The organism is Curtobacterium sp. MCBA15_001, from assembly GCF_001864835.1.
In the GTDB taxonomy this organism is placed as follows: Bacteria; Actinomycetota; Actinomycetes; order Actinomycetales; family Microbacteriaceae; genus Curtobacterium.
The window spans coordinates 1-55,002 of sequence record NZ_MJGI01000027.1; the positions used below are offsets into that span (position 1 = coordinate 1).

The window sequence follows — 55,002 nt, forward strand, 5'->3', positions numbered from 1 at the left end:
GCCGCGAACGCCGCGACCCCCACGGTCCACACCGTCGCATCGTCGTCGTCGAAGATCCCGGCACCGGTCGCGTCGGTTCCCGAGGTCAAGGGCGGCAACACCTCCGTCGCACTCGACTCCGGCTTCACCGACGCGCTGAAGACCCTGGGCCTGACCCCGGGTGTGTCGGGTTCGGCGAAGCTCGACGGTGGCGCGGTGTCGTTCCCGATCACCGCCGGCTCGGTGACGTACTGGTCGCCGGACGGGTCGTACCGTCCCTACGTGCAGGGCCTGCTGAACCACAACGGTTCCGGCCTGACCCTCGCCGCGGGTGGCACCACCGTGACGCTGGAGAACTTCGTGGTGAACCCGGGCTCCTCCAAGCTCTACGGTGACGTCCTCGTCAACGGCGAAGTCGCCGCCAGCAACGCGTACCTGTTCTCCCTGCACGGTGGGACGCTCAAGCCGCTGCAGCTCGAGGGTGACAACGCGATCCTCACCGGCACCACCGTCCACGTCTCCAACGACGCCGCGACGCTGCTGAACAGCACGTTCAAGACCGACGCCGTCAAGGGTGGCCTGCTCGTCGGCACCGCCACCATCACCGCCCAGATCAAGTAACACCCCCGCACGAACCAGAACGGCCGGCCCCCACAAGGGACCGGCCGTTCTCGCGTTGCGCTGTGGATCAGGCGTTGACGCCCTCGGCCAGGACCGCGGCCGAGGGGTCGAAGTCCTCGGGGAGCGGTTCCGGCTTCGTGATGCGCGAGGTGACCTCGACGGCCTGGCCGGACTCGGCCGCGTCGCGGATGCCGAGCATGACGTCGAGCGCGTGCGAGGCGACGGCGCCGGAGGCACGCTCGGGGCGGCCCTCGGCGATCGCGCGGGCCAGCTCGACGACACCGGTGCCGCGGCCCCACGTGGAGCCCTTGTGCGCCAGGGTGGTCGGCTCGTCCTTGCCGAGCGTCCACAGGGTGCTCTCGCCGTCGAAGACGTTCGGGTCCGGCAGCACGATGGTGCCCTCGGAGCCGTTGATCTCGACGAAGCCGTTGCGGGGGAGCGCGTGCTGGAACGACAGGGTGGTCTGTGCGGACTGCCCGTCGACGAACGAGATGAGTGCAGCGTGGTGCGTGGGCACCTCGACCGCGAACTCGGTGCCGGCGCGGGGACCCGAACCGATCACGCGGGTCTCGCGCGACTTCGACGACACGGCCTGCACGCGCGAGGCCGAACCGAACGCGTGGAGCAGCGTCGTGACGTAGTACGGGCCGATGTCGAACAGCGGACCGGCGCCCTGGGCGTACAGGAACTCGGGGTCCGGGTGCCACTGGTCCGGGCCGGGCACGTGGAACATGGTCGTCGCGGTGAGCGGCGTGCCGATGTCCCCGCGGGCGATGGCGCGGATCGCGGTCTGGATCCCGGCACCGAGCACGGTGTCCGGTGCGGTCGAGTAGCGGACCCCGGCTGCCTCGGCGGCGGCGAGGAGCGCCTGGGCGTCCTCGGCGTTCGTCGCGACGGGCTTCTCGCTCCAGGTGTGCTTGCCGGCGGCGATGATCTGCTGCCCGACCTTGGCGTGCTCGGCCGGGATCGTGATGTTCACGACGATCTGGATGTCGTCGCGGGCCAGGAGCTGCTCGACCGTGCCCGAGGCCGGGACGCCGTACTTCTCCGCCTGGGACGCGGCGCGCTCGAGGATGAGGTCGGCGACCATCAGGACCTCGACGTCAGCGAACTGCGTGAGGTTGGTCAGGTACTGGTCTGAGATGTTCCCGGCACCGATGATGCCGACGCCGACGCGGCTCACGCGGCACTCCCCTCGGTGTCGTTCGCCTTGAGCCAGGTGAGGGACTCGGTGATGCCCTCGAAGACGTCGCCGGAGTACGCGTCGAACTCGACGACGCGGATGGCCTGCGGCGCCGCGGCGAGGATGCCCGCCACGTCGACGTCGCCCTGGCCGGCCGGCTTCTGGTTCTCGAACGCGCGCTGCAGTGCCTCGGGGACGATGAGGGCGCTCTCGGCGGAGGGCAGCGCGGTCAGGATGTCACCGTCGACCTTGCCGTCCTTGACGTGGATCGCGACGACGCGGTCACCCAGGGCCTTGAGCACGGCCGGGGCGTCGGCGCCACCGACGGTCGCCCAGAACGTGTCGACCTCGAGCACGGTCTCGGGCGAGATCTGCTCGACGAACAGGTCGTAGACCGTGCGGCCGTCGACCTTGTTCGTGAACTCCCACTGGTGGTTGTGGTACCCGAACTGCAGGCCGCGCGAGGCCGCCTCGGCGGTCAGGACGTTGACGCGCTCGGCGATCTTCGCGACGTCGTCGGCGGTCTGCCAGCGATCGGTCGGGATGAACGGGTCGATGACGGTGTGGATGCCGAGGCGCTGGGCGGCGTCCCAGATCGGCGCGGTGTCCTCGGCGTCGATCACGGCGACGTGGCCGGACGGGGCCTTCAGGCCAGTGGCAGCGAAGGCGCGCTCGAGGTCGGCGGCGCGCTCGACGAACGCGTACGGCTCGACGTTCTCGTAGCCGATCTCGGCGACACGGGCGATGGCCGCGTCGAGGTCTTCGGCGATCGCGTCGCGCAGTGAGTACAGCTGCACAGAGGTGGTGGGCATTGCAGAGGCTCCTTCGGTCCTGACTGGGTGTCGCGGCCCGTCGAGGAGCGATGCTCCGCGGCGAGATCGAGGACGACGCTACACGGAAAACCACCCGGTGTGCAGTTTTTGGCACGCCGAGTTCCACGACGTGTGTCGCGCTTCCCGCAATCGATGTAGGCTCTCGCTCGTAAAAACCTTGCAAGGCACGGTTTTCATCGACTCAAGGAGGCGTCATGAGCACACCCGAACCCGCGGAGACCCCGACCCTGGTGCACCCGGAGGCGGGCATCACCCAGCCGGTCAGCACGCTGAAGGTGGGTGTCGGCTACCAGGTCGCGCTGTTCCTGGGGCAGTTCGGGTTGTTCGTGGCGCTCATGGCACCGGTCTACGTCAGCATGCAGCTCAAGGCGCAGGCCCTCGTCGGGGACGATGCGGCGAACGTCATCGGCTCGGTGCTGCCGATCGGCGCCTTCGGTGCGCTCATCATGAACCCGCTCGCCGGCGCCCTGTCCGACCGCACCCGCACCCGCTGGGGCCGTCGACGCCCGTGGATGCTGACCGGCGTGGTCGTGTTCGCGATCGCCCTTGCCTGGATCGCGTACGCGCCGGACACCCTCAACCTGACGCTGGGGTGGCTGCTGGCGCAGCTCGCCGCCAACACGGTGCTGGCGACGCTGACCGCGAGCTTCGCCGACAACGTGCCCGAGTTCCAGCGCGGCAAGTCGTCGAGCATCATCGCCCTCGCGCAGAACATCGCCGTGCTCGCCGGCACCTACCTGTCCGTGTTCTTCGTCGCGAACCTGCCGGTGCTGTTCATCGCGCCCGGCATCCTGGCGATCGTCCTGGTCGTCGTCTACGCCCTCGTCGCCCGTGACGACCTGCCGACCTACACGCTCAAGAAGTTCACGTTCCTGAACCTCGTCGCCTCGTTCTGGACGAACCCGATCAAGAACCCCGACTTCGCGTTCGCGTGGTGGTCGCGCTTCCTCATCATCTTCGCGACGTTCATGTTCACGACGTACCGGCTGCTCTACATGCAGGAGCACATCGGGATCGCCGACGCGGGCGCGGCCACCGCGGCCGTCGCGTTCGGCGTGCTGCTCTACACGATCGCACTCCTGGTGAGCGCCGCCGTCTCGGGGTGGCTGTCCGACCGCCTCGGTCGCCGCAAGGTCTTCGTGGCGGGATCGACCGCGCTCTTCGCCGTGGGCCTGGTGGTGCTCGCCCACGCGGAGACGGTGAACGGGTTCTACGTCGCCGAGGTCATCATGGGCTTCGCCTACGGCATCTACTCGGCGATCGACACCGCACTCGTCGTGGACGTGCTGCCGAACGCCGACCGGCCCGGCAAGGACCTCGGCGTCATCAACATCGCGAACGCGCTGCCCCAGTCCCTGGCACCGGCCGCCGCGCTGTTCTTCCTGAAGATCGGGTCGGACGGTTCGGCCGACAACTACCAGCTGATGTGCTGGGCAGCGGGGGTCGTGGCCATCGTCGGCGCCCTGGTGGTGCTGCCGATCAAGCGGGTCCGCTGACGCTGCTGGCGCCGCTGCCGGTGCGAGCCCGGTGCTCCGGGCTCGCACCGAGCCTCCCGGACTAGCGTGGGCTGGTGCTCGACGACGTGACCCCGACCTTCGACAGCCCCGCAGGACGGATCCGCGGCACCCGCGACGGCGACGTCGTCCGCGTGCTCGGCGTGCCCTACGCCCGAGCCGAACGCTTCCGGCCACCGCAGCCGATGCCCGTCTTCGCGGACGTCTACGCCGCGACGACGCCGGCGCCCCTCGCACCCCAGACGACCTCACCCGCGATCGACCACCTGCTGCACCCGGTCGAGGCCGAGGTCGACGAGCACTGCCAGGCGCTCTCCATCACGATGCCGGCGGACTCCGACCCCGACGAGCGGTTGCCCGTCATGGTGTTCGTGCACGGCGGCTCGTACGTGATCGGCGGCGGCGACCTCGCGATGAACGACCCGTACGACCTGGTGACCGAGCAGCGGGTCGTCGTCGTGACGGTGACGTACCGCCTGGGGGTGCTCGGGTTCCTCGGTGACGGCGAGCACGTACCGGCCAACCTCGGCCTGCTCGACCTGATCGCGGCGCTGCGCTGGGTGCGCGAGAACATCGCCGCGTTCGGCGGTGACCCGGACCTGGTCACCGCGTTCGGGCAGTCGGCCGGAGCGGACGCCATCGCGCACCTCATGGTCAGCGACGGCGCCGCGGGGCTGTTCCGTCGGGCGATCATCCAGAGTGCGCCCCTCGGGCTGTCGCACCGCCGTGCGCGGATGACCCGGGCGATGCTCCGCGCGGTGGGGTCCGTCGACGCCGACACCCCGGTCGAGGACCTGCTCGAGCGACAGGCCCGCGCCGAGTCGGTGGCGGCGCCGTACGGGCTGCGCGGCGGCATGCCGTTCGGCACGCAGTACGGGCAGGCGCCCCTGCCCGCCGAGCGCGACCTGGCCGACGCCTGGCGTCGTGCCGCCCCGAACCACGACGTGCTCATCGGATCGGGCTCCGACGAGGCCGGTCTGTACGTGCCGCTGACGCCCGTGCTGGGCCGCGCCGTCCGGAACCGGGTCGCCCGTGCGCTCGTGCGGTGGTGGGTCGTCCGGCCGCTGACCGAGGTGATCTACGGTCGTGAAGCCCGAGCCTTCGCGGCTCGGCATCGTGCGGCCGGAGGGAGCGCCGTCGTGTACCGGCTGCTGCGCGGTGCCACCTCGACCCCGACCGGGGCGGTGCACATGAGCGACCTCCCGCTGCTGCTCGGCCGTCGGGACGCCTGGGCGGGCAGCCGCTTCGTGCCCGAGCGCGACTGGCCCGAGGTGGAGCGCCGCGGGCCGGGTGTCCGTGCGATCTGGGCCGAGTTCGCTCGGACCGGCCGGGTCACCGCGCCCGACGACGAGACGCTCGCGTTCGACCGCGGCTGAGCGGCGCGCCGGACCGCCACCGCGGCCGCCGTCCGGACCGCCGTCGATCCCCCGAACGGGGCGGTCGCGCCGCGGCGGTGCGCACAGGAGAATCGACGCATGTCAGCGATCGAGGTGGACCTCCGCGACCGCATCGTGTCGGCGGGGATCTTCGCCTACCGCGCCGCTGACTTCCACACGGTCGGCGCCGAGGCCGTCGCCCAGCACGCCGACGTCACCGTCGACCAGTTCCGCCGCGCCTACCCGGTGTGGGAGCTCTTCATCATCGCCGTGATCGACCGCTGGTCCTCGGCGCAACATCCCGCCCTCCAGCAGATCGCCGAGGAGGAGGGCGCCGTCGCCCACGTCCGGGCACGGCTCGAGACCGGGCTCGCCGACCCGGCGCTCGTACGGCTCCGTCTGGCGCTGCTGAGTGCCGCGTCGAACCCGGGGCACGCGGCCGCCGGGTGGTTCCGCCGCCAGTACGAGCTCACCTACGAGGACCTCACCCTCGCCCTGGTCCGCGACGTCGTCCGCGGCCGCGAGAGCCGCGGCGTCGCGCCACGGCTCGCCGCCGAGCAGCTGCTCGCGCTGTACGAGGGCCTGCAGATGCAGTCCCTGCTGCGCGACGACGCCGACGTCCTGCCCGGCTACGACCGCGCCGTCGCCCGGATGCGGGTCGGATGGGGCTCAGCGCTCACCAACGAGCGCACCGCCCTGCGCTGACGCGACGGGTCCGCCACCGCGCGACCGCGACGACGGATCCGTCACGCCAGGTCGAGCCGCATCACGAACCGGCGCGGCGTCGGGTGCGTCACCTCGCGGAAGCCCGCCGCCACGAACGCCGACACCGGGCCGACGAAGAGCTCGCCCCACACGTCCTCCTTCCCCGGCGTGAACTGCATCGGGTAGCCCTCGACCGCCCGCGCACCGTTCCGTCGGGCATGCTCGACCGCGCCGACCACCAGCGCGTGACTGAGTCCCTGGCGCCGGAACCCCTTCCGCACCACGAAGCACGCGATCGCCCAGACGCCCTCGTCCGTCCGGTCCTCGTCGCGCCCGGTCCACGGCACCCGCGTCTTCCGCAGCCGCACGAACGCCGGCCGTGGCTCGACCGCGACCCACCCGACCGGCTCGTCGTCCCGGTACGCGACGACGCCGGTGGTCGTCCGCGCACCCGGGTCGTCGCAGCCGACCTCGGCGCGGAACCGGCCGGTGCGCTCGTCGACCGGCATGTCCGTGAAGGCGCGGTCGAAGGTCTTCAGCCACTGACAGTGGCACCGGGCGGGTTCGCCCCGCTCGCCGAACACCGCGTCGAGGTCCGCCCAGGCCACCTGGTTCCCGGGACGGAAGGTGACCGGTCCCACCTCGGTCGTCACCGTCGTCGTCATGGCCGCCTCCTGGTCCCGATGGCGGTCAGGGTAGTCCGGCACACGGCCTGGAGGCCCGGCGCGGCACGCCACCGAACGCACCACGCGCGCGCTTCTGCTCAGGCCGAGAACTCGCGGACGAGGTGCGGCGGCGTGGCCGCGCGGACCTCGGCGACGAGTCGAGCGCCCCGCCACCAGTCCTCGGCCCGGACCTGGAACTGTTCGCCGGCCCCGTCGACGATGGTGATGCCGTGGTCCCCGCGCAGCCCGACCACGGCGACGTCGGACAGGTCGACCGCCCGTTCGCCACCATCGCGGATCCGGATGGTCAGCACCGGACCGCGCAGCTGTGCCCACGCGGTGGCCCAGGTCGGCACCATCGCGTCCCGGTGGGTCCTGCCGGTCGGACGGCCCAGCGGACCGGCCTCGTGCAGCGGGGTCCCGATCGCCGGCGCCCGGTACGTCAGGCCGACCCGCTCCGCGACGGCAGCGTGGTCGACGTCCAGGTCCTCGTCGATGCACACGACCAGGTCGGGCATCGCCCGGCGGAGTACTGCCCGCAGGTCGGCGACCTCCTCGTCCGTCACCTCGGGAGGGAGTGTCCCGGGGTCGCGCCGACCGCGGAGTCGCTGCAGCGCCGCGAACGACAGCTGGATGTCCGCACGGACGGTCGCGTCGAGGGTGTTGAGCACACGCGCGGCTCCGACACGGGCCAGCGTCGTGGCGGACGGACCGCGCTCCGCGATGCGCCGCAGGGCGGACACGACGAGTTCGACGCTCGCCGCGACGTCGCCTTCGGCGGGCTCGACCACGACCGCGACGACGCTGGTCTCGAGGTCGATGTCGACGGTGTGTGCGTCGACCGCGTAGCTCAGTGCCGCACCGATGCGGACGTCGTCGAAGACCTCGTGCTCGATCACGGCCTCGAGCAGCTGCGCGGTGGCCTGCGGGACCACGACGGACGCGGCCACACCACCGAGGCCACTGGTCTGCAGGAACCCGCCTCCGCTCCGACCTGTCCAGGGTGCCAACGGCCCGGCAGGGGCCCCAGCGGGCAGCGCGACCGAGAGCCGCGAGGCCGGTGCCGTCCCGCCGGTGATCGTCACGACGGCGTTCTCGGCGACGTACCACCGCCGCACCCAGTCGCGGACCTCCGTCGCGGTCAGGCTGTGCGTCGCCGCGGCTCCCGCGCCTGCACGGCCCGGACCGGTCGGCCCGAACCGGACGGTGTGGATCGACGGGACCTGCTCGTGGTACCGGAGGCGGTCCTCGGCCGCCAGGACCCTGCGCTCTCGCTCGACGTCGGCGTCCGAGGCGTCAACGAGTGCGGCGATCGACTCCGTCACGCGGACCAGCACGTCGAGCGCGTCCTGCGTCGTCGCCGAGGTGACCTCGAACGACGTTGCCCAGTCGCTGGTCACGGCGTTGTGCCACGTGACGACGGGCAGCGCACCCCGGACGGCGAGGTGCTCGACCAGGTGGCTGATCCCGGCGAGGAGCACCGGCTCGTCACACGTGCCCACCCCGATCACCAGGCGGGCGGTCGCCGGACCGGGGGCGGGTTCGTGGAGGACGGGGACGGTCGACTGCTGTTCGGGCACACCGCAGTGTCACCGACTGCGCCGGTGGGCGCAGCGTCCCAGTCCGGGGGCACCGGTGGACCGGAGGCGCTCCGGCACACGGCCTGGAGGCCCGGCGCGGCACGCCGCCGATGTCTCCCGTTGCTGGGATGGTCACCCCATGGAGTACACGGACTACGACACCCGGCTCGCCGCCTACGGCGTCGTCATCGACCAGGGTCGTGTGCTGCTCGCGATGCAGCGGTTCCCCGAGGCCGGCGTCTGGGCGCTGCCCGGCGGCGGGGTCGAGTACGACGAGAGCGTGGAGCAGGCCGTCGTCCGCGAGTTCATGGAGGAGACCGGCTACCGCGTGGCGGTCGACGGGCTGCTCGGTGTCCGACACCACCTGGTGCCCGCCGAGCGTCGCATGCACGAGAACGGCCGGCCGATGAAGGCCGTGCAGGTCGTGTTCCGGGTGTCCGTCACGGGCGGCGAACTGCGTGACGAGGCCGACGGCTCGACCGAGCGCGCGGGCTGGATCCCGGTCGCCGACCTGCCGCACCACCGGCACGGCCTGGTCGTGCCGATCGCGCTGGGATGGGCGGGCGCACTCAGCGCCTGAGGTCCGTCACCCTGTCGCCGGACGGGCTCACTCCGCGATGACGCTGAGGACGTTGCCGGACGGGTCGGTGAACCAGGCGATGAGCGGTCCGCCCTTGCGGTTCACGCCCTTGTCGTCGGTCATGCCCTCGTAGTGCAGGAACGTCACCCCGCGTGCGGTCAGCGCGTCCACGGCGACGTCGACGTCGGGCACCGGGAAGTTGAGGACCGTGAACGCGGCGGGTTCGTGCGCCGGGCCCTTCGGGTAGACCAGCACGTGGTGGCCGCCGCCGAGCTGCAGCCCGAGCATGCCGTGGTCCTCGGTCACCTCGAGCCCCAGCACGTCCGTGTAGAACGCCTTCGCCTCGGCGGTGTCGCGCACCGAGAACCCGCTGAACGCCTTCGTCGCATCGATGTCCATGCCCGACAGTGAACTCCTCTGCGAGGATGACCGTGTGCGCGCGCAGGGAACCGTCGAGCAGGCCGTCGGACAGGCGGTCGAGCTGGCGACGACGGGGGAGCGTGTGGTGCTCGGCATCGCGGGCGCGCCCGGCGCGGGCAAGTCGACGCTCGCCCGGCGCATCGTGGCCGAGGTCGACGCGCGCCTGGGCAGCGGCACGGCCGTGCAGGTGCCCATGGACGGCTTCCACCTGGCGAACAGCGCCCTCGAAGCGCTCGGCCGGCACGACCGCAAGGGCGCGGTCGACACCTTCGACGCCGACGGGTACGTGGCCCTGGTCAGGCGACTGGTGGCAGGGACCGAGCCCGTCGTCTGGGCGCCCGACTTCGACCGGCGCGTCGACGAGCCCGTCGCGGGCAGCATCGCCGTCCCGCGCGCAGCCCGGCTCGTGGTCTCCGAGGGCAACTACCTGCTGGACGAGGACGCACCCTGGTCCGCGCTGCCGGAGCTCTTCACCGAGACCTGGTTCTGCGCGGTCGACGAGGGCGTCCGCTTCGACCGCCTGGTCGGGCGCCACATGCGACACGGCCGCGACCACGCCGCGGCCCGGAGCTGGGCGGTGGAGGTCGACGGCGTGAACGCCGCACGTGTCGCGCCCACGGTGAGCCGGGCCTCCTGGACGATCACGACCTGACCACCTGCGAGAGGAACCCGACATGACCATCGCCATCACCGGTGCCACCGGCAACATCGGCGGCGCCGTCGCCCGCGCGCTCGCGGCGGACGGCGTGCCGTTCCGCATGCTCGTCCGCGACCCTGCCCGCGCGCCGGAACTGCCCGGCACCGAGGTGCGGACCGCGTCGTTCTCGGACGGCGAGGCGGCGCGGTCGGCGCTGGAGGGCGTCGACACGCTGCTCATGGTGTCCGGTGCCGAGGCGCAGGACCGGCTGCAGCAGCACCGCACCTTCGTGGCCGCGGCGGCGACCGCCGGCGTCCGGCACGTCGTCTACACCTCGTTCGCCGGGGCCGCCGCGGACGCGACCTTCACGCTCGGGCGCGACCACTGGGCGACGGAGACAGCCATCCGCGAGACGGGCATGGCCCACACCTTCCTGCGCGACTGCTTCTACCTGGACTTCGTCGAGGACCTGGTCGGTGAGGACGGGGTGATCCGCGGACCGGGCGGCGACGGGGCGATGGCGGCGGTGGCGCGGGCCGACGTGGCGCGGGTCGCGACCGAGGTCCTGCGGCACCCGACCGCGCACCTGGACCGGACGTACGACCTGACCGGACCGGTCGCGATCACCCTGGACCAGGCCGCGGCGATCGTGAGCGCCGAGCGGGGCACGACGGTGACGTACCACCGCGAGACCCTCGACGAGGCGTACGCGTCGCGCGCGCAGTGGAACCCGGAGCCGTGGCAGGCGGACGCGTGGGTGAGCACCTACACGGCGATCGCCGAGGGGGCGCTGGCGACGGTGTCCGGGGACGTCGAGCGCGTCACGGGCCGGCAGCCGATGACGCTGCAGGACGTGTTGCGCGCGGGCTGACCCCGCGCGTTCCTTCCCATGTCTGTCGCGATGGGAGGTCGAATCGCGCGTACGGGGTCGGAAGGAACGACCTCCGACGCGCGTTTCGGCCCCCTCGCGCCTGACCAGGGGGAGCGGGCTGACCGCAGCGCGTCAGGGCACCCGGCGGGCGGCGATCGTGCCGACGACGCCGAGCACCAGGACCGCCACGAGCACGACGAGCAGCGGTGCCGTCCAGTCGCCGGTCGCCCCGTGCAGGGCCCCGGCGACGATCGGACCGGCAGCCCCGATGAGGTACCCGCCGCCCTGCACGAACGCGGACATCCGGCGGGCGTCGACGTCGTTCGACACCAGCCGCACGATGATGATGAAGATCACGGTGATGCCGCCACCCTGCGCCGCGCCGCCCAGGACGGACCACAGCAGCCAGAGCTGGGGCGCGAAGAGCAGCCCGAGCGGCATCGCCAGCCAGAGCGTGCCGACCAGGGACAGGATCGCGCGGGGACGCCAGCGTGCCGCGAGCACCGGGACGCCGAGCGCGCCGACCACGGCGAGGATCTGGAACACCGACGAGCTCGCGCCCGACGACTCCTTCGAGAACCCGATCTCGTCGTGTAGCAGTGTCGGGATCCAGGCGGTCAGCGCGTAGTACGAGAACGCCTGGCCGCCGAACGCCAGCGTCAGCCCGAGCGTCACCCAGCGCGTCGGGCGCACCGCGGTGGTCGTGGTCGTGGGGACCCGGATCGCCCCGGTGCCGAGCACCTGGTCGATCGGACCGGTCTCCGGCAGCGGTTCGGCGGACCGCACGCCGACGGGCCCGAGCCATGCGGCACGAGCGCCCACGGCGAACGTCCACGCCAGTGCCGCCACGACCGCGAGCAGGCCCCACACCGCGAGCGCGGCCGGCCACCCGAACTGGGCGGCGATCGGTGCCGTGCCGAGCGAGGTCGTCATCGACCCGACGTTGAGCGCCGACGTGTAGACGCCGGTCACGATGCCGACGCGCTCGGGCGAGGTGTCCCGGCGGATGACGACGGGGATCACGACGTTGCCGATCGTGATGCCGATGCCGATCACGGCGGTGCCGATGAGCAGCGCGGCGGCACTCGGGAGCGACCGGACGACGGTGCCGACGAGCACGATCAGCAGCGACAGTGACACCGCGCGTTCGGGTGTGGCCTTGGCGATGACCCAGCTGGCCAGGGGAGTGGCGAGCGCGAAGCACAGCACCGGGATCGTCGTCAGCAGGCCGGCGACCGTGGTGGTCAGCCCGAGGTCGAGCCGGACGTCGCCGATCACCGGCGCGGGCGCGACGATCGGTCCGCGGAAGTTCAGGGCGACCAGGACGATCGCGACCGGCAGGACCCAGGCGGCGCGCCGGACGACCGAGCTCACGACGCCGACGTCGTGGTCGGCGACACCCCGGGCAGCAGGATCGGCAGCAGGTCGAGCGGGGTGGCCGCGCGGGCGATGGTGCCCTCGGCCTCGGCGGGGGAGCCGTAGCCCCACTCGGCGAACACGGTCGGCACGCCGTGCACCGCTGCGCCCTGGACGTCGTGCAGCCGGTCCCCGACGAGCACGGGACGCGACACGTCGAAGCCGCGCGCAGCGAGTCGGCGCAGCGCCTCTTCCACGACGTCGGCCTTGCTCGACCGGACCTCGTCGTCGCTCGCGCCGGTGATGATGTCGATGTCGCCGGTCAGGCCGTAGTGGTCGAGGATGTACGTCGCCGGGGTCTCGGGCTTGCTCGTCGCGGTCGAGATCGGGATGCCCGCCTGGTGCAGGGTGCGGAGCACGATGTCGATCCCCGGGAACATCGCGGAGTCGAGTGCGCCGTGCGACAGGTAGTGCTCGCGGTACACGGAGAGGGTGTGCTCGGCCATCGCCTCGTCCATGCCCATCGCGATGCGGAACGTGTCGAGGATCGGCGGGCCGACGAACGACAGCAGCGTCGCGTGGTCCGGCACGGGGACGCCGACCTGCTGGAACGTGTACGTCAGGCTGTCGAGGATGCCCGGCGCCGAGTCGCTGATGGTGCCGTCGAGGTCGAAGAGGATGGCGCTGAACGGGCTTGTCATGTCCTGTCCACCCTATCCGGGCCGTGGCGGTGACCATCCGCGCGACGTGACTGGCTACGCGGGGGCGCGCCGGGCCTCCCGGCTGGGTGCGCCGCTCAGAACAGGCGGGTGTGCCCGCCCTCGATGCCGCGCATCGCGTCGTAGTCGAGCACCAGGACGCGGATGCCGCGGTCCTCGGCCAGGGTGCGGGCCTGCGGCGCGACGGTCTGCGCGGCGAGCACGCCCTGCACCGGACGGAGCATCGGGTCGCGGTTCATCAGCTCGAGGTAGCGCGTGAGCTGCTCGACCGCGTCGATGTTGGCGTTGCGCTTCATCTCGACCGCAACGCTTGCGCCGGCGTCGTCGCGCGCCAGGATGTCGACCGGGCCGATGGCCGTCATGTACTCGCGGCGGACGAGCGTGTGCCCGTCGCCGAGCAGCTCGATCTGCTCGGAGAGCAGTTGCTGCAGGTGCGCCTCTACCCCGTCCTTGACCAGGCCCGGGTCGACGCCGAGGTCGTGGGACTCGTCGGCGATCACCTCGTACAGGCTGACGACGAGCTTGTCCTGCGTCTTCTTCTGCGTGACCGTCCAGACCTGCTGGATGCCGGCCTCGGTCTGCTCGTCGGTCGGCTCGCCGATCTCGATCGAGCACGGCGGGCTCATCCAGTTGAGTGGCTTGTAGCTGCCGCCGTCCGAGTGGACGAGCAGCGAGCCGTCGGCCTTCAGCATGAGCAGCCGGGTGGCGAGGGGCAGGTGGGCCGACAGGCGACCGGCGTAGTCGACGGAGCAGCGGGCGATGACGAGACGCACCCCGGAAGCCTAACGGGCGTCGGTCGCGTCGCTCGCGCTCGTCGGGTCCGTCGCGTCGCGTTCGGTCTGGAGGCCCGGCTCGGCTCCGCCGGGTCGGGTCGCCTCCGGTGTCCGCTCGCGGGCGGCCCCCGATGCCAGACCGGCCGCGATGATGAACACGAACACGATGAGCAGGCCGTGGAGCAGCCCGAAGTGCTCACCCGCGAAGCCGATGATCGGCGGGCCGGCGAGGAATGCCACGTAGCCGATCGTGGCCACGGCGCTCACCTTGGCGGCTGCGGTGCGAGGGTCGTCGGCCGCAGCGGACATGCCCATCGGGAACCCGAGGCTGGCACCGAGCCCCCACAGGACCACGCCGACGATCGCCAGTGGCACGTCCGGCACGAAGATGAGCATGCCGAGGCCGACGACAGCGACGGCGGCGCTCGCGCGGAGGACCGGCACCCGGCCGAAGCGGTCGATCAGTGGACTGCCGGCCACCCGCCCGACGGTCATCGCGGCGAGGAACACGGTCAGCACGGCCGAACCGCCGGCGTTGTCGAGCCCGTGGCCGTCGATCATGGCCAGCGGGAGCCAGTCGTTCGCGGACCCCTCGGCCAGGGCCATGCCGAGCACGATCACGCCGATGAGCAGGGTGGACGGCGACTTCCAGACGGCCCAGCGCGAGACGGGGAGCTGCACGGGGCTGGTGTCCGTCGGCTCCGGGTCGGTGAAGCGCTCGTCGCCGAACCAGCGCACGGCGGTGCCCATCGAGACGCAGGTCAGCACGCCGATGACGATGAAGTGCAGCGCGACCGGGACCGCGAGCCGTTCGGCGAGGGCTCCGGGGCCGGCGCCGGCGAGGGTGCCGAGGCTGAAGGTGGCGTGGAACAGCGGCATGATCGTGCGGCCGCCCAGCCGTTCGGCGGTGGCACCGGTGACGTTCATCGAGACGTCGCACAGGCCGTTGCCGAACCCGAAGGCGATCAGGCAGACCCAGATCGCGGCGAAGCCCCACCCCGCGGTCACGGCGACGCCGGCCATGACCAGCCCGAGCGCCAGGCAGACGGCCGCGATCTGCACGCCCCGCTTCGCGCCGAGGCGCCCGACGATGTGGCCGGCGAAGGTCAGACCCGCGATGGACCCGACGCTCATCCCGACGACGAGCAGACCCATCTCGAACGTGCTCGCGTCGAGCTCGTCCCGCACGCTGGGGATCCGGCCGAGCCACGTGGCGATGGCCAGTCCGGACAGGGTGAACACGACGAACACCGCGTTGCGCCAGGCCGTGGTGCTCGGGGCGGACCGGGTGGTCCGGGTGGCGGACGCCGTCGTCATGCTGTGTTCCCTGTCGAATCGATTCGAGTGCTGGTGTCGGATACGCTATCCGGCGATGGACGACACGGCAACACCCCCCGGCGCGTCCGACACGCATGCTTCGCGGCGCCCGCGCCCCACGCTCGTCGCCGTCGCGCGGGCGGCCGGGGTCGCCCCCTCGACGGCCTCGCTGGCGTTCAGCGGGACCGGCCCGGTGTCCGAGGACACGCGAGCGAAGGTCCTGGCAGCGGCGGCCGCCCTCGGCTACGACGGACCCGACCCGCGCGCCCGGTCGCTCCGACGCGGTCGCTCCGGAGTGATCGGCGTCGTGATGGACGACCGCCTGAGCGACGCCTTCCGCGACCCGGTCAACGTCCTGACGCTCGACGGCATCGCCGAGGTCGCCGGCGAGGCCGGACTCTCCCTCCTGCTGGTCCGCAGTCCTCTCGACGACGAACGCGGGGCCGGTCCGCTCGTCGACGCCCCGATGGACGCCGTGGTGCTCGTCGGCTGCAACGTGCGGGTCGACCCCGCGGTCGCCGTGCTCCGACGTCGGGGCATCCCCGTCGTCGCGATCGAGGCGGACGACATCGAGGGAGCGGTGCCGATCCAGCTCGACAACCGCGAGGCCTCGCGGCGTGCGGCGGCGTTCCTGCGTGACCTCGGGCACAGCGCGGTCACGGTCGTCACGCTGCCGATCGACGCGGCGCGGCAGCGTGGACCGATCACCGACGCCCGGATCGACGCGGGGACGGCGCACACGACCCGGGAGCGCCTGCGTGGTGTGCGCGGGGTGTTCCCGGACGCCGCCGCGTTCGAGGCCGGCGGCAGCTCGGTGGAAGAGGGGCGCGCAGCCGGGGCAGCGCTGTTCGGCCCGGGCGGCACTCGTCCGACCGCGGTCGTCGCGCAGAGCGACCTGCTCGCGGTGGGGGTGGTGTCGGCAGCGCTCGAGGCCGGGCTCCGCGTGCCCGAGGACGTCAGCGTCGTGGGCTTCGACGGCATCACGGTGGACGACAGCCTGTTCCACAGCTCGCCGATCCGGCACCTGACCACGCTCGTGCAGCCCTTCGTGCAGAAGGGGCAGGCAGCGGCCCGTGCGGCGATCGCGATGCTCGAGGGCGCCGAGCCGAGTCCGGCGTCCTTCCGCTCGGAGCTGCGCCTGGGCGACACGACGGGGCCGCCCCGCGCGTAGGGCGCTGCGCGCCGCGGCGGCGGCACGGTGCGAGGCCGCGCACGGTGCGGGGTTGCGCGCGCTGTGCGGCGTTGGACCCCCGCACCACCCGACGAACCTCGCACCGGCGGCAGACCTCGCACCGTGCGCGGGTACGGAACTCGCACCGTGCCAGGTCGCGCAGGATGCTCCACAGCGTCCGTCAGCGCGCCATGGCGACCGCGATCCACCCCGGTCGGTGCGCACGGAGCCCGAGCGTCACCGCGCGGATGCCGATGTACCCGAACGAGAACACCGCCCACAGGCTCGCCAGGCCGTCGCCGACCAGCCAGAGCAGGGGCAGGTACACGACGAGGTTCACGCCGCCCGCGATCGCCAGGTACCGTGCGTCCCCAGCGCCGATGAGCACCCCGTCGAGCACGAACACGTACCCGGCGACCGGCATCCCCGCGGCGACGAGCACCAGCACGAGCGGCAGCGCCGACCGGACCGCCGCCGAGTCGGAGAAGACCGGACCGAGCACCCCGCTGACGGCGAGGGTGAGCGCCCCGAGCAGCACGCCGCCCGCGATCCCGAGCACCACGAGCCGCGACGTCACCAGGCGGACCCGCTCCGCGTCCCGTGCACCGAGCGCGTGGCCGACGAGCGCCTGTCCCGCGATGGCCAGCGCGTCGAGGGCGAAGGCGAGCGTGCCGAACACCGTCAGCCCGACCTGGGTGGTCGCCAGTCCGGCCGTCCCGAGGCTCGCGGCGACCCCGACGGTCGCGAGCATCGCGACGCGGAGGGATGCCGTGCGCAGGAACAGCCACGCACCCGACCGCAGCGCGCCGGTCACCCCGGACGCACCCGGACGCAGCGGTGCTCCGACGCGTCGTGCGGCACGGACGGCGATCACGACGTACACGGCTGCCATCGCCCACTGCACGATGACGGTGCCGGCCGCCGATCCCTCGACGCCCCAGTCGAGCCCGTAGATCAGCAGGGCGTTCAGCAGCCCGTTCGCCACGAACCCGACCGTCGCGACGACGAGGGGCGTCCGGGTGTCCTGCAGCCCGCGCAGCAGTCCGGTCGAGGCCGTCACCACCAGGATGCCGGGCAGTCCCACGAGCGACACCGTCAGGTAGGCCGTGGCCGCGTCCGCCACCCCGGCATCGGCATCGAACAGGTCGACCAACGGCCCCGCGAGCGGCCACCCGACCAGGGCCAGGACGACGCCCAGCCCGAGGGCCAGCCACATGCCGTCGACCCCGGCGTGGACCGCTGCGCGTCGGTCACCGCCACCGAGGGCACGGGCGACCGCGGGCGTCGTCGAGTACGCGAGGAACACGAGCAGCCCGGTCGCGGTCTGCAGCACGGCACTCGCCAGGCCGACCGCTGCCAGGGACGTCGCGCCGAGGTGCCCCACCAGTGCGGTGTCCGTCATGAGGAACAGGGGTTCGACCACCAACGCACCGAGCGCGGGCAGCGCCAGGCGCACGATGTCGCGGTCGACGGCGCGGCGGGTCGAGGGCATCAGGACATCATGCCGCGGGCTAGCGTCGGCGCGTGGACACTGCCCTGCTCGTACCCGGTGCGCTCGGCATCGCCCTCAGCCCCGTGTCCGTCGCGTCGATCGTGTTCCTGCTCGGACACCGACGCGGCTACGCGTCGGCAGCGGCCTGCGCGGCCGGGTGGGTCCTGGCGATCGCGGTCGGGCTCGTCGTCGCCGTCGTGGTCGGCGAACGCCTGCCTGCGGAGTCGGGGGACGGGCCTCCTGTCCGGGAGTTCGTGGCCGTCGCGGCCGGCGTGGTCCTGCTCGGGTTGGCCGTGTGGCAGTGGACCGTCCGCCGCCTGCCGGACGGATCCCCGTCGAGCTCGCGGTGGTCGGACGCGATGGAGGCGCTCGGCCCGCTGCGGGCGTTCGGCCTCGGCGTGCTCGGCTTCGTCTCCAACGCCAAGGCCCTCGTGCTCGTCCTGGCCGCCGGACTGTCGTTCGGGGACGCTGATCCCGGGCCGGTCGATGCCGTGACGGCCGGCGTCGTCTTCGTCCTGGTTGCCGGCTCGACGGCGGTCCTGCCGATCGTGCTGGCCGTCGTGCTCGGCTCGCACGCGCAACGGGCGCTCGCCGCGATGCGCGTGTGGATCGGCCGGTGGGGGTCGCTGGTGCTGGTGGCGGTCCTCGTCGTGGTCGGCCTCGTGCAGCTCGTCACCGGGATCGCCGGCCTGCTGGACTGAGCGGCGAGCGGTGAGCTCGATCGGCCGCCGTCCGACCGACGGCCGTGCGGGTCAGCTCCGGTCGCTGCGTGGTTCCGCCGGCACGCCGCCCGTCGCAGCGTGTGCGGGCTCGGACGCCGGCTCCGGCGCCGGGTCCGTCCCGCGGGCACGCCCGATCAGGTCCATCACGTGGTAGACGACGATCGCCGCCACGGTCCCGACGATGATGCCCCCGAAGCTGGCCTGCCCGAACGAGAACGTGAAGTCCGCGATGCCGATGATGAGCGCGATGCCCGCCGTGAGCTGGTTCTTCGGCTTGGCGAAGTCGACGCGGTTCTCGACCCAGATGCGGATGCCGATGACGCCGATCAGCCCGTACAGCGCCGTGGTCGCACCGCCGAGCACGCCCGCCGGCACGCTGGAGATGACCGCGCCGATCCTCGGGGACAGCCCGAGCAGGACGGCGGCGATGGCCGCGACCCAGTAGGCAGCGGTCGAGAAGACCCGCGTGGCCGCCATCACGCCGATGTTCTCGCCGTACGTCGTGGTCGCCGAACCGCCGCCGGCGCCGGCCAGGACGGTGGAGATGCCGTCGGCCATCAGCGCCCGACCGGTCAGCGGGGTGAGGTCGCGACCGGTGAGCTGCCCGACGCCCTTGACGTGCCCGACGTTCTCGGCGACGAGCGCGAGCACCACGGGCACGAATGCCAGGTAGATCGGCAGCTGCGCCGGGTCGAACGCCGGAGCGGTGAACCGGGGCAGCCCGATCCAGGGGGCGTCCCCGACGGCGGAGAAGTCGACCTGGCCGCCGATGAGCGCTGCGACGTACCCGATCACCACACCGATCACGATCGACAGTCGCCCGATGAGCCCCTTGAACAGGACCGTCACCAGGATGATCGACAGCAGGGTGATGACGGCGATCAGCGGGGACTTCGTGAAGTTGTCACGTGCGGCCGGAGCGAGGTTGAACCCGATGAGCGCCACGATCGCACCGGAGACGATCGGTGGCATCAGCCGGTCGATCCAGCCCGCACCGGCGAGGTGCACGACCAGGCCCACCAGTGCGAGCAGGGCGCCCACCACGATGATCCCGGACAGGGCGAGCGGGATCCCGCCGATCTTCGTCGCGGCGCCGATCGGCGCGATGAACGCGAACGACGACCCGAGGTAGCTGGGCAGCCGGTTGCCGGTGATCAGCAGGAACAGGATCGTCCCGATGCCGCTGAACAGCAGGGTGGTCGACGGCGGGAAGCCGGTCAACAGCGGGACGAGGAAGGTGGCGCCGAACATCGCGACGACGTGCTGCACGCCGAGGCCGATGGTCCGACCCCACGAGAGCCGTTCGTCCGGAGCGACGATCGTCGTCGCGGAGACGGTCGCGCCGTCCCCGTGCAGCTTCCACGGAAGTCCCATGCCCACGACCGTACCGGCACCAGGGTGCCCCGGTGGCTCGGGTGACTATCGTGGACCGCATGACGGACGTCGCAGGCACCACAGGGATCCAGACCGACGAACTCGACGAGACGGTGCAGCCGAAGGACGACCTGTACCGCCACGTCAACGGACGGTGGATCGCCGCCACGCCGATCCCCGACGACAAGGCCCGGTACGGCTCGTTCACCGTGCTCGCCGAGGCGGCCGAGGTCGCCGTCCGGCAGATCATCGAACGCTCGCAGCAGGCCGCCCCGGGCTCCGAGGAGCGCAAGGTCGGCGACCTGTACACCGCGTTCACGGACGAGACCGCGTTGGAGGCGCTGGGCACCGGCCCGATCGAGCCCCTGCTCGCCGAGGTCGCCGCGGTCGAGACCACGGCCGACGTCATCCGCCTGGTCGGCCGGTTCGAGCGCCTCGGACTGCCGAGCTTCCTGCAGCTCTTCGTCGACAACGACCCGGGCGACCCGGAGTCCTACGTCGTGTTCCTCGAGCAGTCCGGCCTCGGCCTGCCCGACGAGTCGTACTACCGCGAGGAGCGCTTCGCCGACATCCGCGACAAGTACCGCGAGTTCGTCGCCGCCATGTTCCCCCTCGCCGGCTACGACGAGAGTGCCGACCGCACGGAGCACGTCATCCGGCTCGAGACCGCCCTCGCCGGCAAGCACTGGGACAACGTCGCCACGCGCGACAGCCAGAAGACCTACAACGAGATGCCGTGGGCCGAGGTCGCTGCCCTGGCGCCCGGGATCGACCTGCAGCTGTGGTGGGAGGCCATCGACGCGCCGGCCGGCGCGTTCGAGACCGTGGTCGTGCGCGAGCCCTCGTTCCTCACCGGCCTGGCGGAACTGCTGCAGTCCGAGACCCTGAGCGCCTGGAAGGACTGGCTGGCGTGGCAGGTCGTCCGCGGCTCCGCTCCGTACCTGACCAGCGCCTTCTCGGCGACGAGCTTCTCCTTCTACGGCACGGCACTCACCGGTGCGCCCAAGCAGCGTGAGCGCTGGAAGCGTGGTGTCTCGCTGGTCGAGAGCGCGATGGGCGAGGCCGTCGGCCGGATCTACGTCGAGGAGCACTTCGACGAGACCTCGAAGGCGACGATGGACGACCTCGTCGCGCACCTGGTCGAGGCCTACCGCCAGAGCATCACGGCGCTCGACTGGATGACGGACGAGACCCGGCAGCGGGCCCTCGAGAAGCTCGACAAGTTCACGCCGAAGATCGGGTACCCCGTCAAGTGGCGCGACTACTCGGCCCTGCCCGTGACCGCGGACGACCTGCTCGGGAACGTCCGGGCGGTGGCGAGCTTCCAGGTCGACCGCGAGCTCGGCAAGATCGGGAAGCCGATCGACCGCGACGAGTGGTTCATGACGCCGCAGACGATCAACGCCTACTACAACCCCGGGTTCAACGAGATCGTGTTCCCGGCCGCCATCCTGCAGTTCCCGTTCTTCGACGCGGGACGTGACGCAGCGGCCAACTACGGCGCGATCGGCGCGGTGATCGGGCACGAGATCGGGCACGGCTTCGACGACCAGGGTTCGCAGTACGACGGCGACGGCCGCCTGCAGAACTGGTGGACCGAGGCGGACCGCACGGCGTTCGAGGAGCGCACCAAGGCCCTCATCGCGCAGTACGACGCGCTCGTCCCGACCGAGGTGCCCGACGGCCACGTCAACGGTGCCCTGACGATCGGCGAGAACATCGGCGACCTCGGTGGCCTGTCGATCGCGTGGAAGGCGTACCTGCTCTCCCTCGACGGCCAGGAGCCCCCGGTGATCGACGGGCTGTCCGGCGCCGAGCGGTTCTTCCTCAGCTGGGCCCAGGCGTGGCAGATGGCGATCCGACCGGAAGAGGCGGAGCGCCTGCTGACGATCGACCCGCACTCGCCGAACGAGTTCCGGTGCAACCAGGTCGTCAAGAACATCGACGTCTTCTACGACACCTTCGGCGTGACGGAGCAGGACGCGATGTACCTCGACCCCGCCGAGCGCGTCGCGATCTGGTGATGGTCGAGCCCGACGCGGCCCCGTCCTCGCGGCGGCGACGCCGCGACGACGTCGGCCGCCCGGGCTCGGGGTCCCGCGCCAGGGGTCGGCACCGTGGTGGTGGCGAGGACCGGTTCGCCGCCACGGTCGATGCCCTGGGGTCGCTGGCCCTGGACGGAGCGGGCGTCAGCGCGTCCGTGATCGACACGTCGAGCGGGAAGGCCCTGTTGGCGGTCGACGACCGGCTCGTGCAGTCCGTCGGCGGGCTCGGCCGGGTGCTCCTGCTCATCGAGGTGGCTGCCCGTCTCGAGGACGGTCGGCTGCACGGCGACCGGCTGCAACGCATGGCCCGGGACACCGCCACCGGCCCCGGGCTCTGGCAGTTCCTGCAGGAGCCGACCATGCAGGTGTCCGACCTGGCGACGCTGGTCGGCGCGACCGCGGACGCCTGGGCGACGAACGCCCTGCTGTCGACGGTCGGCATCGACGCCGTGCGCGAGCGGGCCGAGTCGCTCGGCGTCGAGCGGTCCGCCTTCATCGACCGGGTGCGCGACCGGCGCGGACCGGACGATGCCCCGGACGTCGCGGTGGCAGCAGCGGGCGAGCTCAGCTGGGTGATGCGCGGGCTGGCCCTCGGCGAGGTCGTCGACGAAGGGGTGTCGAACCGCGTCCTCGGCTGGCTGTCCCTGGCGAGCGACCTCAGCCTGGTCGCGGGGGCGTTCGGCCTCGACCCACTGGCGCACCGCGCGCTCGACCACGGCCTGCAGGCGGTCGCCGTCACGGGCAGCGGGCCAGGTGTCCGCTCCGAGGCGGGCGTGCTGCGCGGACCCGGTTCATCGGTGAGCTACGCCGTGACGGTGACGTTCGAGGACGACACGCTCGATCGACGACTCGCCGTCGTCGAGGCGCTCCGGACGATGGGCACCGAGGTCCTCGACGCGGTCCACGTCACCGTCACGCGCTGACCCGGACGCGCTGGCGGGCCGGACGGGAGGCCCGGTTCGGCCCCGCAGGGCCGCTTTGGACCCGCGCGTGGTGACCACATGACGACGGCCCGACCGGAAGACCGGTCGGGCCGTCGTGGCGGAGGCGGGTCACGCCTCCAGGCCGGTCAGCTGTGCTGCTTGGCGGCCTTCTCCAGCCTCTTGCGGAGCTTCTTGCGCGACTTGCGCGCGTGCGGGTCGTTCCACATCTTGCGGACGGTCTCGCCCTTCGACTGCTTGACGACGGTCCGGTTGGACCGCGAGCCGAACCAGAAGCCGATGAGCACGATGGCGGCGATGACGAGGAGGCGGTTGCGCATGGAGTGTCCCTTCTGTGTCGGATCCCGGCCGGTCAGCCGGTGATCCGTCGTACGAGGTCGGTGATGATCGGCCAGACGTCGCCAGCGCGATCTGCAGAGCCGATCGCGACGGTGACGAGCGGGTAGGCCGTCACGGCCAGCGTGACGAGGACCGCCAGGACGACCGGCACCCACGCCGCCACGCTACGTCGCCGGGTCACGGCGAGTACCAGCAACGCCAGGACGACGATGCCGCCCAGGATCGTCACCAGCGTGACGCGGACGAACGGGAACGGCACCAGGCCGGCCGTGGTGGCGGTGACGCCGGCCAGGAACCCCGTCAGGGGCAGGAACGCCCCGACGAAGAGCAGCAGGACGACGACCAGGCCCACGACGGTCGCGATCCAGACGCCGCGGGCGCGCGGCGGACGTTCCCGGCCGAAGCGACGACCGCGACGGCCGGACCAGGTGGTCATGCGCGGGAGTCCGACTCGGTCGACGTCGACGTCGACGTCGCTGCGTCGTGCTCGTCGGCGGCCCGGGTGACCTCGGCTGCGTGTGCCGCGTCGTCGTCCAGGTGCTCCGCGGCACGGCGGGTGGCCTCGACGGCCTCCTGTGCGTGGTCGTCGACGGTCTCCGTGCTCGGTGCGGCGTCGTCGGCGGCGTCCGCGACGTCTGCTGCTGCGTCACGGGCGTGCGCGGCGGCGTCCTTCGCGGAGTCGGCAGCGTCCGCGGCCGCGTCGGCGGCATCGCTGGCGGCCTCGGCGGCCCGGTCGAGCGCGCTCGAGCCGGCCTCGCCTGCGCGGTCCGCGGTGTCACGAGCGCGGTCCGCGACGTCCGCACCGGCCTCGCGGGCACGGTCAGCAGTGTCGGTGGCAGCGTCTCGCACGTCCGCCGCGGCGTCGCGGGCGCCGTCCAGTGCGGCGGCACCGGCGTCGCGCGCCCGGTCCGCCGTGTCGGCGGCCGAGTCGCGGACCTCGGCAGCAGCCTCGCGTGCCTTGTCCGCAGTGTCGGACGCGGTGTCGCGCACCTGGTCGAGCGCCTCTGCGGCGGCCTCGCGAGTGTGGTCGGCAGCGTCACGGGTTCGGTCGGCGACGTCGGCGCCGACCTCCTGCGCCTTCGCGGCGATGTCCGAGGCAGCGCTCTGCGTCGCAGCCGCAGCGTCCGACGCGACGTCCTTGACGCGGTCGGTCGCCTCGGCGGTCTTCTCGCGCACGGTGTCGACCGCCTCGGAGAGCTTCGAGGGCTCGTCGTCGAACGGGCCGTGCACGTCGGTGACACGCACGTCGACGGTGGCGGGCTGCCCGACGACCTGGGCGACGGCGTGGGCGACCTGTGCGCGGACCTCCTCGGCGACCTTCGTCACCGGCTCCGGGTAGGTGACCACGAGGGACACCTGCACGTCCAGGGTGCCGTCAGCGTCGTCGACCTTGACGCCCAGGGCGCTGGCGGTCCGGCCGAGGCGGGAGCGGACCTGGTCGGCCGCGCGTTCGAGCACGCCGCCCAGGTGGTGCACGCCGTCGACGCCGATCGCGGTCACCGCGGCGGTGCGCGCAGCGACCGTCAGGGCGCTGGCGTCCTCGGGCAGGGGTTCGGTCAGCGATGCGGGCAGTGCCACGTCGACGACGTGGGTGCGGGCGTGGGTTTCGTTCTCCATGATGTCCTCCTCGGTCCGGACAGGAGACGACGGGGCACCCGATCCCGGATGCCCCGTCGTCGTCACTGCAGCTGCCTAGTTCTTGAAGACGTCCTTGACGTCCTCGCCCGTCTGCTTCGCGCTGGCGGCGGCCTGGTCCTTCTTGCCCTCGGCGACCTTGGAGTCGTCGTGGGTCGCGTTGCCCACGGCCTCCTTCGCCTTGCCGGCGAGGTCCTGTGCGGCGTTCTTGATCTTGTCGTCGAGACCCATGATGGGTTCCTTCCGTCGGTCGGGCCGGAGCCCGGTGGTGTTGATGGCTGGTTGGTGGTGGGCCGGGAGGCCCGTGGTGCTTCCGCAGACGGGTGTCAGTGGACGCGGACCGACTTCGCGAGCGCGGAGCGGGTCCCGCCGGTCAGGTGCACGAGCACCGGGACCGGCCGACCGAGGGTGCGGTCGAGGACGGCGAGTGCACGGTCCACGGCGTCGAGCACCGCGACGGCGTCGCCGCCACGGCGGACCGCGACGCGGATGCGGGCGGCGCGCTGCTTGCGGACCTGGTAGACGTCGACCTTGGCGTTGACGACGTCACCGACGCCGCTGAGCTCGTGGTCCACGACGTCCCGGACGAGCGCGACGTTGACCGTCACGGCGTCGTCACCCGAGCGTTCGCGGACGGCCACCGAGGTCCCGCCGCCGCCCCGGGTGAAGACCCAGATGAGCGAGAGGACGATGACGACCGCGCAGACCACGGCGACGATCCACAGCGAAGCTGCGGGCACGTCGACCGCATTCGGGAACGTGACGGTCGGCTTGAGTGCGTCGCGGACGGCCGGCAGGACGCCGGCGCCCATGGCGAGTCCGACGAGCACGGCCACCAGGCCGAGGACGAACAGGATGATGCGGTTCATGGTGCGGTTGCTCTTCGTCATGACAGCGACCCCTGTTCTGCGACCCGGACCTTGACGCGACGGCCGAAGCGCTCGTCGAGCCGACCGAGGCGTTCCTCGACGGCGGAGCGGACTGCCGCCTCGTCGACGGCCACACCGGAGACCGGGACGACCCGGACCTCGGTGCTGGAGCCGCGCGAGGTGGCGGAGGTGTTGTCCTCGGGCACACCGGCTGCGGAGCTCGCGGCGTTGGCCGCGGTCGCCGCGATGATGCGGGTGTCGATGACGACGGCACCGCGGTCGTGCGGCACCGCGGAACGGTGCTGTCGACCGGGCTTGAGGGCCAGGACGACCAGGACCACGCCGAGGACGACGAGCACGACGGCGATCACCTCGGCGATCGTGACGAACGCGGCGTCCGGGCGGAGGGCCGTGTCCACGGCGGTCTGCGGGTCCGCCAGCAGTGGCGGGGAGCCGACGGCGCGCAGGACGGACTCGGTGCCGATCCAGGCCGCGACCAGGACGAGGACCACGAGCGCGATCGACACCGCGGTCGACCGGGAGCGGTGGACGCTCCGGCGCCGGATGCGACGCTCGACGCTGTTGCTGCTCATGATGTCTCCTACCGGACTCGGGTGTCGCGCTCGCGCACGATCCCGGTCAGCTCGATGTGGGCACTGCCGACCTGACGGCCGGTGAGGGCGCCCACGCGGTCCTTCACCTCGGACGCGGCGGCCGTCGCGCGGCCGACGATGTCGTCGACCGCCGCGATCGGACCCGTGATGTCGAGGGCGAGGAGGCCACGGTGGTCGCCGAGGGCGACGCGGACCTGCTTGGCCGGAGCGCCGAGGCGCTCAGCGGCGACGGCGCGGGCGCACGAGGTCAAGGCCCGCGCCGTGATCTCGACGCGGCCCGGGACGTCCGGGCCGCCGGTCACCGGGAGCTCCGGCGTCCGGTCAGCACGTCGGTGAGGGCACCGCGGTCGATCTTGCCCGAGACGAGCGCTGCGACGAGCGCACCGATCGCCCCGAAGACGATGACCAGGACGAAGCCCCAGAACCCGAACTGCAGTGCGACGACTGCCAGGATGGCGCCGATCAGGGCGCCGATGAATGTGCTGCTCATGCGACTCGCGACTCCTTCTTGTCGTCCTCGTCGTCGTCGTCACCCGGGATGAAGACGTCCTGGACGGTGACGTTGACCTCGGCGACCTCCATGCCGACGATCGTCTCGAGGGCACGCGCGACCGAGGAACGGACGCCGTCGGCGACCTGCTGCAGCGGCACCGGGTACTCGGCGACGATGACGATGTCGGCGGCGACCTGCTTCTCGCCGACCTCGACCTTGACGCCCTGGCCCAGGTCACGCTGGCCGATGGCGTCGCGGATCGCGCCGATGGCACGGGCCGCGCCGCCGCCGAGGCCGTGCACGCCGTTGACCTCACGGGCGGCGATGCCGGCGACCTTCGAGACGACGGTGTCGTCGATGACGGTCTTGCCGGCGGTGGGGCCGGTGTTCTGGCTGCGGGCCGCCGTGGTGGCGGTGGTGGGGGTGTTCGTGGTGTCGGCCATGGGGTCTCCTTCCGATGTGCCCGCCGGGTGTTCCCAGCGGTTGCTGTTCACGGATGAGACGGGCTGACTCAGAGAGAAGTCACGCGGCCGTCATGCTTCCCAGGGACCTGCCAGACTCGGGCCCGATTGCGGGGGACTTGTCCCCCATCGGGCCGACGGGTCAGGATTCCGCGCGCTTTTCGTCCACGCCATTGCGCTCTGCACGTTCCGCACGGGCACGGCGGACACAGGCCATCGGGCTGCTGCCGCACTCGGCCTGGAACAGCTGCTGCAGCCGCCGCGGACGTACCCCGGCGACGTCGGCGATGCGCTCGACCGTCAGGGGTTCGTCCGCGTGGTCCTCGATGAACGCCAGGGCCGTGCGGACCCGGTTCGACAGGGCGCCGGTGTCGGGCCGGGGACCCCGTGCCGCTCGGACCGTGGCGCCTGGGCTCTCGGCGTAGCGCTCCCGGTACGCCGTGGCGAAGCGCCCCGGGTTCGAGAACCCCCACGTCCGCGCCACGTCGGCCACGCCGCCCTCGCCGGCGCCGTGCAACAGGGCCCGACGCGCCTCGTCCAGACGGTGGTCGCGCAGGAACCGGCTCGGGGTGACACCGAGTGTGCGGACGAACACGTCCTGCAGGCTCCGTTCGGACAGCCCCGCGGCGTCGGCGATGGCCCGGACCGGTGGACGCTCGCGGGCGTGCACCTCGATGAAGCGGATCGCGTCGCGCAGGCGGTTGGCGACCGGGACGTCGTCGCCGCGGTCGCGCAGCGGGAACGTGTCGAGGACCACCACGGCGAGGCGCCGGTTCAGCGCCGTCCGCATGGCCCCTCGCACGCGGTCGTCGAGGAGGGCCGGGCTGAGCTCGCGGATGAGCCGGCGGAGCGGTTCCCGGCGGGCGATGACCTCGTCCTGCTGCTCGAACAGCAGGGGCCCGTCGGGCTGGTGGTAGCCCAGCTCGCGGCCGACCCGGCGGAGGAACCGGTCGGCGACGTGCACGCCGTTGTAGACGGTGTCCTCGGACTCGAACCGGTAGGCCTCCGACGCGGACGCGATGTAGGGGGAACCCGGCTGGACGACCCGCACACGGTCCGCGAAGTGCATCTCGAGGTGCCCCTGTGCCAACCAGAAGACCACGTGGTCCTCGCGCGGGCCGATCACGCCGGTCCGTCGACCACCGGTGGCACGCATGGTGCGCAGGGACAGGTCGTCGTCGCCGATGACCAGGTACTCGTAGCGGGTCCCCGGCGTCACGAAGGTGTCCGACGCGAAGTCCGACCCGTGGTACTCCGACCGGTAGATCGCGCCGTAGTCCGAGCCGTCGTCGTCCGAGAACCGCTCCTTGCGGAAACCGTTGTCGGGCGAGGTGCTCACGAGGACATCTTCACATCCCCACGCCGGACGAGGTCAGCCCGGCCGGTGTCAGGAGGTCGCCTGCCCCGAGGGGACGAGGGCCTCGACGGACAGCAGTGTGGCTGAGCTGTCCGCGCACGCCTGGTACGAGGTGTCCCGCACGAACAACGACTGCTTCGACCCGGGTGGGTACACGCGGAACCCGTCCGGTGTCCGCGGGCCGCAGTCGGCGGAGCTGTAGTTGCCCGCCTGCCCGATCTTCAGGGGTGCGACCGCGGCCTGCCCGGGGGCGAGCGTGACGGTCGGGTGCGCGGAGGCCTGGTCCTGGGTCGCGGCCGCGCCGATCTGGGCGCCGTCGCCACCACCCACGAACGAGACGCCGGGCCAGCCCTGCAGCGTGCAGCTCGTCGCGCCGGTGTTGGTCAGCACGAGGTGCACGACCACGCTCCCCGCCGCGCCGCCGCTGCCCGGCTCGATCGACCCGGTCATGTCGGAGGTCGCACACCGGCCGCCCGTTGCGCCACTGCCCGCGTCACCGCCGGAGGCCGACGATCCCGCCGACGTGGACGGCGCGGGCAAGGACGGCGCCGACGACGGTGCCGACGGCGTCGCGGTCACGGTCCTCGTGGCGGTGGCCGTCGGTGTGCTGTCCGTCGTCCCGCCGGCGGAGCACCCGGACAGGACCCCCACCGCCACGAGGGCGACGGCTCCGACGGCGAACGGTCTGCTGCTCAGCTGCATGCCGACAGGAAACCACTTCCACTGCGGTACGTCCGAGGGGGTACACAGGGACCGCGAGCACACTCGCGATCGGACGGCGCAGTGGCCGTCCCACCGACCGGGAGGACCCACCATGGCAGGGAAGCACGAGCAGATCCGCGGCGAGTCGGACCGGTCCGACGGCGTCGAGCCGCGCGCGGGGGCGTTCACGGACAGCGACATCCCGGGCGAACCGACGGTGCAGTCGGACGAGCCGGTCGGCGAGTTCGTCGGCAGCGACATCCCCGGGGAAGCCGTCCCGACGAGCACCGGCACGGACGGCGAGTACGTCGAGTCGGACATCCCGGGTGAGGACGAACCGCGTCCCTCGGGCGAGGTCGGCCACTACGTCGACTCCGGCGCCGGCACCGACGACACCGAGAACGGCTAGCCGGGCGGCACGGGGCCGGACGGGTCGTCGAGCAGTCCGGCCCGCACCAGCAGCCGCAGGGTCTCGACGCCGGCGGGTGGGCACCGGTCGGCGTCGTCCGCGGTGACCCACTCGATCTCGTCGACCTCGGCCGACGCGACGGGCTGGGCGGCGTCGAGGGCGCCCGGTGCGCGCGCCAGGAAGAGCGTCATCCTGACGATCGTGCCCGGCGCCTGTCCGTGCGCCGGCTCGGTGACCACGGCGAACTCATCGAGGTCCGCGGCGGTGAGCGTCAGCCCGGTCTCCTCGTGGGCCTCGCGGACCGCAGCCTGCACCGCGCTCTCGCCGGGTTCGACCTTGCCGCCGGGCAGGTAGAGGACGTCGCGTCCGCGGGCACGCACCATGAGCACGCGCCGGTCCCGCACGAGCAGCAGCGCGCTGACCTGCAGCAACGGCAGGTCGGCCGGGAGGCTCAGCTGGCGTCCGCAGCGGTGTCGTCGCGCGGGCAGGCGGTCCGGTCCGACAACGGGACGACCGGGGCGGCGACGTCCGCCACCGACTCCGCTTCCGGCCGGACGCCGTACAGCGCGTCGAGGGCGCCGACGAACTCCTCGCCACGACCGGCGCGGCCGAGCTCCCGCGCGCGCACCGACGGCCGGTGCAGCAGCACCCCGACGAGGTGCCGCAGGGCCCGCTCGGTCTGCTCGGCGGCCTCGGGGGAGACGTCGCCGCGCCGCGTCGAGCGCTCGATCTCGTCGTCGAGGATGCCGAACACGTGCTTGCGGAACGCGACGAGCGCCGGGGTGGTCGACTGCTCCAGCGCTTGGGCCCGGAAGCGCGACACCGCGTCGTCGACCATCGCGCGGGCCTCGGACTCGGCGTTGAGCTCGGCCACCGGTGCGTGGATGCTGATCGTCTCGAGGTCGAGCAGTTCGACCCCGTTCACCTGCGCGGCATCGGGGTCGACGTTCCGCGGCAGGCCGAGGTCGATGACGATGCGCCGTGCGCCGTCGTCCAGGTCGTCGGCGCCGATGACGGGAAGCTCGCTCGACGTGCAGGTGATCACGACGTCGCTCGAGGCGATCGCCTGGCGCAGGTCGTGCGCGGCGACCAGGTCGTGCTTCGTGGCGAACCACGCCGCGCGACCCGAGGGCGAGAAGACCTGGATGCGCTGGGCGCCGCGGTCGCGCAGTGCGGCGATCGTGGTGGCGGCGTAGCTGCCCGTCCCGACCAGCAGCACGTGCGCCCGACCCCAGTCGGTCACACGGGACGACGCGAGTTCGAGCCCGAGGCGCACGAGCGAGCGCCCCGCGGCGCCGATGCGGGTGCGGGTCTTCACGCCGCGCGACGTGTGTGCGGCTTCCTGGAAGAGCCGTTCGAGGTCCGAGGTGGTGGTGCCGTTGGCGCGGGCGTCCTCGAGCGACCGACGGACCTGCCCGGAGATCTCGGTCTCGCCGATCACCACGGACTCGAGCCCGCTGGACACGGCGAACAGGTGCTGGACGACGTCCTTGCCGTCGAGCACGGTGACCGAGTCGAGCACGTCCGTGCCGCTCAGGCCGCTGGCGGTGGCGACGGCCTCGACCGTGGTGGCCACGGCGGCGTCGCTGTCGTCGCCCGCGATGTCGAGGTAGGCCTCGAACCGGTTGCAGGTGGCCAGGACGACGGCGCCGTCGAGGACGTCCGAGTCGGTGACCAGGTGGGAGGCGGCCGCGGGGGCGCCGATGCTCAGTCGCTCCAGGAGGTCGAAGCTGGCGTTGCGATGCGACGCCGTGAGACAGATGAGCACGTACTCGATGGTACCGCGCATGTCCGACAGTCGCTGCTGCGAGAATCAACGGGTGACCGATGCACCCACCTCCGCCCTCCCGCCCACGCACCCGCTGGCCGACGGGCGCACCGCCGGATCCGCGCTGGTCCGGGCGCTGCGGGGTGACCGCCCCGAGACCCTGCCGGTCTGGTTCATGCGACAGGCCGGGCGTTCGCTCCCCGAGTACCGCGACCTGCGCGTCGGCACCGCGATGCTCGACGCGTGCCTGGACCCGGCGATGGCGTCGGAGATCACGCTGCAGCCGGTCCGGCGACACGGGGTCGACGCGGGCATCTTCTTCAGCGACATCGTCGTGCCGATCAGGCTCGCCGGGGTCGACGTCGAGATCGTGCCCGGCCGCGGTCCGGTGCTCGCGTCGCCGATCCGCACGCCCGCCGACGTCGACGCCCTGCACGAGCTCGACCCCGCGGCCCTGGCCCCCATCCACGAAGCCGTCGCCCGGACCGTCGCGGAACTCGGGTCGACGCCGCTGATCGGGTTCGCCGGAGCCCCCTTCACCCTGGCCGCCTACCTGGTCGAGGGCGGCCCGTCCAAGGACCACATCCGGGCCCGGACCCTCATGCACAGCGACCCCGAGACCTGGTCGCGTCTGCTGGCCTGGGCAGCGTCGGTGTCGGGGGCGTTCCTGCGCGCACAGGTCGTCGCCGGCGCCTCGGCCGCGCAGCTCTTCGACTCGTGGGTCGGGTCGCTCTCGCGTGCGGACTACCTGCAGCACGTGGCACCGCACTCGGCCGAGGCGCTGTCCCACGTGGCCGACCTCGGCGTCCCGCGCATCCACTTCGGCGTCGGCAGCGGCGAGGTCCTGCGCGACATGACGACCCTCGGCGACGCGTCCGGGCAGCCCCACGTCGACGCGGTCGGGGTCGACTGGCGCCTGCCGCTCGACGTGGCCGTCGAGCGGGTCGGCCACGGCGTCACCGTGCAGGGCAACATCGACCCGGCGATGCTGTCGGCGCCGTGGGACGTGCTCGAGGCCCACGTGCGCGACGTCGTCCGGCGCGGCGGTGCGGCCCGTGCCCACGTGGTGAACCTCGGCCACGGCGTCCCGCCCGAGACCGACCCGAGCGTCCTGACCCGGGTCGTCGAGCTCGTCCACGGGCTCGGCAGCGGAGCCGCGGCGTGACGGACGCGGTCGTCGTCGGTGGCGGGTTCGCCGGCCTCCTCGCGGCACGGGACCTGGCGAAGGCCGGGGTGCACGTCGTCCTGGTCGAGGCCTCGGGCGCGCTCGGGGGCATGGTCAGGCGGCACACCGTCGCCGGGATCGACCTCGACATGGCGGCCGACTCGTTCGCGACCCGCACCGACGCCGTGGCGACCCTGGCGATCGAGCTCGGGCTCGGCAACGACCTGGTCGACCCGGACCCCCGCGGTGCCTGGCTGATGACGCGCGACGGCCGCACGGCGAAGATGCCCGCGACCGGGCTCCTCGGCATCCCGGGTACCCCGATGGCCGCCGACGTGATCGCCGTCGTCGGCCAGCGCGCGGCCTTCCGGGCGCAGATGGACTCGCTGCTGCCGTCGCCGATCGGTGCGCGGGCGCAGTCCCTCGGCGCGCTCGTCCGGACCAGGATGGGCGCGACGGTCCTCGACGACCTGGTCACACCGGTCGTCGCAGGGGTGCACTCCACGCACCCGGACGACCTCGACCCGGACCGCGTGGCACCCGGGCTCCGCGCCGCGCTGCAGCGCGAGGGGTCGTTGGCCCGGGCGGTCATCGCGCTGCGGGAACGGGCCACCGCCGGATCCGCCGTCCAGGGCATCCGCGGCGGCATCGTCCGGCTCGTGGACGAACTCGTGGCGGACCTCGCCACGTGGGGCGTCGACGTCCGGCTGCACACCCGCGCCACCGCGATCGAGCGTGCCGCGGTGACGGTGACCGGGCCGGACGGGGCATCCGAGCGGCTGGTGGCTGACCACGTGGTCGCGGCGGTCCCGGACCCCGAACGCCAGCGGGTGACCACCCCGGCCGGCATCGAGCTCGTCACCCTGGTCGTCGACCAACCGGCCCTGGACTCAGGCCCCCGTGGGACGGGCGTGCTCGTCCACCCGGACGCCACCGGGGTGCGGGCGAAGGCGATCACCCACGCGACCGCGAAGTGGCCGTGGCTGGCCGCGACGGCCGAGGGGCGCCACGTCCTGCGGCTCAGCTACCGCACCCCCGCAGCCGACGTGGCGGACCTGGGCACGAGCCTCCCGGTCGACCCGACGGACGCGACCGGCGTGCGCGCCGCGACCGACGCGGCGGCACTCCTCGGCGTGCCGATCCCGCCTGCCCAGGTCATGGGTGCCGCCGTCGTGCGGTGGCACGGGCCGGACACGGTCGGAGCCGGTCTCGCGGAGGGCGTGGTCGGCATCGGTGAGGCGGCGAACGGGCGGGGGCTCGCCGGCATCGTCGGCACCACCCGTTCGCGCATCCAGGACCTGCTGGGTTCCTGAGCGGACCGCGCACCCCCCGAGGGCTACTGTTGGTCTTCACGTCGAGACATTCCGCTCGGCGTATGACCACCGCACACTGAACTCACGGAGGAACCATGCGAGGCAGGCTCCTGTTCGTCGCCGGCGCAGCACTCGGGTACGTCCTGGGATCGCGAGCCGGACGGGCGCGGTACGAGCAGATCAAGACCGTCAGCGGCAAGATCTGGAACAGCAACGGCGTCCAGAAGGGCGTCCACAACGTCGAGGAGTTCGTCGCCGACAAGACGCCGGACGTCGCCGAGTTCGTCGGTGAGCAGACGAAGAAGGTCGTCCGCAAGGTCGGCCAGAAGAAGGACGCCGCGACCTCATGACCGACACCCGTGACCGGAAGCCGCGATCGCTCTTCGGTCTCGTCGGTGACGTCCCCCAGCTCGTCAAGAACCTGGTCAAGGGCGAGATCGCCCTGCTCAAGGCCGAGCTGACGGGGAAGGCGAAGGTCTTCGCGATCGCCGCGGCGCTCCTCGTGGTCGCCCTCGTCATCGTGCTCTACGCGATCGGCGTCCTGCTGACCGCTGCGGTGATGGGGCTGGCGACCGTGATGCCGGCGTGGCTGGCGGCCCTGCTGCTCGCCGTCGTGATGCTGATCGTCGCGGGCATCCTCGGGCTCGTCGGCTGGAAGCGGTTCAAGAAGGGACTGCCGATCACGCCGAAGCGAACGATCGACAGCGTCAAGAACGACATCAACGCGGTCAAGGGCCTCGGCAAGAAGCCCACGCCCGAGAACCAGTACGCGTCCCGCAAGCCGGACGTCGGCGGTCGGTTCTGACGCTCTCGCGTCACGCCGACAGCACCACCCACGGAGGACCAGTGACCGACCAGCACCCGCACGACCGGCTCGCCGACGACGTCGCGACGACCCGCGCGCAGTTGTTCGACACCCTCGACGCGATCGAGGACAAGCTCAACGTGCCCAAGCAGCTCGGGATCGCCGCCTCGAAGGTCAAGCGTGGCGTGCTCGAGAAGCGTCCCCCGTACCTGGCCGGTCTCGCAGCGGGCGTGGTGGTCGTCGGGGGTATCGTCGTGACGGTGCTCCGACGGCGGTAGGTCCGGGTCACCGGACGCGCGGTCAGGGCGCTCGCCGGTCAGGTGCCCATCGGACGCGGAACCGGCGAATCCGTTCTGCGCAACCGATAGGACAATGGACCCCATGAGCTCCACCGAGCCCACGACGCACGACGCTCACGAGACCACACCCGACGCCGGCATCGACCCGAACCTGCTCACGGCCTACGCGCTGTGGGCGGTGTTCCGTCGGCCGCTCGGAGCCGTCCACCCCGTCGGCGACGACGCGGTGGCCGAGCTGGACGCCGTCGTCGCCGCCGCTGCCGAGCGGGGCGTGACGATCCGCGGCTTCTACGACGTCTCCGGCTTCCGCGCCGACGCCGACGTGATGATCTGGCTGCACGGCGACGACGCCCAGGCGATCCAGTCCGTCCTGCGCGCGATCCGTCGGACCGGGCTGTTCCAGGACGCCGAGCCGGTGTGGCACGCCATGGCCATGCACCGCGAAGCCGAGTTCAACAAGCGCCACACGCCCGCGTTCCTGCGCGGCAAGGACCCCGAGGCCTGGATCACGGTGTACCCGTTCGTCCGGTCGTACGAGTGGTACCTGCTGCCCGAGGACGAGCGCTCGAAGATGCTGCGCGACCACGGTGTCGCCGGTGCCAAGTACCGTCGGGTCCTGACGAACACGATCGCGTCGTTCGCCCTCGGTGACTACGAGTGGATCCTGCCGCTCGAGAGCCCCGACCTGGTCGACCTCGTCGACCTGATGCGCGACCTCCGCTACACCGAGGCCCGCATGCACGTGCGCGAAGAAGTGCCCTTCTACACCGGTCGTCGTGTGACGACCACCGAGCTCCCGGAGATCCTGTCGTGACCGACACCAGCCTGATCACCAACGGCCAGCCCGTCCTCGCCGCCACCCCGGCGGCGGCGAGCGGACCCGAGCACGTCGAGACCCCGACCGCGTACGACGCGATCCTGCTCGCCGGCTTCGGTGGACCCGAGGGCCAGGACGACGTCATCCCCTTCCTGCGCAACGTCACGCGCGGCCGTGGCATCCCGGACGAGCGCCTCGAAGAAGTCGCCCACCACTACCGGCACTTCGGCGGCGTCAGCCCGATCAACGCGCAGAACCGGGCACTCAAGGCAGCGCTCGAAGCCGAACTCGCCAGCCGCGGGATCGACCTGCCGGTGCTGTGGGGCAACCGGAACTGGGCGCCGTACCTCGAGGACGCCTTCACGGACGCCGCCGACAAGGGCTACACGAAGCTCATCGCCATCGCGACCAGCGCCTACTCGTCGTTCTCCAGCTGCCGCCAGTACCGCGAGGACTACGCCCGCGTGCTCGACGCCACGGGGCTGATCGACACGATCCAGATCGACAAGGTCCGGCAGTTCTTCGACCACCCGGGGTTCGTGCGGCCGTTCGTCGACGGTGTCCGCGACGGCATGGCCCGCGCGATCGCCGAGAACGACGGGCTCGACGTGGCCACCGAGCTGCACGTCCTCTTCTCCACGCACTCGATCCCGTCCTCGGACGCCGCCAAGTCCGGGCCGGACTTCCGCGGGTTCGGCGACGGTGGTGCGTACGCCGCCCAGCACGAAGCCGTGGCGCAGGTCGTCCTCGACCAGGCCTGGTCCGAGCTGCTCGAGCAGCCCGAGCACGCCCACCTGCAGGGCACGAGCAAGCCGGCGTGGAAGCTCGTCTACCAGTCGCGCTCCGGCCCTCCGTCGCAGCCGTGGCTCGAGCCCGACATCAACGACTTCCTGAACGACGAGCTCAAGGGCGGTCCGACCCGCGCCGTGCTCATCGTGCCGCTCGGCTTCGTGAGCGACCACATGGAGGTCATGTGGGACCTCGACGAGGAAGCCACCGAGACCGCGGGGGAGCTCGGCTTCTGGTCGCTCCGCACCCAGACGCCGGGCGTCGACCCCGCGTACGTCTCCGGGCTCGTCGACCTGGTGCTCGAGCGGGTGAACGGCCTGTCCAAGGCCGAGCGTCCGCACCTGACCGACATCGGTCCCTGGTACGACGTCTGCCGTCCGGGGTGCTGCGAGAACGAGCGCGCCGGGTTCAAGCCGGCCGCGGCCGGCGTCGCCCCGTGACCGCCCCCGACCCGGCCGCCGCCCCCGACCCGGCTGCCGCCGCCGACCGCGACGCCGTCCGCCCGATCCGGCTCGGCACCCGCGCCAGCCGCCTGGCGGTCGCCCAGTCCCAGGACGTGGCCGACCGCCTGGCGAAGGCGTCCGGCCGTCCGGTGGAACTGGTCACGGTGACCAGCGAGGGCGACACGAACCGGGCGTCGCTGGCCAGCCTCGGCGGGACCGGCGTCTTCGCCAGCGCCCTGCGCGAGGCCCTGGTCGCGGGCGAGGTCGATGTGCTCGTCCACTCGCTCAAGGACCTGCCGACCGCGCCGTACGCGGGCCTGACCATCGCGGCGGTCCCCAAGCGCGCTGACGCCCGCGACGTCCTGGTCGCCCGCAACGCCGCCACGATCGACACCCTGCCCGAGCACGCCAAGGTCGGCACGGGATCACCCCGCCGCGTCGCGCAGCTCAAGGCGAAGCGTCCCGACCTCGACGTCGTGGACATCCGCGGCAACATCGACACCCGGCTCGGCCGGGTGCAGGACGACCTGGACGCCGTCGTGCTCGCCGCCGCCGGGCTCGGCCGCATCGACCGGCTGGCCGAGGCGACGGAGCTGCTCGACCTCGGCTTCTGGCCGAGCGCGCCGGGTCAGGGCACCCTGGCCATCGAGATCCGGGCCGATGAGACTGATCGGAACCTGCTCGCCGCGCTCCGCAAGATCGAGCACGCCCCGACCCGCCTGACGGTCTCCGCCGAGCGCGAGGTCCTGGCGAAGCTCGAGGCTGGCTGCTCGGCGCCGATCGGTGCGACGGCCATCGTCGACGCCGAGATGCTGCTGGTGTCCGCCACGGTCTACCGCCCGGACGGCTCCGAGTACCGCACGGCGTCGCACGCCGCGGTGCTCGACGGCTCGCCGCAGGACCGCCTGGCCGAGGCGCTCGAGGTCGGCGGTCGCGTCGCCGCGGAACTGCTCGAGAACGGTGCGGGTGACCTCGCCGACCTCGCCGACAGCGTGAAGTAGGTCCCGTCACGGACACGCGCCCGCCCGTCGTCGTCATCCCCCGTGGTGGCGACTGGGGCGAGCGCGTGGCCGCGGCGGCCCGGGCGCGCGGACTCGACCCACGGATCGTGCCGCTCATCGCCACCGAGCCGCCGCTCGACCCGGGTCCCCTGGACCGCGCGCTGGACCGACTGACGGCCGGTGTGACGGACGGGAGTCCCGGTGCGGCCCCGGCAGGAGCCGGCCCGCGGTCAGGTGGGTACGCCTGGCTCGTGGTGACCAGTGCGACCACCGTGACGGTGCTCGCCGGGCAGGTGCCGAGCCTCCCGTCCGGACTGCGGGTGGCGGCGGTCGGCGAGCCGACCGCCCGCGCCGCGCGCGCCGCTGGCTGGAGCGTGGACCTGGTGCCGGACGACGCCTCGGCGGCCGGACTCGTCGCCGCGCTGCCGGACACGGCCGCAACCGTCCTGTTCCCCCGCTCCGAGATCGCGCCCGCCACCCTGGTCGACGGACTCCGCGCCCGCGGGATCGACGTCGAGGACCCGGTCGCGTACCGTACCGTGGGGACCGGCGACGGCCCCGTGCTGCCGGACGTCGTCCCGGACGCGGTGCTCGTGACGAGCGGCAGCGTCGCACGACAGGTCGCCCGTCGGATGGCCCCGCTCGACCCTGGCACCGTCGTGGCCTGCATCGGCCCCGGGACCGCCGCGGACGCCCGTGCCGTCGGACTCCCCGTCCACGTGATCGGGTCCGCCCGTTCCGCTGAAGCCCTCCTCGACGCCGTCGTCGTGGCCCTCGACCCATCCACTCCCGAACAGGAAGGCCTCCCGTGACCGGACGCTTCCCCCAGGTCCGCCCGCGACGACTGCGCGCGACCCCCGCCATGCGACGTCTGGTGGCCGAGACCCGGCTGCACCCCGCCGAGCTCGTCCTGCCGATGTTCATCCGCGAGGGCGCGAAGGAGGCCGTCGACATCTCGAGCATGCCGGGCGTGCAGCAGCACTCGCTCGACTCGTTCCGACGTGCCCTGGTGCAGGCGGCCGAGCAGGGCATCGGCGGCGTGAACCTGTTCGGCGTCCCCTCGACCAAGGACGCGACCGGCTCCGGTGCGACCGACCCGGACGGCATCCTCAACGTCGCGATCCGGGTGGCGCAGGCCGAGGTCGGCGACGCGCTCGTCGTGCAGTCCGACCTGTGCCTGGACGAGTTCACCGACCACGGGCACTGCGGTGTGCTGGCCGCCGACGGGTCGGTCGACAACGACGCCACGCTGCTGCGCTACCGGGACATGGCCGTCGCCCAGGCCGAGGCCGGCGCCGAGCTGGTCTGCCTGAGCGGCATGATGGACGGCCAGATCGCTGCCGCTCGTGACGCCCTCGACACCGCCGGGCACAGTGGCACGGCGCTGCTGGCCTACGCGGCCAAGTACGCGAGCGCGTTCTACGGTCCCTTCCGCGAGGCCGTGTCGTCATCGCTCGTCGGGGACCGTCGGACGTACCAGATCGACGCAGCGAACGGTCGACAGGGGCTGCGCGAGGTCGCGCTCGACGTCGACGAGGGTGCGGACATCGTGATGGTGAAGCCCGCGATGAGCTACCTCGACGTCCTCGCCGAGACCGCCGCGACCTCGCCGGTCCCGGTGTGGGCGTACCAGATCTCCGGCGAGTACGCGATGATCACCGCGGCGGCCCAGAACGGATGGATCGACCGGGACGCCGCCGCGATGGAGTCGCTCGTCGGCATCAAGCGTGCCGGCGCCGACGCGATCCTGACCTACTTCGCGGTCGACATCGCCCGGAAGCTCAACGACGAGGCCGGGCTCCGGACCTCCGGCACCACTGCGGACGTCGCCGGCATCGCATCGACCGGGAAGGCCCCCGAATGACCACCACCGCCCCGTCCTCCACCACGAACGACCAGCTGTTCGGGCGTGCGAAGAACAGCATCCCCGGCGGGGTGAACTCGCCCGTCCGCGCCTACGGCTCCGTCGGCGGCACACCCCGGTTCCTGGTGTCGGCGACGGGTCCGTACGTCACGGACGCCGAGGGCCGCGAGTACGTCGACCTGGTGGCGTCGTGGGGTCCCGCGATCCTCGGGCACGCGCACCCGGGCACCGTCGAGGCCGTCCAGCAGGCCGCTGCGCGCGGGCTGTCGTTCGGGGCGTCGACCCCGGGCGAGACCGAGCTCGCCGAACTCGTCAAGCAGCGGGTGTCGGTCGACGGGGACGGTCCGATCGAGAAGATCCGCATGGTCTCCACCGGGACCGAGGCCACGATGACGGCGATCCGTCTCGCGCGCGGCTACACCGGTCGTGACCTGCTCGTGAAGTTCGCCGGTCACTACCACGGCCACTCGGACTCCCTGCTGGCCGAGGCCGGTTCGGGCGTCGCGACCCTGGCGATGCCCGGCAGCGCCGGCATCACGGCCGAGACCGCGGCGCAGACCCTCGTGCTGCCCTACAACGACCTCGACGCCGTCCGTGCGGCGTTCGACACCCACTCCGAGCGGATCGCGGCCGTGATCGTCGAGGCCGCCGCGGCGAACATGGGCGTGCTGGCACCCGACCGTGGGTTCAACCGCGCCCTGGCGCAGATCACGAAGGCGCAGGGCGCGCTGCTCATCGTCGACGAGGTCCTGACCGGGTTCCGTGTCGGGTCGGCCGGGTGGTGGGGTCTCGAGGCCTCGCGCACGGTGCCCGACGGTGCCGGGTGGAAGCCCGACCTGGTGACCTTCGGCAAGGTCATCGGCGGCGGCATGCCCCTGGCAGCGCTCGGCGGCCGTCGCGAGGTGATGGACTTCCTCGCCCCGCTCGGCCCCGTCTACCAGGCCGGCACCCTGTCCGGGAACCCGCTCGCCGTGGCCGCCGGCATCGCCACGCTCCGGCACGCGACCCCGGCCGTGTACGAGTCGTTGGACCGCACGGCCTCGGTGATCTCGACCGCGACGAGCGAGGCGCTGAGCGCAGCGGGCGTGGAGCACACGGTGCAGCGTGCGGGCAACCTGTTCTCGTTCGCGTTCACCGACACGGCGCCGCGCAACTACGACGACGTCCGCGCGCAGGAGACCTGGCGGTACGCGCCGTTCTTCCACGCGATGCTCGACGCCGGCGTCACGCTGCCGCCCAGCGTGTTCGAGGCCTGGTTCGTCACCGCGGCGCACGACGACCGCGCCGTCGACCGGGTGCTGCAGGCGCTGCCCGCTGCCGCGCGCGCAGCCGCGGCCGCGACGCCGTAGGCCCGCGCTGACGACGGACGGGAGATCGGCGCCGGAGCCGAGCCGATCCTCCCGTCCGCTGGTTCGATGGGGGCATGCAACTCGCCGAAGCGCTCATCGAACGCGCCGACCTGCAGAAGCGGGTCGAGCAGCTGCGCGGCCGGATCGCCAGCAACGCTCGTTACCAGGAGGGCGAGGAACCGCAGGAGGACGCGGCGGCGCTGCTGACCGACGCCGAGCGGACCATCGACGCCCTCGAGGTCCTGGTCGCCCGGATCAACGCGACGAACTCTGCGACCCTGCTACCGGACGGCACCACGGTGACGGCCCTGCTCGCACGCCGTGACGCGCTGCGCCTGCGGCACATCGTCGTGACCGGTGCGGCGGACGCGGCATCGGGGCAGGGCGGCTGGCGACAGATGCGCAGCGAGCTCCGGACGTTCGCCGCGCTGCCCACCGCCGAGCTGCGTGCACGCGCGGACCGCCTGGCGAAGGAGCTGCGTGACCTGGACGCCGTCATCCAGCGGACGAACTGGGCGGTGACGCTGGTGCAGTGAGAACGGGAGCGCGGTGCGTCGGTAGGCGGACCGGGGCGGGTACGGACCCGACGGACCGGCGGGCAACCCGGTCCTCTGGAGGCGCCGTGGGCGGCGTCGTGGTGCAGGCCGTGCACATTGCATGCCCAGCACCGCGCACCGGTGACGGTGCACAGAGCACGTCGCATCACCACGTACCGACCGCGCCGCCGAGGGCGGGACAGGGGACAGCACCGCGCCTCCGGGGCCTGGCAGCGCCGCGGCCGTCAGCGCCGCGCTGGGGGCTGTCAGCCCGGGGGCGTCAGCGTGCGGTCGCTGCCGCTCGTCGGGCGTGCCAGCGGCCGTCGGTCCGCGCGATCGTCAGCGGGAAGTCGAACGCGTGCGACACCGCCTCCGAGGTGATCACCGTCGCCGCGGGCCCCTGGGCGACGACCGCGCCGTCGCGCAGGAGCATGGCGTGGGTGGTCGAGGTCGGCAGGTCCTCGAGGTGGTGGGTCACCATCACGCTCCCGAGGTCCGGGTGTCGCCGGCGCAGGGCGTCGACGGTGTCGAGCAGGTGCTCGCGGGCCGCGACGTCCAGGCCGGTCGCCGGCTCGTCCAGCAGGAGGAGCTCCGGGTCGGGCATCAGGGCGCGGGCGATGAGCGTCCGGCCGCGTTCGCCTTGGGACAGCACCGGCCACCGGGCGTCCCGGCGGGCGGAGAGCCCCACGTCGGCGACCAGCTCGGCGGCGCGGGCCAGGTCCGCGGCGGACGGCTCCCACCGCAGCATCAGGTCGGTCGTGCCGGTGAGTCCGGTCAGCACGGTTTCGGTGACGCTCAGCGGGGACTGCATCCGGTGGCGGGGGTCGACGTGCCCGATGTGCTCGCGGAGCGCGCGGACGTCGACGCGGCCCAGGCGGTGCCCGAGCACGTCGACCGTCCCCGCTGACGGGTGCCCGGTCGCGCCGAGCACCGTCAGCAGGGTGGACTTGCCGGCGCCGTTCGGCCCGAGCAACGCCCAGTGTTCGCCGCGCCGGATCGTCAGGTCGACGTCGTGCACGAGGTCGCGGCCGGACCGGGTGACCCGGACGCCGGCCGCTCGGACGAGGACGTCGCCCGGCATCTAGGCCTTCGCGCGCAGCTCGGCCATGTGTGCCGCGAGGGCGCCACCCATGCCACGCAGGACCGCGGCGGCTGCTTCGCCGTCACCGTTCCGCACCGTCGCGGCGAACGTGTCGAGTCCGGCGCCGGCGTCCCAGTACATCTGTTCCGGGGCGGCCAGCATGACGAACTGGGTGCGAGTGATCAGCGATTCGCTGACCTTCTTCAGCAGCTCGTTCTCGGTCTGCTCGACCATGAAGAGCAGCAGGCTGTCGAGGGTGCGGAAGGCCGCGTGGTCCTCGGCGGCGACCTGGGCGCCGAGGGTCTCGATGATGGCCAGCGCGCGCTTGCGACCGGCGTCGTCGAGCTTCGGCACCGCCAGGCGCACGGCCAGTTCGCCGATGCCGTAGTAGACCTCGAGGACCTCGTCGAACTGCTTGGGGTCGGGGGTGGCGACCCGCGTGTAGCGGTTGGCCTCCATCTCGACCAGGCCGTAGTCGACCAGCTTGGCGATCGCCTCGCGGATCGGCGTGCGTGAGACCCCGAGCCACTGCACCAGCTCGTCGTCGTTCAGGCGCTCGCCGGCCTGCAGCGTGCCGTCCTGGATCGCGGCGAGCATCTTCTCGAGGACGACGTCACGCAGGAGCTTGCGCGGCGAGGTCTCGACGGAGGACTTGGGAACGGGCATCACGAACTCCACTCAGCAGTGTGTGTTTGACATGCCGATCCTAACGTGTTGATGTGCAACCGTTTGTGAAATACAGTACGCGGCTCACCGGCGCACGTCGACGATCGTCCGGCCGTGCACGCGCCCGGCGACGACCTCGGGCCCGACGGCGATCGCCTCGCTCAGGCTCACCGTGCGGGTGACCCCGGCGAGCAGTGCCGGGTCGAGCTCCTCGGCCAGCAGGTCCCAGGCGCGACGGCGCAGGTCGAGCGGTGCGTCCACGGAGTTGATCCCGAGCAGGGACACCCCGCGCAGGATGAACGGCAGGACCGTCGTGTGGAGCTCGACGTCCTGCGCCAGCCCGCACGCCGTCACGGCTCCGCCCCAGCGCGTGCTCGCGAGCAGGTTCGCCAGGGTCGCGCCGCCGACGCTGTCCACCGCGCCGGCCCAGGTGGCCTTCTGCATCGGACGTCCGCGGTCGGCCAGGGCTGCCCGGTCGACGACGTCGGACGCGCCGAGCGTCCGGAGCGCGTCCGCGTTCGCCGGTCGGCCCGTCGACGCGGTGACCCGGTACCCGCGTCCGGCCAGCAGCGGGATCGCGACCGAGCCGACGCCGCCGGACGAGCCGGTGACCAGGACCGGGCCGTCTGTGGGGTCGACGAAGCGCGCCAGGGCGAGGACGCTGAGCGCCGCGGTGAAGCCCGCGGTGCCGATGGCCGCGGCGAAGTCCTCCGAGACGCCGTCCGGCAGCACGACGAGGGACCCCGACGGCGCGACGGCCCGCTCCGCCCAGCCGCCGTGGCGGGACTCGCCCGCGCCGGCGCCGTTCAGCACGACCCGGTCGCCGATCCGGACGTCGTGCACGCCGGGGCCCAGCGCGGCGACCGTCCCGACGACGTCGATGCCCGGGACGAGCGGGTCGGTCCGGGCGACGCCGGGATCGCGCGCGAGGGCGAGCCCGTCCTTGTAGTTGACGCTGGAGTACGCGACGTCGACGAGGGCTTCGCCCTCGCCGGGGTCCGGCACGTCGATCGACGCGACGGCGGGGGCGGTGGAACTGGAGACGAGGACGGCGCGGGTCACGCGCCGAACGCTACCCGCGCCTGGCGTTAGCCGAACAGGATGGCGGCCTCGTCGAACCGCGACTGCGGCACCGTCTTCAGCTCGCCCAGCGCATCCTCGAACGAGACGTGCACGATCTCCGTTCCCCGGAGCGCGACCATGCGCCCCCAGCGTTCCTCGACCACCGAGTCGACGGCGGCCAGCCCGAGCCGGGTCGACAGCACCCGGTCGTAGGCCGTCGGCGTGCCGCCGCGCTGGATGTGACCGAGTGTGGTCGCACGGGTCTCGATGCCCGTCATCTCCTCGATCAGCGGTGCCAGGCGCTCGCCGATCCCGCCGAGCCGCGGCCGGCCGAACGCGTCGAGCCCGCGCTCGGAGTGCGCGTTGTCCTCGTGGTCGGGGACGAAGCCCTCGGCGACGACGACGAGCGGCGCCCGCCCACGGTCGTAGGCCGACCGCACCCACGACGCGATCTGCTCGAGCGACGTCTTCTGCTCCGGGATCAGGATCGCGTGCGCGCCCGCGGCCATGCCGGACTGCAGCGCGATCCACCCCACGTGCCGGCCCATCACCTCGGCCACCATGCAGCGGGAGTGCGACTCACCGGTGGTGCGCAGGCGGTCCATCGCCTCGGTCGCGATCTCGACGGCGGTGTCGAAGCCGAACGTGTAGTCGGTGGCGCCGAGGTCGTTGTCGACGGTCTTCGGCACGCCGACGATCTTCAGGCCCGCGTCCGTCAGGCGCTTGGCGGCGGCCAGGGTGCCCTCGCCACCGATCGCGATCACGGCGTCGATGCCGTGACGCTCGAGCACGCGCTGGATGTTCTCCACGCCGCCCTTCTCGCCCTCGAACGGGTTCGTGCGGCTGGTGCCGAGGATGGTGCCGCCCTGCTTGGCGATGCCCTGGATGTCCTTGCGGCCGAGCGGGACGATGTCGCCCTCCACCACGCCGCGCCAGCCGTCCCGGAACCCGACGAACTCGTACCCGTGGATCGCGATGCCCTTGAGGACCGCGGCCCGGATGACTGCGTTGAGGCCGGGGCAGTCGCCGCCGGAGGTGAGGATGCCGATGCGCATGCCCCCATCTTGTCGGACGGTGGTTTCGCTTACCATCCCTGTCATGCCCCAGGTCCGTCTCGCCCCGCGTCCGTCAGGGGACGTCCGGCACGACACCGTGTGGCGTCCTGGAGGCCCGGTGGACGTCCGCGCGACGCTCCGGCCCCTGCAGCGCGGCTCCGGCGACCCCGCCTTCCGCGTGGTCGGGTCGGACGTGTGGCTCGCGCTGCGGACGCCGGAGGGCCCGGCGTCGGTGGCGGTCCGGCAGGCGGGCGACACGATCGCGATCTCGGCGTGGGGGGACGGCGCCGCGTGGGCCGTCCAGCACGGACCGGACCTGGTCGGCCGCGGCGACGACTGGTCCGACCTCGACGTCTCCGCGGACGCCTTCCTGCGGGACGCCCTGCACCGACAGCCCGGGCTCCGGCTGTGCCGCACGAACACGGTCGTGGCGATGCTCGTGCCGGCGATCCTCGAGCAGAAGGTCACCTCGCGCCAGGCGTGGGGGGCGTGGCGGTACCTGCTCCGCCGCTACGGCACCCCGGCCCCGGGCCCCGCGCCCGAGGGCATGATCGTCCCGCCGACCCCGGCGGAGTGGGCCCGCGTGCCGAGCTGGGAGTGGCACCGCGCCGGCATCGAACCGGGGCGGTCGGCCACCGTGATGCGGGCCGTCAAGGTCGCGCCGGCACTCGAACGGACCCTCACGCTCGGTCGTGGTGGCGCGGTGGTGTCCGCGCGACTGCAGTCCGTGCCCGGCATCGGGAAGTGGACAGCGGCCGAGACCGCACAGCGGGCGCACGGCGACCCGGACGCGCCGAGCGTCGGGGACTACCACGTCCCGGCACTGGTCGGGTGGGCGCTGACGGGTGGCCCGGTGGACGACGACGGCATGCTCGAGCTGCTCGAACCCTGGCGGGGGCACCGGGAGCGGATCGTCCGGTTGATCGGCGGCAGCGGGTTCCGCAAGCCGGCGTTCGGTCCCCGCATGACGATCCAGGACCACCGCGGGCACTGACACCCGTGCCGCAGCGCGGGCCTACAGGCCCGGGTCGGTCGGGCCGAGCGCGACCTGGACCCGGGCGCTGACGGACCGCAGCGTGTCTGCGTCGTCGGCCACGGGCCTCCAGAACAGCTGCTCGAGTGCCGCGGTGTGCGCGCGGATGCCGGCGAGCACCGCACGCCGACCGTCGGTGGTCATCACGACCCAGCTGCCGCGGCCGTCGGTCGGGCAGTCAGCCCGCGCGACGAGTCCCCGCGACACCATCCGGGTGACCTGGTGGCTGACGCGGGACTTCTCCCAGCCGATGCCCGCCGCGACGTCGCGGACGCGCAGCCGGTGGTCGGGCTGCCGGTGCAGGCCGATCAGGATCTCGAACTCCGGGATCGAGATGCCCGCCCCCTGCTGCACGGCGTGGTCGAGGGCGCGGTCGAGGCGCCGCCAGACGTCGTGGTAGGCGTCCCACGTCGCCCAGTCGTGACGGTCAGCCCCCTGGTTCGGCATCCCCACAGCGTATCCATGCAGGACCCGGCGGGCGCGACGCTGACACCGCGCTGTCTCTTGGCGCACACTCGGCGCGCTCCGAGGTCGCGTCGGCGGCGCCGCCTACGATCAGAGCATGCCGAGCGCCCGCCTGAAGGACTGCACCGACGACGCCACCGCCCTCGTGCGCCGGTGGATCGCGGCGTCCGCGGGCGTCAAGCCCGACCCCGGTGCGGCACGCCTGGCCGAGGTCCTGCAGGACGACGCGGGGCTCGACTTCACGCTCGGGTTCATCGACCGCGTGATCCGGCCCGAGGACCCGCGTGTCGCTGCCCGGCACCTCGAACAGCTCAGCCAGGGCGTGCCGGACGCGCTCGCCTGGTACCTGCGCGGCGCCGTGTCCCTGGGCGGCGGCTTCGCCACGATGGCGCCGTGGGCCGTCATCCCCACCGCGCGGCGGATCCTGCGTCGGATGACCGGCCACCTGGTCGTCGACGCCGCGCCCACCAAGCTCGGGCCCGCACTCACGAAGCTCCGCGCCGACGGCACCCGGCTCGACGTCAGCCTGCTCGGCGGCCCCGTGCTCGGCAGCGCGGAGAGCGACCGGCGGCTGCAGGCGACGACCGAGCTGCTGGCACGCGACGACGTCGACCGCGTCTCGATCGCCGTCGGCACGGTCCTGCCACAGCCCGCGCCGTGGGCGTTCGACGCCACCGTCGCCCGCGCCGTCGACCGGCTGGTCCCGCTGTTCCGCCTGGCCGCCTCCGGACCGGAGCCCAAGACGATCACGCTCGACGTCGACGAGCACGGCGACCTCGACGTCAGCGTCGCCGTGTTCCGCACCCTGCTCGAACGCCCCGAGTTCCACGGCCTGCACGCCGGGATCGTCCTGCAGGCGTACCTGCCCGACAGCGCCGGGGCGCTCGAGTCCCTGACCCGGTGGGCACTGCAGCGCCGTGCGGCTGGCGGGGCACCGATCACCGTGCGCCTGGTGAAGGGCGCGCACCTCCCCGCCGAACGGGTCGACGCGGTCCTGCACGACTGGCCGCTCGCGACCTGGGGCAGCAAGCGCGAGACCGACACGGCGTACCTGCGCATGCTCGACGCCGCGCTCACGCCGGAGCGCACCGACGCGGTCCGGGTCGAGGTCGCCGGGCACAACCTGTTCGACCTGGCGACCGCGTGGGTGCTCGCGCAGCGCCGCGGGGTCACCGACGCGGTCCAGGTCGCGATGCTGCTCGGCATGACGGCGAAGCACCTCGATGCCGTCCGCACCGACGTCGGGCCCGTCGTGCTCGCCACCCCCGTCGTGCACCCGGACGACTTCCGCTCCGCCATCGGGTACCTGGTACGCCGCCTGCAGGAGCACGCCAGCACCGAGGGCTCCATGGCCGCCGCGTTCGCGATCGACGACGACCCGGCCGTCTTCGACCTGCAGCACGCCCGCTGGCTCGCCGCCGTCGACGCGCTCGACACACCGGTCCCGGCGACCAACCGCACGCAGGACCGTCGGCTGTCCCCGGGAGACCCGATCCCGCGCGACGCGTTCCGGAACGCCCCGGTCACCGATCCCACGACCCCGGCCAACCGCGAGTGGGCGGCGGACGTGCTCCGGCGTGTGCCCCGCTCGCAGCTCGGCGCACAGACCGTGCGCGGGTCGCGGGTCCTCGACCGGACCAAGCTCGAGCGGATCGTCCGCAGCACCGCCCAGGCCGGACTCAACTGGGGACGCCAGGACCCGGTCGACCGGGCCGAGCTCCTCGAGCTCATCGGCCACGAGCTCGAGGCGCGCCGTGCCGACCTGGTCGAGGTCGCCGTCGCCGAGACGGGCACCACCCTCGCCGAGGCCGATGCCGACGTCAGCCGCGCCGTCGACCTCGCGCACCATGCCGCCGACCGTGCGCGGCACCTCGTCGACGTCACCGGTGCGACCTTCGTGCCGCCGCGGCTGACCGTCGTCGTGCCGCCGTGGACCGAGCCCGTGTCCGGTCCGGCGAGCGGCGTCCTGGCGGCGCTCGCCGCGGGCAGCGGGGTGCTCCTCAAGCCCGCACCCCAGGCCAGGCGGTCGGCCGCCGTGGTCGCGGACGTGCTCCGGGACGCCGGGGTCCCGCACTCCCTGCTCCAGCTCGTCGACCTGGACGAGGACGTCCTCGGCCGGCAGCTCATCGCCCACGCCGCCGTCGACCGGATCCTGTTCGCAGGCGCTGCCGACACCGCACGCTCCTTCACGTGGTGGCGTGCGGGCCTGCCCCTGACCGCCGCGACCGGCGGCACGAACGCCATCGTCGTGACGCCCTCGGCCGACGTCGACCTGGCCGTCCACGACGTCGTGCGCTCGGCGTTCGCGCAGGCCGGGCAACGCCCCGACGCGACCTCGCTCGTGGTGCTCGTCGGGTCCCTGGCCGACAGCGAGCGCTTCCGGCAGCAGTTGGTCGACGCGACCCGGACGATCCGTGTGGCGTGGCCGGACGACCCGACCGCGCAGATGGGCCCGCTCGTCGCCGAACCGACGGGTCCGCTCCTCGCCGCGCTCACCGAGCTCGCCCCGGGGGAGTCCTGGCTCGTGCAGCCCGTCCCGCTCGACGACTCCGGACGCCTGTGGTCCCCGGGGATCCGCGACGGTGTCCGTCCGGGCAGCGAGCACCACCGGACCGACCGCGCCGTGCCGGTGCTCGGCATCATGCACGCCGAGACCCTGGACGACGCGATCGCGATCCAGAACGGCACCGACCACGGCCTGGTGGCGGGCATCCACTCGCTCGACACGGACGAGGTCGGCGAGTGGCTCCAGCGCGTCCGCGCCGGCAGCCTCGTCGTCAACCGCGGTACGACCGGCGCGGTCGTCGGACGCAGCCCCGTCGGCGGGTGGAAGCGGTCCGCGGTCGGGACCGGCACGAAGCCCGACGGGTCCATGTCCGTCGCGACCCTCGGCCGGTGGGAGCCGGTGACCCGCAAGGTCCACCGCAGCATCCAGCTGCACGGGTTGTCCCAGCGCGTGACCGCGGTGATCGAGGCTGCCCGCAGTGGTCTGTCCTTCGAGGAGTTCGACCAGGTCCGCGCCGGGGCCACCAGCGACGTGCAGGCCCGGGCGGACGAGTTCGGGCGCTCGCGCGACCCCGCCGGGCTGGTCCTCGAGCGGAACGTGCTGCGCTGGCGGCCGCAGTCGGTCATCCTGCGGCAGGCCCAGGACGCATCGAGCGGCGACCTCGTCCGCGCGCTCGTCGCCGCCACGGCCAGTCGTGCGCACCTGCTGCTCAGCACCTCGCGCCCGCTGCCCGGTCCCCTGACGCAGCTGCTCGCCGCAGGGCGGTCCCCGCTCGACGTCGTCGACCACCTGGTCGAGTCGGACGACGAGTTCCTGCGTCGAGCAGCGTCGGGGGCGCTCTTCCAGGAGAACTGGTCGAACCCGACCGACGAGCCCGAGGACGCCCTCGATGCCGTGCTGTCCCAGGGGCAGGACCGGCCGCGGCACACGGTGTTCGGCGGACCCGGGGCCCGGATCCGGCTCCTCGGGGGCGACCCCCTGGCGCTCGAGGAAGCGCTCGGCGCGAGCATCGACGTCGCGGTCTTCGCGGCACCGGTGGTCGAGGCCGGGCTGATCGAGATGCTGCCCTACCTGCGCGAGCAGACGGTGTCGATCACCGCGCACCGGTTCGGCGAACCCGACGCCGACTTCACCGACCTGCGCGTCTGAGGAGTGCTCGCAGCCCGTCGGCCTCGGCGGGCCGGCCGTCCCAGCGCGCGGCCAGTTCGTAGGCGGCCAGTGCCGTCTCCGGGCCGAGGGGGCCGGCGCACAGGGCGGCGACCTCGTCGGCGCGCGCGTCCCAGGCGGTGGGGAGCCGGTGGTGGACGGTGCCCGTGGCGGCGTCGGCCGTGCGCATGGAGGTGACCAGGGCCTCCCGTGCGACCCCCAGGACCAGGTGGAGGCCGACCAGCCGATTGCCCCGCCCGAGCCGGAGCATCGCGAGCGCCGCGTCGAACCGCACCGCCAGGTCCACCGGGGCCGGTGGGAGCACCATCGGGGCACCGTCGAGCGCCAGGTCCACGAAGAGGCCGTCGTCGGTCAGCAGTCGGAGCTGCGCGCCGTCGTCGGCCTGCTGCCACGCCCAGAGCCGCGTACCCAGCAGCTCCTCGACGTCGAGCGGACCGCGGGCGACCACGCGGACGTCGAGGTCACTCCAGACGTCGACCTCGCCCGTGACGACGGACCCGTACGGCTCCGCCGCGAGCACCGTCGGCCAGTCGCGGATGCGGTCGAGCAGTGTGGTCCGCCAGTCGGTCATGCCCCACCCTCTCAGCCGTCCGTGAGGATCGTGCAGTTCGGTGACGGGATGCACGCAGACCGTACCCTCGTCGCCGACGGCCTCCGCAACGCCCGTGACCTCGGCGGGCTGCCGCGCCGTGGCGGCGGGACGACCCCACGGGGACGCTTCTTCCGCTCCGAGTCCGTCGACCGCCTCACCGAGCGGGGATGGGAGACGATCCGCGGAGCCGGCATCCGGACCGTCGTCGACCTGCGGACCCCGTCCGAGCGTGCCGAGGACACGCATCCGCGGCCGGCGTGGGTCACGACGGTGGCGGTCGACCACGACGACCTGGCGGACACGGCGTTCTGGGACGACTTCTGGGCGAACGGCCTGGTCGGGACGCCGTTGTACTACGGGCCGCACCTGGAACGGAAGGCCGAGCGCACCGGTGCGGCGCTCCGGGCGCTGGCCCGGGCCGAGCCCGGCGGGGTGCTGTTCCACTGCGCGGCCGGGCGGGACCGGACGGGCATCGTCGCCCTCGCGGTGCTGACCCTGGCCGACGTCGAGCCCCAGGCCGTGGTCGCGGACTACCTGGTCACCATGGCCGCAGACCCGCTCGGTCAGGACCCCCGCACCGAGGCGCTCTGCGCGGACCACGGCACCACGGTCGCCGACGCGTTCCGCGCCGTCGTCGCCGGCTTCGACGTGGACCGGTTCGTCGCCGGGTCTGGTCTCAGCTCGGCCGACCTGGAGGCCCTCCGCACCTTCCGCAGTCCGCCCGCGTGATCCGCGGCGTCAGTCCTCGGTGTCGCCGCCTTCTTCGTCCTCGACGCCGGTCTCGTCCATCCGGTCGCGCAGGTGGTCCGCCATCGACGCTGCGCCTTCGTGCCCGTGGTCGTGGTTGACCTGCTCGATCAGGCCCGAGAGCTTCTCGTGGTTCGTGGCCTCGGTGGCGCCGTCCATGACGGGCTCGGTCTGCTGTTCGTCGTTGCTCATGTCCCGGACGCTACGCGGCGACCTGGGAAGCGGGTGGAGCGCTGGCCGTTTGGCGCCCGAAGTGGGGTACCGACCTGTCTGTCCCCCTAAGTGCGGACCGACTAGAGTCGACATCAGCGAGCCACCCCGATCGGTGGGACCCCTGCCCACCGAGGCTCGCCAGAGCGTCGACGCTCCGGCTCTTGAGCGTCCCTGTGCTCGAGCCGGAGCGCGACCGCCACCCCGAGGTACCGCTCAGCGTCGTCCCGCTCGCCGTCCGGTCCCCACCGCGACGATCTCCGCCACGGCCAGCACGACGGCGATCACGAGCTGTCGCCCGGCCACGCGACGCCACGGCGCCGGCGCGAGCAGCAGCGGCAGCATCGTCGCCCCGTGCAGCACGTCCACGGCGGCCCCGACGGTGTGCGCGTTGCCCGACCCGACCCGAGCGGTGATGCCGGCCTGCGCGACCTGGCGCAGTCCGACCACGCGGTGGAACGTGGCCGTCGACCGGTCCGATCCCGCACGGATGACGTGCACGGCACCGATCACAGCACGCACACCCTCCACCACGGTGGTCGCGCCGTGAGCGTCGCTGCGGCGGCTCATCGCTTCCGCACCCCGGTCAGGACCGCTGCGCCGACGATGCCGAGCGTCGCGCCGATGATCCCGTTGCCCAACCGACGGTGCTCCACCCACCAGGTCTGCGGTGACCAGGCGTGCGCCGAGTCGTCGAAGATGCCGTGCGCGCCGTGGTCGCCCTCGACCGGCTCGTACAGGTTGGTCGGCAGCATCTGACCGTCCTTGTCGGCTGCCTGCTGCCCGGACACCAGGGTCTTCGCCGCGTACCAGTCCGCGAACCTGGCGCTGATCCGGTTGCCCAGGATCGTGTACACCGTCGACTCGCCGACCCACGTCCGACGTCGGGGGTGCTCGGCGGTGGCGGCGATCGCCCGGGCACCGACCTCCGGCTGGTAGATCGGCGCGACGGGCTGCGGGTGGTGCGGCAGCTTCGACTTCACCCAGTTGAACTGGATCGTGTTGAGCGCAGGCATGTCCACGCGGGACACCTGCACCTTGCTGCCCTGGTCGATCAGCTCGGAGACGATCGACTCGGTGAACCCGACGATCGCGTGCTTCGCGCCGCAGTAGGCCGACTGCAACGGGATGCCGCGGAAGCCGAGGGCCGATCCCACCTGGATCACGTGGCCCCGGTCGCGTGGGACCATCCGCGACAGCGCCGCCCGGGTGCCGTTGACGCAGCCGAGGTAGGTCACGTGCAGGGCCCGCTCGAAGTCGTCGGGGTCGGTGTCGAGGAAGCGGCTGAACACCCCGACCATCACGTCGTTCACCCACAGGTCGATCGGTCCGAGTTCCGCCTCGACCCGGTCTGCGGCGGCCTCGACGGCGTGCCGGTCCGCGACGTCGACCGACACCGCGAGGCTCCGCCGTCCCGCTGCGACGACCTCGGCGGCTGCGGCGTCGATGCCCTGCTGCCCACGGGCGAGCACGGCGACGTCCCAGCCCCGCGCGGCGAGTTCGCGCACCGTCGCCCGTCCGAGTCCCGCTGAACCACCGGTCACCACTGCCACACGTGTCATGGTCCCCTTGTACTGGTCGTGCCCCGGAGCCGACCCAGCCGCAGCGCCCGGCGGACGCTGCGCCGACCCACCGCGTCAGCGCCGACCGGCCCCGAACCGGGTCGTCACACCGGGGGAGTACAGCACCGAGTCCGGCTCCAGGTCCGTGAGCGCGAACGGCAGCCCCGCCGCACCGATCAGGTCGTCCCGCAGCGACACGAGCGACCCGCGGTGCAGTGCCCACGGCTCGTGCTCGTTCGGCCAGAACCGCGTCGCGCCGAACGTGTGCACGTGCATGCCCCACCGCGCGGTCAGGAACGTCTCGAGCGCGGTGGGCTCCGTGACCTCGGGCCCGATCCGCACGTCGAAGGCCGACCGCAGGTGCGTCCCGTGCCGTCGCATGGCGTAGCCGACCCGACCGTCGCCCGTGCGTGTCGCAGCGTCTGCCCACCAGTACGGCAGCCCGGTCGCCGCGCGCGCCCCGAGGGTCGGCAGCAGCTTGCCCGCGTCGAGGGACAGGAACACGACCCCGCGGCGCCCCTGGTCGTCGCGTGTGTAGACCCGCACGTTCACCTCGACGAAGTCGCCGATGCGTCCGGTCCGGCCGAGCGGCCCGAGCGGTGGGAAGCGCGTGTCGGTGAACCGGAAGCCGATGAGTCCGACCCACGTGGTCACCCCGTCGTCGGAGCCGTCGAGCGCCATGGTGTCCGGCCGGGTCCCGACCGGCAGCAGCGGCGCGACCGCGGACAGGTCGACCCGCCAGTGCACGAAGACCACGTCGAGCCAGTCCTGGGAGATCCACGGCCGGCCGGGCAGGTCCGGTGCCGTCGACGACACAGCCGGGAGGCCCGGCTCGGCCCCGCCGACCCGTCCGGCGGTCACGAGTCGGTCCGGTCGTCGATGTGGCCGGCGACGGGTGCGTCGTCCCACCCTTGCTGCGGGGTGTCGCAGGTCCCGCGGAAGACGTACTGCGAC

The 55,002-nt window shown here is 72.8% G+C and carries 62 protein-coding genes (1 of these 62 only partly in view); 27 read left to right on the forward strand and 35 right to left on the reverse strand.

All coding sequences use genetic code 11. The features are described from left to right. A partial coding sequence (locus BIU90_RS18830) for a hypothetical protein (protein WP_071301221.1) occupies window positions 1-600 on the forward strand: 600 nt, incomplete at its 5' end. 67 nt (window positions 601-667) lie between these two features. Here BIU90_RS18830 and BIU90_RS15910 read toward each other — a convergent pair. After that, a complete protein-coding gene (locus tag BIU90_RS15910) occupies window positions 668-1,783 on the reverse strand; it encodes a Gfo/Idh/MocA family protein (RefSeq protein ID WP_071301222.1) in 1,116 nt (371 codons plus the stop codon). Continuing rightward, window positions 1,780-2,595: a sugar phosphate isomerase/epimerase gene (locus BIU90_RS15915; RefSeq protein ID WP_071301223.1), complete on the reverse strand. Its 816-nt coding sequence runs from the start codon at window positions 2,593-2,595 to the stop codon at window positions 1,780-1,782. The genes BIU90_RS15910 and BIU90_RS15915 overlap by 4 nt, the downstream gene beginning before the upstream one ends. Before the next feature lie 215 nt (window positions 2,596-2,810). Here BIU90_RS15915 and BIU90_RS15920 point away from each other — a divergent pair, with 215 nt between their 5' ends. The 3 genes from BIU90_RS15920 to BIU90_RS15930 all read left to right on the forward strand — a co-directional run bounded on the left by BIU90_RS15920 (window position 2,811) and on the right by BIU90_RS15930 (window position 6,211). Next, a complete protein-coding gene (locus BIU90_RS15920) occupies window positions 2,811-4,112 on the forward strand; it encodes an MFS transporter (protein WP_071301224.1) in 1,302 nt (433 codons plus the stop codon). Between the two features lie 74 nt (window positions 4,113-4,186). Continuing rightward, window positions 4,187-5,506, forward strand: a complete 1,320-nt coding sequence (locus BIU90_RS15925) for a carboxylesterase family protein (protein ID WP_254787087.1) — start codon at window positions 4,187-4,189, stop codon at window positions 5,504-5,506. A gap of 99 nt (window positions 5,507-5,605) precedes the next feature. Next, window positions 5,606-6,211: a hypothetical protein gene (locus BIU90_RS15930; RefSeq protein WP_071301226.1), complete on the forward strand. Its 606-nt coding sequence runs from the start codon at window positions 5,606-5,608 to the stop codon at window positions 6,209-6,211. Window positions 6,212-6,252: 41 nt separating this feature from the next. On the opposite strand, the gene BIU90_RS15935 is transcribed toward BIU90_RS15930, so the two are convergent. Continuing rightward, window positions 6,253-6,876: a GNAT family N-acetyltransferase gene (locus BIU90_RS15935; protein WP_071301227.1), complete on the reverse strand. Its 624-nt coding sequence runs from the start codon at window positions 6,874-6,876 to the stop codon at window positions 6,253-6,255. Between the two features lie 98 nt (window positions 6,877-6,974). Further along, complete coding sequence (locus BIU90_RS15940; RefSeq protein ID WP_071301228.1) at window positions 6,975-8,456, reverse strand: insulinase family protein; 1,482 nt, start codon at window positions 8,454-8,456, stop codon at window positions 6,975-6,977. 139 nt (window positions 8,457-8,595) lie between these two features. Here BIU90_RS15940 and BIU90_RS15945 point away from each other — a divergent pair, with 139 nt between their 5' ends. After that, entirely contained in the window at window positions 8,596-9,036 is a 441-nt protein-coding gene (locus BIU90_RS15945) for an NUDIX hydrolase (RefSeq protein ID WP_071301229.1), read from the forward strand. Between the two features lie 27 nt (window positions 9,037-9,063). Here BIU90_RS15945 and BIU90_RS15950 read toward each other — a convergent pair whose 3' ends face one another. Beyond that, the gene (locus BIU90_RS15950; RefSeq protein WP_071301230.1) at window positions 9,064-9,435 is read right to left on the reverse strand and encodes a VOC family protein; all 372 of its coding nucleotides are present in this window, start codon (window positions 9,433-9,435) and stop codon (window positions 9,064-9,066) included. A 34-nt stretch (window positions 9,436-9,469) separates the two neighbouring features. On the opposite strand from BIU90_RS15950, the gene BIU90_RS15955 reads away from it, so the two are divergent. Together BIU90_RS15955 and BIU90_RS15960 are read left to right on the forward strand one after the other, a co-directional pair. Further along, entirely contained in the window at window positions 9,470-10,108 is a 639-nt protein-coding gene (locus tag BIU90_RS15955; protein ID WP_139195322.1) for a nucleoside/nucleotide kinase family protein, read from the forward strand. A gap of 22 nt (window positions 10,109-10,130) precedes the next feature. Continuing rightward, window positions 10,131-10,964, forward strand: coding sequence for an SDR family oxidoreductase (locus tag BIU90_RS15960; protein ID WP_071301232.1), 834 nt, complete (start codon window positions 10,131-10,133; stop codon window positions 10,962-10,964). Window positions 10,965-11,096: 132 nt separating this feature from the next. Here the strand turns inward: BIU90_RS15960 and BIU90_RS15965 are convergent, their stop codons facing one another. The 4 genes from BIU90_RS15965 to BIU90_RS15980 form a co-directional block, all read right to left on the reverse strand. After that, the gene (locus BIU90_RS15965; RefSeq protein ID WP_071301233.1) at window positions 11,097-12,338 is read right to left on the reverse strand and encodes a CynX/NimT family MFS transporter; all 1,242 of its coding nucleotides are present in this window, start codon (window positions 12,336-12,338) and stop codon (window positions 11,097-11,099) included. Further along, complete coding sequence (locus BIU90_RS15970; protein WP_071301234.1) at window positions 12,335-13,021, reverse strand: HAD hydrolase-like protein; 687 nt, start codon at window positions 13,019-13,021, stop codon at window positions 12,335-12,337. The genes BIU90_RS15965 and BIU90_RS15970 overlap by 4 nt, the downstream gene beginning before the upstream one ends. A 95-nt stretch (window positions 13,022-13,116) precedes the next feature. Next, complete coding sequence (gene nucS, locus BIU90_RS15975; protein ID WP_071301235.1) at window positions 13,117-13,812, reverse strand: endonuclease NucS; 696 nt, start codon at window positions 13,810-13,812, stop codon at window positions 13,117-13,119. 9 nt (window positions 13,813-13,821) lie between these two features. Next, window positions 13,822-15,129 (reverse strand): MFS transporter, encoded by a 1,308-nt coding sequence (locus tag BIU90_RS15980; RefSeq protein WP_071301236.1) that lies wholly within the window; start codon window positions 15,127-15,129, stop codon window positions 13,822-13,824. 55 nt (window positions 15,130-15,184) lie between these two features. On the opposite strand from BIU90_RS15980, the gene BIU90_RS15985 reads away from it, so the two are divergent. Further along, complete coding sequence (locus BIU90_RS15985) at window positions 15,185-16,300, forward strand: LacI family DNA-binding transcriptional regulator (protein ID WP_071301237.1); 1,116 nt, start codon at window positions 15,185-15,187, stop codon at window positions 16,298-16,300. A 181-nt stretch (window positions 16,301-16,481) separates the two neighbouring features. On the opposite strand, the gene BIU90_RS15990 is transcribed toward BIU90_RS15985, so the two are convergent. After that, the gene (locus BIU90_RS15990; protein WP_071301238.1) at window positions 16,482-17,792 is read right to left on the reverse strand and encodes an MATE family efflux transporter; all 1,311 of its coding nucleotides are present in this window, start codon (window positions 17,790-17,792) and stop codon (window positions 16,482-16,484) included. Between the two features lie 32 nt (window positions 17,793-17,824). On the opposite strand from BIU90_RS15990, the gene BIU90_RS15995 reads away from it, so the two are divergent. Continuing rightward, on the forward strand, window positions 17,825-18,493 hold the full coding sequence (locus BIU90_RS15995) for a GAP family protein (protein ID WP_071301239.1): 669 nt from the start codon (window positions 17,825-17,827) through the stop codon (window positions 18,491-18,493). Between the two features lie 51 nt (window positions 18,494-18,544). Here BIU90_RS15995 and BIU90_RS16000 read toward each other — a convergent pair whose 3' ends face one another. After that, complete coding sequence (locus BIU90_RS16000) at window positions 18,545-19,888, reverse strand: uracil-xanthine permease family protein (RefSeq protein WP_071301240.1); 1,344 nt, start codon at window positions 19,886-19,888, stop codon at window positions 18,545-18,547. A gap of 59 nt (window positions 19,889-19,947) precedes the next feature. On the opposite strand from BIU90_RS16000, the gene BIU90_RS16005 reads away from it, so the two are divergent. After that, on the forward strand, window positions 19,948-21,912 hold the full coding sequence (locus BIU90_RS16005; RefSeq protein ID WP_071301241.1) for a M13 family metallopeptidase: 1,965 nt from the start codon (window positions 19,948-19,950) through the stop codon (window positions 21,910-21,912). Next, entirely contained in the window at window positions 21,912-22,856 is a 945-nt protein-coding gene (locus tag BIU90_RS16010) for a serine hydrolase (protein WP_071301242.1), read from the forward strand. The genes BIU90_RS16005 and BIU90_RS16010 overlap by 1 nt, the downstream gene beginning before the upstream one ends. A gap of 146 nt (window positions 22,857-23,002) precedes the next feature. Here the strand turns inward: BIU90_RS16010 and BIU90_RS16015 are convergent, their stop codons facing one another. From BIU90_RS16015 to BIU90_RS16065, 11 genes are all read right to left on the reverse strand, one after another. Continuing rightward, window positions 23,003-23,194 (reverse strand): hypothetical protein, encoded by a 192-nt coding sequence (locus tag BIU90_RS16015; RefSeq protein ID WP_071301243.1) that lies wholly within the window; start codon window positions 23,192-23,194, stop codon window positions 23,003-23,005. Between the two features lie 32 nt (window positions 23,195-23,226). Beyond that, window positions 23,227-23,649: an MFS transporter permease gene (locus BIU90_RS16020; RefSeq protein ID WP_071301244.1), complete on the reverse strand. Its 423-nt coding sequence runs from the start codon at window positions 23,647-23,649 to the stop codon at window positions 23,227-23,229. Further along, window positions 23,646-24,830, reverse strand: coding sequence for an Asp23/Gls24 family envelope stress response protein (locus tag BIU90_RS16025; protein ID WP_071301245.1), 1,185 nt, complete (start codon window positions 24,828-24,830; stop codon window positions 23,646-23,648). The genes BIU90_RS16020 and BIU90_RS16025 overlap by 4 nt, the downstream gene beginning before the upstream one ends. Before the next feature lie 75 nt (window positions 24,831-24,905). Further along, entirely contained in the window at window positions 24,906-25,079 is a 174-nt protein-coding gene (locus BIU90_RS16030) for a CsbD family protein (RefSeq protein WP_071301246.1), read from the reverse strand. Between the two features lie 95 nt (window positions 25,080-25,174). Then, the gene (locus BIU90_RS16035; protein WP_071301247.1) at window positions 25,175-25,738 is read right to left on the reverse strand and encodes a hypothetical protein; all 564 of its coding nucleotides are present in this window, start codon (window positions 25,736-25,738) and stop codon (window positions 25,175-25,177) included. Beyond that, window positions 25,735-26,310 (reverse strand): DUF6286 domain-containing protein, encoded by a 576-nt coding sequence (locus BIU90_RS16040; RefSeq protein ID WP_071301248.1) that lies wholly within the window; start codon window positions 26,308-26,310, stop codon window positions 25,735-25,737. Before BIU90_RS16040 ends, BIU90_RS16035 begins: the two co-directional genes overlap by 4 nt. A gap of 8 nt (window positions 26,311-26,318) precedes the next feature. Further along, complete coding sequence (locus tag BIU90_RS16045) at window positions 26,319-26,633, reverse strand: hypothetical protein (RefSeq protein ID WP_071301249.1); 315 nt, start codon at window positions 26,631-26,633, stop codon at window positions 26,319-26,321. Further along, window positions 26,630-26,821, reverse strand: a complete 192-nt coding sequence (locus BIU90_RS16050) for a DUF2273 domain-containing protein (protein ID WP_071301250.1) — start codon at window positions 26,819-26,821, stop codon at window positions 26,630-26,632. The genes BIU90_RS16045 and BIU90_RS16050 overlap by 4 nt, the downstream gene beginning before the upstream one ends. Further along, on the reverse strand, window positions 26,818-27,267 hold the full coding sequence (locus BIU90_RS16055) for an Asp23/Gls24 family envelope stress response protein (protein ID WP_071301251.1): 450 nt from the start codon (window positions 27,265-27,267) through the stop codon (window positions 26,818-26,820). The genes BIU90_RS16050 and BIU90_RS16055 overlap by 4 nt, the downstream gene beginning before the upstream one ends. Window positions 27,268-27,427: 160 nt before the next feature. After that, window positions 27,428-28,624 (reverse strand): helix-turn-helix domain-containing protein, encoded by a 1,197-nt coding sequence (locus BIU90_RS16060; RefSeq protein WP_071301252.1) that lies wholly within the window; start codon window positions 28,622-28,624, stop codon window positions 27,428-27,430. Window positions 28,625-28,672: 48 nt separating this feature from the next. Continuing rightward, window positions 28,673-29,344, reverse strand: coding sequence for a DUF4232 domain-containing protein (locus BIU90_RS16065; RefSeq protein WP_071301253.1), 672 nt, complete (start codon window positions 29,342-29,344; stop codon window positions 28,673-28,675). Window positions 29,345-29,456: 112 nt separating this feature from the next. Between BIU90_RS16065 and BIU90_RS16070 the strand changes: the two genes are divergently transcribed. Then, window positions 29,457-29,753 (forward strand): hypothetical protein, encoded by a 297-nt coding sequence (locus BIU90_RS16070; protein ID WP_071301254.1) that lies wholly within the window; start codon window positions 29,457-29,459, stop codon window positions 29,751-29,753. Here the strand turns inward: BIU90_RS16070 and BIU90_RS16075 are convergent. Continuing rightward, window positions 29,750-30,184 (reverse strand): NUDIX domain-containing protein, encoded by a 435-nt coding sequence (locus BIU90_RS16075; protein ID WP_254787088.1) that lies wholly within the window; start codon window positions 30,182-30,184, stop codon window positions 29,750-29,752. The two genes, BIU90_RS16070 and BIU90_RS16075, sit on opposite strands and share 4 nt — an antisense overlap. A 20-nt stretch (window positions 30,185-30,204) precedes the next feature. Further along, the gene (locus tag BIU90_RS16080; RefSeq protein ID WP_071301494.1) at window positions 30,205-31,521 is read right to left on the reverse strand and encodes a glutamyl-tRNA reductase; all 1,317 of its coding nucleotides are present in this window, start codon (window positions 31,519-31,521) and stop codon (window positions 30,205-30,207) included. A gap of 52 nt (window positions 31,522-31,573) precedes the next feature. On the opposite strand from BIU90_RS16080, the gene hemE reads away from it, so the two are divergent. The 12 genes from hemE (at window position 31,574) to BIU90_RS16140 (ending at window position 41,902) form a co-directional block, all read left to right on the forward strand. Then, window positions 31,574-32,686 carry a uroporphyrinogen decarboxylase gene (hemE, locus tag BIU90_RS16085; RefSeq protein WP_071301255.1) on the forward strand — a complete coding sequence of 371 codons (1,113 nt, stop codon included), beginning with the start codon at window positions 31,574-31,576 and terminating at the stop codon, window positions 32,684-32,686. Continuing rightward, a complete protein-coding gene (locus BIU90_RS16090) occupies window positions 32,683-33,999 on the forward strand; it encodes an NAD(P)/FAD-dependent oxidoreductase (protein ID WP_071301256.1) in 1,317 nt (438 codons plus the stop codon). Before hemE ends, BIU90_RS16090 begins: the two co-directional genes overlap by 4 nt. Window positions 34,000-34,094: 95 nt before the next feature. Beyond that, entirely contained in the window at window positions 34,095-34,349 is a 255-nt protein-coding gene (locus BIU90_RS16095; protein WP_071301257.1) for a hypothetical protein, read from the forward strand. After that, window positions 34,346-34,804 carry a phage holin family protein gene (locus BIU90_RS16100; RefSeq protein ID WP_071301258.1) on the forward strand — a complete coding sequence of 153 codons (459 nt, stop codon included), beginning with the start codon at window positions 34,346-34,348 and terminating at the stop codon, window positions 34,802-34,804. The genes BIU90_RS16095 and BIU90_RS16100 overlap by 4 nt, the downstream gene beginning before the upstream one ends. A gap of 41 nt (window positions 34,805-34,845) precedes the next feature. After that, window positions 34,846-35,082: a DUF3618 domain-containing protein gene (locus tag BIU90_RS16105; RefSeq protein ID WP_071301259.1), complete on the forward strand. Its 237-nt coding sequence runs from the start codon at window positions 34,846-34,848 to the stop codon at window positions 35,080-35,082. A 103-nt stretch (window positions 35,083-35,185) separates the two neighbouring features. Then, complete coding sequence (gene hemQ / locus BIU90_RS16110) at window positions 35,186-35,917, forward strand: hydrogen peroxide-dependent heme synthase (protein WP_071301260.1); 732 nt, start codon at window positions 35,186-35,188, stop codon at window positions 35,915-35,917. Continuing rightward, window positions 35,914-37,149, forward strand: coding sequence for a ferrochelatase (locus BIU90_RS16115; protein ID WP_083404028.1), 1,236 nt, complete (start codon window positions 35,914-35,916; stop codon window positions 37,147-37,149). The genes hemQ and BIU90_RS16115 overlap by 4 nt, the downstream gene beginning before the upstream one ends. A 65-nt stretch (window positions 37,150-37,214) precedes the next feature. After that, window positions 37,215-38,153, forward strand: coding sequence for a hydroxymethylbilane synthase (hemC, locus tag BIU90_RS16120; protein ID WP_071301496.1), 939 nt, complete (start codon window positions 37,215-37,217; stop codon window positions 38,151-38,153). Window positions 38,154-38,188: 35 nt separating this feature from the next. Then, entirely contained in the window at window positions 38,189-38,965 is a 777-nt protein-coding gene (locus BIU90_RS16125; protein ID WP_071301261.1) for a uroporphyrinogen-III synthase, read from the forward strand. Further along, the gene (gene hemB, locus BIU90_RS16130) at window positions 38,962-40,017 is read left to right on the forward strand and encodes a porphobilinogen synthase (protein ID WP_302847399.1); all 1,056 of its coding nucleotides are present in this window, start codon (window positions 38,962-38,964) and stop codon (window positions 40,015-40,017) included. Before BIU90_RS16125 ends, hemB begins: the two co-directional genes overlap by 4 nt. After that, on the forward strand, window positions 40,014-41,366 hold the full coding sequence (gene hemL, locus BIU90_RS16135; protein ID WP_071301262.1) for a glutamate-1-semialdehyde 2,1-aminomutase: 1,353 nt from the start codon (window positions 40,014-40,016) through the stop codon (window positions 41,364-41,366). Before hemB ends, hemL begins: the two co-directional genes overlap by 4 nt. A gap of 74 nt (window positions 41,367-41,440) precedes the next feature. After that, window positions 41,441-41,902 carry a DIP1984 family protein gene (locus tag BIU90_RS16140; protein ID WP_071301263.1) on the forward strand — a complete coding sequence of 154 codons (462 nt, stop codon included), beginning with the start codon at window positions 41,441-41,443 and terminating at the stop codon, window positions 41,900-41,902. A gap of 280 nt (window positions 41,903-42,182) precedes the next feature. On the opposite strand, the gene BIU90_RS16145 is transcribed toward BIU90_RS16140, so the two are convergent. The 4 genes from BIU90_RS16145 to BIU90_RS16160 form a co-directional block, all read right to left on the reverse strand. After that, on the reverse strand, window positions 42,183-42,983 hold the full coding sequence (locus BIU90_RS16145) for an ABC transporter ATP-binding protein (RefSeq protein ID WP_071301264.1): 801 nt from the start codon (window positions 42,981-42,983) through the stop codon (window positions 42,183-42,185). Continuing rightward, window positions 42,984-43,649 (reverse strand): GntR family transcriptional regulator, encoded by a 666-nt coding sequence (locus tag BIU90_RS16150; protein WP_139195323.1) that lies wholly within the window; start codon window positions 43,647-43,649, stop codon window positions 42,984-42,986. 84 nt (window positions 43,650-43,733) lie between these two features. Then, complete coding sequence (locus BIU90_RS16155) at window positions 43,734-44,711, reverse strand: MDR family oxidoreductase (RefSeq protein WP_071301266.1); 978 nt, start codon at window positions 44,709-44,711, stop codon at window positions 43,734-43,736. Window positions 44,712-44,737: 26 nt separating this feature from the next. Then, window positions 44,738-45,766 carry a 6-phosphofructokinase gene (locus BIU90_RS16160; RefSeq protein ID WP_071301267.1) on the reverse strand — a complete coding sequence of 343 codons (1,029 nt, stop codon included), beginning with the start codon at window positions 45,764-45,766 and terminating at the stop codon, window positions 44,738-44,740. 43 nt (window positions 45,767-45,809) lie between these two features. On the opposite strand from BIU90_RS16160, the gene BIU90_RS16165 reads away from it, so the two are divergent. Then, window positions 45,810-46,760, forward strand: coding sequence for a DNA-3-methyladenine glycosylase (locus BIU90_RS16165; protein WP_071301268.1), 951 nt, complete (start codon window positions 45,810-45,812; stop codon window positions 46,758-46,760). A gap of 21 nt (window positions 46,761-46,781) precedes the next feature. On the opposite strand, the gene BIU90_RS16170 is transcribed toward BIU90_RS16165, so the two are convergent. Then, entirely contained in the window at window positions 46,782-47,246 is a 465-nt protein-coding gene (locus BIU90_RS16170; protein WP_071301269.1) for a MarR family winged helix-turn-helix transcriptional regulator, read from the reverse strand. Between the two features lie 115 nt (window positions 47,247-47,361). Between BIU90_RS16170 and BIU90_RS16175 the strand changes: the two genes are divergently transcribed. Then, on the forward strand, window positions 47,362-50,919 hold the full coding sequence (locus BIU90_RS16175) for a bifunctional proline dehydrogenase/L-glutamate gamma-semialdehyde dehydrogenase (RefSeq protein WP_071301270.1): 3,558 nt from the start codon (window positions 47,362-47,364) through the stop codon (window positions 50,917-50,919). Here BIU90_RS16175 and BIU90_RS16180 read toward each other — a convergent pair. Further along, window positions 50,900-51,508, reverse strand: a complete 609-nt coding sequence (locus tag BIU90_RS16180) for a hypothetical protein (RefSeq protein ID WP_071301271.1) — start codon at window positions 51,506-51,508, stop codon at window positions 50,900-50,902. The two genes, BIU90_RS16175 and BIU90_RS16180, sit on opposite strands and share 20 nt — an antisense overlap. A 48-nt stretch (window positions 51,509-51,556) precedes the next feature. Between BIU90_RS16180 and BIU90_RS16185 the strand changes: the two genes are divergently transcribed. Beyond that, window positions 51,557-52,258, forward strand: coding sequence for a tyrosine-protein phosphatase (locus BIU90_RS16185; protein ID WP_071301498.1), 702 nt, complete (start codon window positions 51,557-51,559; stop codon window positions 52,256-52,258). Between the two features lie 9 nt (window positions 52,259-52,267). Here BIU90_RS16185 and BIU90_RS16190 read toward each other — a convergent pair whose 3' ends face one another. The 5 genes from BIU90_RS16190 to BIU90_RS16210 form a co-directional block, all read right to left on the reverse strand. Beyond that, complete coding sequence (locus BIU90_RS16190; protein ID WP_071301272.1) at window positions 52,268-52,468, reverse strand: hypothetical protein; 201 nt, start codon at window positions 52,466-52,468, stop codon at window positions 52,268-52,270. Window positions 52,469-52,702: 234 nt separating this feature from the next. Beyond that, window positions 52,703-53,056 (reverse strand): hypothetical protein, encoded by a 354-nt coding sequence (locus BIU90_RS16195; protein ID WP_071301273.1) that lies wholly within the window; start codon window positions 53,054-53,056, stop codon window positions 52,703-52,705. After that, entirely contained in the window at window positions 53,053-54,048 is a 996-nt protein-coding gene (locus BIU90_RS16200) for an SDR family oxidoreductase (protein WP_071301274.1), read from the reverse strand. The genes BIU90_RS16195 and BIU90_RS16200 overlap by 4 nt, the downstream gene beginning before the upstream one ends. Before the next feature lie 75 nt (window positions 54,049-54,123). After that, window positions 54,124-54,909 (reverse strand): YqjF family protein, encoded by a 786-nt coding sequence (locus tag BIU90_RS16205; RefSeq protein ID WP_254787090.1) that lies wholly within the window; start codon window positions 54,907-54,909, stop codon window positions 54,124-54,126. Beyond that, a protein-coding gene (locus tag BIU90_RS16210) for a nitroreductase family protein (protein WP_071301275.1) crosses the window boundary here: on the reverse strand, window positions 54,906-55,002 show its final stretch. 734 nt of this gene lie beyond the right edge of the window; 97 of the gene's 831 nt are visible here — the last part of the coding sequence; its start codon lies off the right edge, out of view; its stop codon occupies window positions 54,906-54,908. Before BIU90_RS16210 ends, BIU90_RS16205 begins: the two co-directional genes overlap by 4 nt.

Bases quoted from the DNA above. Each gene is read 5' to 3' on its own strand.
- BIU90_RS15920 (WP_071301224.1), top strand. From the start codon at position 2,811: ATGAGCACACCCGAACCCGCGGAGACCCCGACCCTGGTGCACCCGGAG.
- hemQ (WP_071301260.1), top strand. From the start codon at position 35,186: ATGAGCTCCACCGAGCCCACGACGCACGACGCTCACGAGACCACACCC.
- hemL (WP_071301262.1), top strand. From the start codon at position 40,014: ATGACCACCACCGCCCCGTCCTCCACCACGAACGACCAGCTGTTCGGG.
- BIU90_RS15915 (WP_071301223.1), bottom strand. From the start codon at position 2,595: ATGCCCACCACCTCTGTGCAGCTGTACTCACTGCGCGACGCGATCGCC.
- BIU90_RS16065 (WP_071301253.1), bottom strand. From the start codon at position 29,344: ATGCAGCTGAGCAGCAGACCGTTCGCCGTCGGAGCCGTCGCCCTCGTG.
- BIU90_RS16160 (WP_071301267.1), bottom strand. From the start codon at position 45,766: ATGCGCATCGGCATCCTCACCTCCGGCGGCGACTGCCCCGGCCTCAAC.
- BIU90_RS16170 (WP_071301269.1), bottom strand. From the start codon at position 47,246: ATGCCGAACCAGGGGGCTGACCGTCACGACTGGGCGACGTGGGACGCC.
- BIU90_RS16100 (WP_071301258.1), top strand. From the start codon at position 34,346: ATGACCGACACCCGTGACCGGAAGCCGCGATCGCTCTTCGGTCTCGTC.
- BIU90_RS16140 (WP_071301263.1), top strand. From the start codon at position 41,441: ATGCAACTCGCCGAAGCGCTCATCGAACGCGCCGACCTGCAGAAGCGG.
- BIU90_RS16165 (WP_071301268.1), top strand. From the start codon at position 45,810: ATGCCCCAGGTCCGTCTCGCCCCGCGTCCGTCAGGGGACGTCCGGCAC.
- BIU90_RS15935 (WP_071301227.1), bottom strand. From the start codon at position 6,876: ATGACGACGACGGTGACGACCGAGGTGGGACCGGTCACCTTCCGTCCC.
- BIU90_RS16175 (WP_071301270.1), top strand. From the start codon at position 47,362: ATGCCGAGCGCCCGCCTGAAGGACTGCACCGACGACGCCACCGCCCTC.
- BIU90_RS16180 (WP_071301271.1), bottom strand. From the start codon at position 51,508: ATGACCGACTGGCGGACCACACTGCTCGACCGCATCCGCGACTGGCCG.
- BIU90_RS16195 (WP_071301273.1), bottom strand. From the start codon at position 53,056: ATGAGCCGCCGCAGCGACGCTCACGGCGCGACCACCGTGGTGGAGGGT.
- BIU90_RS16005 (WP_071301241.1), top strand. From the start codon at position 19,948: ATGACGGACGTCGCAGGCACCACAGGGATCCAGACCGACGAACTCGAC.
- BIU90_RS16015 (WP_071301243.1), bottom strand. From the start codon at position 23,194: ATGCGCAACCGCCTCCTCGTCATCGCCGCCATCGTGCTCATCGGCTTC.
- BIU90_RS16185 (WP_071301498.1), top strand. From the start codon at position 51,557: ATGCACGCAGACCGTACCCTCGTCGCCGACGGCCTCCGCAACGCCCGT.
- BIU90_RS16095 (WP_071301257.1), top strand. From the start codon at position 34,095: ATGCGAGGCAGGCTCCTGTTCGTCGCCGGCGCAGCACTCGGGTACGTC.
- BIU90_RS16190 (WP_071301272.1), bottom strand. From the start codon at position 52,468: ATGAGCAACGACGAACAGCAGACCGAGCCCGTCATGGACGGCGCCACC.
- BIU90_RS16055 (WP_071301251.1), bottom strand. From the start codon at position 27,267: ATGGCCGACACCACGAACACCCCCACCACCGCCACCACGGCGGCCCGC.
- BIU90_RS15980 (WP_071301236.1), bottom strand. From the start codon at position 15,129: ATGACGACGGCGTCCGCCACCCGGACCACCCGGTCCGCCCCGAGCACC.
- BIU90_RS15985 (WP_071301237.1), top strand. From the start codon at position 15,185: ATGGACGACACGGCAACACCCCCCGGCGCGTCCGACACGCATGCTTCG.
- BIU90_RS16050 (WP_071301250.1), bottom strand. From the start codon at position 26,821: ATGAGCAGCACATTCATCGGCGCCCTGATCGGCGCCATCCTGGCAGTC.
- BIU90_RS15945 (WP_071301229.1), top strand. From the start codon at position 8,596: ATGGAGTACACGGACTACGACACCCGGCTCGCCGCCTACGGCGTCGTC.
- BIU90_RS16200 (WP_071301274.1), bottom strand. From the start codon at position 54,048: ATGACACGTGTGGCAGTGGTGACCGGTGGTTCAGCGGGACTCGGACGG.
- BIU90_RS16150 (WP_139195323.1), bottom strand. From the start codon at position 43,649: ATGCCCGTTCCCAAGTCCTCCGTCGAGACCTCGCCGCGCAAGCTCCTG.
- BIU90_RS16030 (WP_071301246.1), bottom strand. From the start codon at position 25,079: ATGGGTCTCGACGACAAGATCAAGAACGCCGCACAGGACCTCGCCGGC.
- BIU90_RS16035 (WP_071301247.1), bottom strand. From the start codon at position 25,738: ATGACGAAGAGCAACCGCACCATGAACCGCATCATCCTGTTCGTCCTC.
- BIU90_RS16000 (WP_071301240.1), bottom strand. From the start codon at position 19,888: ATGGGACTTCCGTGGAAGCTGCACGGGGACGGCGCGACCGTCTCCGCG.
- BIU90_RS16040 (WP_071301248.1), bottom strand. From the start codon at position 26,310: ATGAGCAGCAACAGCGTCGAGCGTCGCATCCGGCGCCGGAGCGTCCAC.
- BIU90_RS16025 (WP_071301245.1), bottom strand. From the start codon at position 24,830: ATGGAGAACGAAACCCACGCCCGCACCCACGTCGTCGACGTGGCACTG.
- BIU90_RS16145 (WP_071301264.1), bottom strand. From the start codon at position 42,983: ATGCCGGGCGACGTCCTCGTCCGAGCGGCCGGCGTCCGGGTCACCCGG.
- BIU90_RS15950 (WP_071301230.1), bottom strand. From the start codon at position 9,435: ATGGACATCGATGCGACGAAGGCGTTCAGCGGGTTCTCGGTGCGCGAC.
- BIU90_RS16070 (WP_071301254.1), top strand. From the start codon at position 29,457: ATGGCAGGGAAGCACGAGCAGATCCGCGGCGAGTCGGACCGGTCCGAC.
- BIU90_RS16010 (WP_071301242.1), top strand. From the start codon at position 21,912: ATGGTCGAGCCCGACGCGGCCCCGTCCTCGCGGCGGCGACGCCGCGAC.
- BIU90_RS15930 (WP_071301226.1), top strand. From the start codon at position 5,606: ATGTCAGCGATCGAGGTGGACCTCCGCGACCGCATCGTGTCGGCGGGG.
- BIU90_RS16020 (WP_071301244.1), bottom strand. From the start codon at position 23,649: ATGACCACCTGGTCCGGCCGTCGCGGTCGTCGCTTCGGCCGGGAACGT.
- BIU90_RS15970 (WP_071301234.1), bottom strand. From the start codon at position 13,021: ATGACAAGCCCGTTCAGCGCCATCCTCTTCGACCTCGACGGCACCATC.
- BIU90_RS15960 (WP_071301232.1), top strand. From the start codon at position 10,131: ATGACCATCGCCATCACCGGTGCCACCGGCAACATCGGCGGCGCCGTC.
- BIU90_RS15990 (WP_071301238.1), bottom strand. From the start codon at position 17,792: ATGCCCTCGACCCGCCGCGCCGTCGACCGCGACATCGTGCGCCTGGCG.